The 57671-nt window shown below is 71.4% G+C and carries 51 protein-coding genes (2 of these 51 running past the window's edge); 16 read left to right on the plus strand and 35 right to left on the minus strand.

The window, feature by feature from the left end; all coding sequences use genetic code 11:
- From ACIPWY_RS13255 to ACIPWY_RS13270, 4 genes are all read right to left on the minus strand, one after another.
- Positions 1-634, minus strand: the start of a protein-coding gene (locus ACIPWY_RS13255) for a dolichyl-phosphate beta-glucosyltransferase (protein ID WP_401533161.1). Its footprint begins 1868 nt before the window's first position; only the first 634 of its 2502 coding nucleotides appear in the window; it begins with the start codon at positions 632-634; the stop codon falls past the left edge of the window.
- Entirely contained in the window at positions 631-1317 is a 687-nt protein-coding gene (locus ACIPWY_RS13260; protein ID WP_362901193.1) for a GntR family transcriptional regulator, read from the minus strand. The genes ACIPWY_RS13255 and ACIPWY_RS13260 overlap by 4 nt, the downstream gene beginning before the upstream one ends.
- 110 nt (positions 1318-1427) lie before the next feature.
- Positions 1428-2783 (minus strand): aspartate aminotransferase family protein, encoded by a 1356-nt coding sequence (locus tag ACIPWY_RS13265; protein ID WP_362901195.1) that lies wholly within the window; start codon positions 2781-2783, stop codon positions 1428-1430.
- 63 nt (positions 2784-2846) lie between these two features.
- Positions 2847-3707 carry a VTC domain-containing protein gene (locus ACIPWY_RS13270; protein ID WP_393699491.1) on the minus strand — a complete coding sequence of 287 codons (861 nt, stop codon included), beginning with the start codon at positions 3705-3707 and terminating at the stop codon, positions 2847-2849.
- 252 nt (positions 3708-3959) lie between these two features.
- On the opposite strand from ACIPWY_RS13270, the gene ACIPWY_RS13275 reads away from it, so the two are divergent.
- Both ACIPWY_RS13275 and ACIPWY_RS13280 read left to right on the plus strand, forming a co-directional pair.
- Positions 3960-5858, plus strand: a complete 1899-nt coding sequence (locus ACIPWY_RS13275; protein WP_362901197.1) for a protein kinase domain-containing protein — start codon at positions 3960-3962, stop codon at positions 5856-5858.
- Between the two features lie 193 nt (positions 5859-6051).
- Complete coding sequence (locus ACIPWY_RS13280) at positions 6052-7605, plus strand: substrate-binding domain-containing protein (RefSeq protein ID WP_362901198.1); 1554 nt, start codon at positions 6052-6054, stop codon at positions 7603-7605.
- An 85-nt stretch (positions 7606-7690) separates the two neighbouring features.
- On the opposite strand, the gene ACIPWY_RS13285 is transcribed toward ACIPWY_RS13280, so the two are convergent.
- Positions 7691-8974 carry an adenylosuccinate synthase gene (locus tag ACIPWY_RS13285; RefSeq protein ID WP_329571839.1) on the minus strand — a complete coding sequence of 428 codons (1284 nt, stop codon included), beginning with the start codon at positions 8972-8974 and terminating at the stop codon, positions 7691-7693.
- A gap of 161 nt (positions 8975-9135) precedes the next feature.
- On the opposite strand from ACIPWY_RS13285, the gene ACIPWY_RS13290 reads away from it, so the two are divergent.
- Entirely contained in the window at positions 9136-9960 is an 825-nt protein-coding gene (locus tag ACIPWY_RS13290; RefSeq protein WP_362901200.1) for a diacylglycerol kinase, read from the plus strand.
- Positions 9961-9969: 9 nt separating this feature from the next.
- Here the strand turns inward: ACIPWY_RS13290 and ACIPWY_RS13295 are convergent, their stop codons facing one another.
- Positions 9970-11586, minus strand: a complete 1617-nt coding sequence (locus ACIPWY_RS13295; protein ID WP_393699487.1) for an ABC transporter permease — start codon at positions 11584-11586, stop codon at positions 9970-9972.
- Entirely contained in the window at positions 11583-12527 is a 945-nt protein-coding gene (locus ACIPWY_RS13300) for an ATP-binding cassette domain-containing protein (protein ID WP_393699485.1), read from the minus strand. Before ACIPWY_RS13300 ends, ACIPWY_RS13295 begins: the two co-directional genes overlap by 4 nt.
- A gap of 92 nt (positions 12528-12619) precedes the next feature.
- Between ACIPWY_RS13300 and ACIPWY_RS13305 the strand changes: the two genes are divergently transcribed.
- A complete protein-coding gene (locus ACIPWY_RS13305) occupies positions 12620-13147 on the plus strand; it encodes a GbsR/MarR family transcriptional regulator (protein ID WP_383888317.1) in 528 nt (175 codons plus the stop codon).
- Between the two features lie 66 nt (positions 13148-13213).
- On the opposite strand, the gene ACIPWY_RS13310 is transcribed toward ACIPWY_RS13305, so the two are convergent.
- The 3 genes from ACIPWY_RS13310 to ACIPWY_RS13320 all read right to left on the minus strand — a co-directional run bounded on the left by ACIPWY_RS13310 (position 13214) and on the right by ACIPWY_RS13320 (position 16274).
- Positions 13214-13882, minus strand: a complete 669-nt coding sequence (locus tag ACIPWY_RS13310) for a response regulator transcription factor (protein WP_362901208.1) — start codon at positions 13880-13882, stop codon at positions 13214-13216.
- On the minus strand, positions 13879-15300 hold the full coding sequence (locus ACIPWY_RS13315) for a sensor histidine kinase (protein ID WP_393699482.1): 1422 nt from the start codon (positions 15298-15300) through the stop codon (positions 13879-13881). The genes ACIPWY_RS13310 and ACIPWY_RS13315 overlap by 4 nt, the downstream gene beginning before the upstream one ends.
- A gap of 101 nt (positions 15301-15401) precedes the next feature.
- Positions 15402-16274: an alpha/beta hydrolase gene (locus ACIPWY_RS13320; protein WP_362901210.1), complete on the minus strand. Its 873-nt coding sequence runs from the start codon at positions 16272-16274 to the stop codon at positions 15402-15404.
- 231 nt (positions 16275-16505) lie between these two features.
- On the opposite strand from ACIPWY_RS13320, the gene ACIPWY_RS13325 reads away from it, so the two are divergent.
- Positions 16506-17108, plus strand: coding sequence for a TetR/AcrR family transcriptional regulator (locus tag ACIPWY_RS13325; protein WP_389541498.1), 603 nt, complete (start codon positions 16506-16508; stop codon positions 17106-17108).
- A gap of 7 nt (positions 17109-17115) precedes the next feature.
- On the opposite strand, the gene kynU is transcribed toward ACIPWY_RS13325, so the two are convergent.
- The 14 genes from kynU to ACIPWY_RS13395 all read right to left on the minus strand — a co-directional run bounded on the left by kynU (position 17116) and on the right by ACIPWY_RS13395 (position 31099).
- A complete protein-coding gene (kynU, locus tag ACIPWY_RS13330) occupies positions 17116-18369 on the minus strand; it encodes a kynureninase (RefSeq protein ID WP_362901214.1) in 1254 nt (417 codons plus the stop codon).
- The gene (locus tag ACIPWY_RS13335) at positions 18362-19201 is read right to left on the minus strand and encodes a tryptophan 2,3-dioxygenase family protein (protein WP_362901216.1); all 840 of its coding nucleotides are present in this window, start codon (positions 19199-19201) and stop codon (positions 18362-18364) included. Before ACIPWY_RS13335 ends, kynU begins: the two co-directional genes overlap by 8 nt.
- A 158-nt stretch (positions 19202-19359) precedes the next feature.
- A complete protein-coding gene (locus tag ACIPWY_RS13340; protein ID WP_362901218.1) occupies positions 19360-19773 on the minus strand; it encodes a DUF3151 domain-containing protein in 414 nt (137 codons plus the stop codon).
- Positions 19770-20972, minus strand: coding sequence for a MalY/PatB family protein (locus tag ACIPWY_RS13345; protein ID WP_393699478.1), 1203 nt, complete (start codon positions 20970-20972; stop codon positions 19770-19772). The genes ACIPWY_RS13340 and ACIPWY_RS13345 overlap by 4 nt, the downstream gene beginning before the upstream one ends.
- Before the next feature lie 83 nt (positions 20973-21055).
- The gene (fbaA, locus tag ACIPWY_RS13350) at positions 21056-22087 is read right to left on the minus strand and encodes a class II fructose-bisphosphate aldolase (protein WP_362901222.1); all 1032 of its coding nucleotides are present in this window, start codon (positions 22085-22087) and stop codon (positions 21056-21058) included.
- 192 nt (positions 22088-22279) lie between these two features.
- A complete protein-coding gene (pyrE, locus tag ACIPWY_RS13355) occupies positions 22280-22831 on the minus strand; it encodes an orotate phosphoribosyltransferase (RefSeq protein WP_362901223.1) in 552 nt (183 codons plus the stop codon).
- Between the two features lie 37 nt (positions 22832-22868).
- Positions 22869-23663 (minus strand): aldose 1-epimerase, encoded by a 795-nt coding sequence (locus ACIPWY_RS13360; protein ID WP_362901225.1) that lies wholly within the window; start codon positions 23661-23663, stop codon positions 22869-22871.
- A 20-nt stretch (positions 23664-23683) separates the two neighbouring features.
- Positions 23684-24514 carry an SRPBCC family protein gene (locus ACIPWY_RS13365; RefSeq protein ID WP_393699475.1) on the minus strand — a complete coding sequence of 277 codons (831 nt, stop codon included), beginning with the start codon at positions 24512-24514 and terminating at the stop codon, positions 23684-23686.
- Positions 24515-24618: 104 nt separating this feature from the next.
- Positions 24619-26265 (minus strand): polyamine aminopropyltransferase, encoded by a 1647-nt coding sequence (locus ACIPWY_RS13370; protein ID WP_393699473.1) that lies wholly within the window; start codon positions 26263-26265, stop codon positions 24619-24621.
- A gap of 90 nt (positions 26266-26355) precedes the next feature.
- Positions 26356-26877, minus strand: a complete 522-nt coding sequence (locus ACIPWY_RS13375) for a DUF2617 family protein (RefSeq protein ID WP_362901229.1) — start codon at positions 26875-26877, stop codon at positions 26356-26358.
- 356 nt (positions 26878-27233) lie between these two features.
- Positions 27234-27545, minus strand: a complete 312-nt coding sequence (locus ACIPWY_RS13380) for a hypothetical protein (RefSeq protein ID WP_401533171.1) — start codon at positions 27543-27545, stop codon at positions 27234-27236.
- 277 nt (positions 27546-27822) lie between these two features.
- Entirely contained in the window at positions 27823-29004 is a 1182-nt protein-coding gene (locus ACIPWY_RS13385) for an HTTM domain-containing protein (protein ID WP_393699469.1), read from the minus strand.
- Complete coding sequence (locus tag ACIPWY_RS13390) at positions 28994-29731, minus strand: DUF5819 family protein (protein WP_401533173.1); 738 nt, start codon at positions 29729-29731, stop codon at positions 28994-28996. Before ACIPWY_RS13390 ends, ACIPWY_RS13385 begins: the two co-directional genes overlap by 11 nt.
- Before the next feature lie 114 nt (positions 29732-29845).
- The gene (locus ACIPWY_RS13395; RefSeq protein WP_393699465.1) at positions 29846-31099 is read right to left on the minus strand and encodes an ice-binding family protein; all 1254 of its coding nucleotides are present in this window, start codon (positions 31097-31099) and stop codon (positions 29846-29848) included.
- Positions 31100-31539: 440 nt separating this feature from the next.
- Between ACIPWY_RS13395 and ACIPWY_RS13400 the strand changes: the two genes are divergently transcribed.
- The 6 genes from ACIPWY_RS13400 to fxsT all read left to right on the plus strand — a co-directional run bounded on the left by ACIPWY_RS13400 (position 31540) and on the right by fxsT (position 41371).
- Positions 31540-32727 carry a pyridoxal phosphate-dependent aminotransferase gene (locus ACIPWY_RS13400; protein WP_393699463.1) on the plus strand — a complete coding sequence of 396 codons (1188 nt, stop codon included), beginning with the start codon at positions 31540-31542 and terminating at the stop codon, positions 32725-32727.
- Positions 32728-32927: 200 nt separating this feature from the next.
- The gene (locus tag ACIPWY_RS13405) at positions 32928-33641 is read left to right on the plus strand and encodes a restriction endonuclease (RefSeq protein ID WP_362901239.1); all 714 of its coding nucleotides are present in this window, start codon (positions 32928-32930) and stop codon (positions 33639-33641) included.
- A 20-nt stretch (positions 33642-33661) separates the two neighbouring features.
- Positions 33662-33877, plus strand: coding sequence for a hypothetical protein (locus tag ACIPWY_RS13410; protein WP_362901240.1), 216 nt, complete (start codon positions 33662-33664; stop codon positions 33875-33877).
- A gap of 462 nt (positions 33878-34339) precedes the next feature.
- Positions 34340-35842 (plus strand): effector-associated domain 2-containing protein, encoded by a 1503-nt coding sequence (locus ACIPWY_RS13415; RefSeq protein ID WP_362901242.1) that lies wholly within the window; start codon positions 34340-34342, stop codon positions 35840-35842.
- Positions 35843-35936: 94 nt separating this feature from the next.
- Positions 35937-37052, plus strand: coding sequence for an AAA family ATPase (locus ACIPWY_RS13420; protein WP_393699458.1), 1116 nt, complete (start codon positions 35937-35939; stop codon positions 37050-37052).
- Positions 37049-41371, plus strand: a complete 4323-nt coding sequence (fxsT, locus tag ACIPWY_RS13425) for an FxSxx-COOH system tetratricopeptide repeat protein (protein ID WP_401533177.1) — start codon at positions 37049-37051, stop codon at positions 41369-41371. The genes ACIPWY_RS13420 and fxsT overlap by 4 nt, the downstream gene beginning before the upstream one ends.
- Before the next feature lie 48 nt (positions 41372-41419).
- On the opposite strand, the gene ACIPWY_RS13430 is transcribed toward fxsT, so the two are convergent.
- Both ACIPWY_RS13430 and ACIPWY_RS13435 read right to left on the minus strand, forming a co-directional pair.
- Entirely contained in the window at positions 41420-43321 is a 1902-nt protein-coding gene (locus tag ACIPWY_RS13430) for an aKG-HExxH-type peptide beta-hydroxylase (RefSeq protein ID WP_401533179.1), read from the minus strand.
- Entirely contained in the window at positions 43315-43554 is a 240-nt protein-coding gene (locus ACIPWY_RS13435; RefSeq protein ID WP_362901250.1) for a hypothetical protein, read from the minus strand. The genes ACIPWY_RS13430 and ACIPWY_RS13435 overlap by 7 nt, the downstream gene beginning before the upstream one ends.
- A gap of 591 nt (positions 43555-44145) precedes the next feature.
- Here ACIPWY_RS13435 and ACIPWY_RS13440 point away from each other — a divergent pair.
- Complete coding sequence (locus ACIPWY_RS13440) at positions 44146-45357, plus strand: mannosyltransferase family protein (RefSeq protein ID WP_393699451.1); 1212 nt, start codon at positions 44146-44148, stop codon at positions 45355-45357.
- A 35-nt stretch (positions 45358-45392) separates the two neighbouring features.
- Here the strand turns inward: ACIPWY_RS13440 and ACIPWY_RS13445 are convergent, their stop codons facing one another.
- Positions 45393-45932, minus strand: coding sequence for a YbjN domain-containing protein (locus tag ACIPWY_RS13445; protein WP_362901252.1), 540 nt, complete (start codon positions 45930-45932; stop codon positions 45393-45395).
- 126 nt (positions 45933-46058) lie between these two features.
- The gene (gene clpB / locus ACIPWY_RS13450) at positions 46059-48659 is read right to left on the minus strand and encodes an ATP-dependent chaperone ClpB (RefSeq protein WP_401533182.1); all 2601 of its coding nucleotides are present in this window, start codon (positions 48657-48659) and stop codon (positions 46059-46061) included.
- A 141-nt stretch (positions 48660-48800) separates the two neighbouring features.
- On the opposite strand from clpB, the gene ACIPWY_RS13455 reads away from it, so the two are divergent.
- On the plus strand, positions 48801-49220 hold the full coding sequence (locus ACIPWY_RS13455; RefSeq protein WP_362901256.1) for a TIGR03618 family F420-dependent PPOX class oxidoreductase: 420 nt from the start codon (positions 48801-48803) through the stop codon (positions 49218-49220).
- Positions 49221-49372: 152 nt separating this feature from the next.
- On the opposite strand, the gene ACIPWY_RS13460 is transcribed toward ACIPWY_RS13455, so the two are convergent.
- Both ACIPWY_RS13460 and ACIPWY_RS13465 read right to left on the minus strand, forming a co-directional pair.
- Positions 49373-49717, minus strand: a complete 345-nt coding sequence (locus ACIPWY_RS13460) for a hypothetical protein (RefSeq protein WP_389541359.1) — start codon at positions 49715-49717, stop codon at positions 49373-49375.
- Positions 49714-49905, minus strand: a complete 192-nt coding sequence (locus tag ACIPWY_RS13465) for a hypothetical protein (RefSeq protein WP_362901260.1) — start codon at positions 49903-49905, stop codon at positions 49714-49716. The genes ACIPWY_RS13460 and ACIPWY_RS13465 overlap by 4 nt, the downstream gene beginning before the upstream one ends.
- 168 nt (positions 49906-50073) lie before the next feature.
- Here ACIPWY_RS13465 and ACIPWY_RS13470 point away from each other — a divergent pair, with 168 nt between their 5' ends.
- From ACIPWY_RS13470 to ACIPWY_RS13480, 3 genes are all read left to right on the plus strand, one after another.
- Positions 50074-51033 carry a helix-turn-helix transcriptional regulator gene (locus ACIPWY_RS13470; protein ID WP_362901262.1) on the plus strand — a complete coding sequence of 320 codons (960 nt, stop codon included), beginning with the start codon at positions 50074-50076 and terminating at the stop codon, positions 51031-51033.
- Positions 51034-51056: 23 nt separating this feature from the next.
- Positions 51057-52034, plus strand: coding sequence for a helix-turn-helix transcriptional regulator (locus ACIPWY_RS13475; RefSeq protein WP_362901264.1), 978 nt, complete (start codon positions 51057-51059; stop codon positions 52032-52034).
- A gap of 121 nt (positions 52035-52155) precedes the next feature.
- Positions 52156-53613, plus strand: coding sequence for a hypothetical protein (locus ACIPWY_RS13480; protein WP_393699447.1), 1458 nt, complete (start codon positions 52156-52158; stop codon positions 53611-53613).
- A gap of 100 nt (positions 53614-53713) precedes the next feature.
- On the opposite strand, the gene ACIPWY_RS13485 is transcribed toward ACIPWY_RS13480, so the two are convergent.
- From ACIPWY_RS13485 to dnaK, 5 genes are all read right to left on the minus strand, one after another.
- Positions 53714-54841 (minus strand): substrate-binding domain-containing protein, encoded by a 1128-nt coding sequence (locus ACIPWY_RS13485; RefSeq protein ID WP_362901268.1) that lies wholly within the window; start codon positions 54839-54841, stop codon positions 53714-53716.
- Between the two features lie 378 nt (positions 54842-55219).
- On the minus strand, positions 55220-55684 hold the full coding sequence (locus tag ACIPWY_RS13490) for a heat shock protein transcriptional repressor HspR (protein ID WP_383888231.1): 465 nt from the start codon (positions 55682-55684) through the stop codon (positions 55220-55222).
- A gap of 4 nt (positions 55685-55688) precedes the next feature.
- Complete coding sequence (gene dnaJ, locus ACIPWY_RS13495) at positions 55689-56882, minus strand: molecular chaperone DnaJ (protein ID WP_362901272.1); 1194 nt, start codon at positions 56880-56882, stop codon at positions 55689-55691.
- A gap of 27 nt (positions 56883-56909) precedes the next feature.
- Positions 56910-57614 carry a nucleotide exchange factor GrpE gene (gene grpE / locus ACIPWY_RS13500; RefSeq protein WP_401533189.1) on the minus strand — a complete coding sequence of 235 codons (705 nt, stop codon included), beginning with the start codon at positions 57612-57614 and terminating at the stop codon, positions 56910-56912.
- Positions 57611-57671, minus strand: the final stretch of a protein-coding gene (gene dnaK / locus ACIPWY_RS13505; protein ID WP_362901275.1) for a molecular chaperone DnaK. It continues 1793 nt past the right edge of the window; 61 of the gene's 1854 nt are visible here — the last part of the coding sequence; its start codon lies off the right edge, out of view — the gene reads right to left on this strand; the stop codon is at positions 57611-57613. The genes grpE and dnaK overlap by 4 nt, the downstream gene beginning before the upstream one ends.

A 57671-nucleotide genomic window follows, 5' to 3' on the forward strand; every position in this document is an offset into this window, starting at 1 on the left:
CGTCCAGGCGTGCGGCGGCGAACGCGGCGCGGGCCCGGTCGCCGTCGAAGAGCTTGAAGCCGCACTGGGTGTCCCTGATGCCGGGGACGGTCGTCGCGCGTATCAGGAAGTTGCCGGTGCGGCCGAGGAGTTCGCGCAGCCGGTGCTGGCGGCGGGCGATCGTCGCGCCGGGCCTGGCACGGGAGCCGATCGCCGCCGCGTGCCCCTCGCCGAGCGCCTTGTCGAGGGCTTCCAGCTCCTCGATGGGCGCGGCGAGGTCCGCGTCGGTGACCAGGACGCGGCGGCCCCGGGAGGCGAGGACGCCCTGGCGCAGGGCGTGGCCCTTGCCGCGGTTGCGGGGGCTCCGGACGAGCCGGATGCGGGGGGTCCGGCCGGGGCCCTCCGGGGCTGCGGCCGCCGCGCGCTCCGCGATCTCGCGGGTGCGGTCGGTGGAGCCGTCGTCGACGACGACGATCTCCCAGTCACCCCACCGGTTCCCGCCGCCCCCGCCGTCTCCGTCGTTGTTCAGGTACGCGGTGACCGCGTCCAGCGTGGGGCCGAGCCGGCGCTCCTCGTTGTACGCGGGGACGACGACGGTGAGGTCCACGACGCCCGCGCGCGCGACGACAAGGCGGTCCGCCCGCTCCGTACTCACCGTGCGGCCAGCCGTTCGACGAGGGCGAGGGAGTCCGCGTTGTACGCGGCGACGATGGCCTGCGCGGCGCGGGCGTCCCGGTCCGCGAGCGCGTCGACCAGGCCGCAGTGCCCGGACCAGAGGTGACCCCTGAGGTCGTCCACGCGGCGCAGGTGCGGGACCGCGCACATCCACGACTGGACGCGCAGCCGGTGGAAGAAGTCGGAGAGGTACGGGTTGCCGAACAGGGCGCTGAGCTCGCGCCAGAACCGCAGGTCGTAGCCGATCAGCACGTTCAGGTCGCCGGCCGCGGCCGCGCGGGCCGCCTCCTCGCCGCGGCGGCGGACCCCGGCGAGGGCGGCGGGGGTGGCGTGGTGCACGTCGGGGTCCGCGACGAGGCCGCGGAAGATGCCGTCGGTGACGAGGCTGCGGGCCTCGATCATGCCGCGGTAGTCGGCGAGGGAGTATTCGTGGACGGCGAAGCCGCGGTGCTGGGCGGAGTCCAGGAGGCCCTGCCCGGACAGGTCGACCAGGGCCTCGCGGACCGGGGTCGCGGAGACGCCGTACTGCTCGGCGATCTCCTTGACCGTGAACTCCTGGCCCGGTTCGAGCCGCCCCGCGAGGATCTCGTCGCGCAGGGCGTCGGCGATCTGCTGGCGCAGCGTGCTGCGCTGGACGGCAGCGCCGCCGTCGGTTCCGGGCACGTGGGTGTCCCCTCCCCCGTAGTGCGTCGTCAGCTGGTGAGGCCGACTGGTCAGCTGGTCAGCCTACGCAATCTACGACTAGGGGGGAGTGACACGGAGTACCGCTTCCTCTACGCGGTGTAGCCGTCCGCCACGGTCAGCGCCTCGTCGAGAGCGGCGAGACCCTCCTTGGCCTCGGCCTCCGTGACGTTGCACGGCGGGACCACGTGGGTGCGGTTCATGTTGATGAAGGGCCACAGGCCGTTCTTCTTGGCGGCGGCACCGAAGGCCGCCATCGGCGCGTTCGCCGCACCCGCCGCGTTGTACGGGGTCAGCGGCTCACGGGTGGCCTTGTCCTTCACCAGCTCCAGGGCCCAGAACATGCCGAGGCCGCGGACCTCGCCCACCGACGGATGGCGCTCGGCCAGCTCGCGCAGCGCCGGGCCGATCAGCGTCTCGCCGAGGTGGGCGGCGTTCTCGACGACGCGCTCCTCCTCCATGACGTTGATGGTGGCGACGGCCGCGGCGCAGGCCAGCGGGTGCCCGGAGTAGGTGAGGCCGCCCGGGTAGGGGCGCTTGCCGAACGTGTCGGCGATGGCGCCGGAGATGGCGACGCCGCCGAGCGGGACGTAGCCCGAGTTCACGCCCTTGGCGAAGGTCATCAGGTCGGGCACGACGTCGTAGTGGTCGGCGGCGAACCACTTGCCGGTGCGGCCGAAGCCCGCCATGACCTCGTCGAGGATGAACACGATGCCGTGCCGGTCGCACAGCTCGCGCACGCCCTGGAGGTAGCCGGGCGGCGGCGTCATGATGCCGGCGGTGCCGGGCACGGTCTCCAGGATGATCGCGGCGATGGTGGCCGCGCCCTCGAAGACGATGGTGTCCTCGAGGTGCTGGAGCGCGCGCTCGCACTCCTGCTGCTCGGTCTCCGAGTAGAACGGGGAGCGGTACAGGAACGGCGCCCAGAAGTGGACGACGCCCGCCGAGCCCTGGTCGCTCGGCCAGCGGCGCGGGTCACCGGTCAGGTTGATCGCGGTGGAGGTGGCGCCGTGGTACGAGCGGTAGGCGGAGAGCACCTTGTGGCGGCCCGTGTGCAGCCGGGCCATGCGGGTGGCGTTCTCCACCGCCTCGGCGCCGCCGTTGGTGAAGAAGATCTTGTCCAGGTCGCCGGGGGTCCGCTCGGCTATGAGGCGTGCGGCCTCCGAGCGGGCCTCGACGGCGAACGCCGGCGCGAAGGTCGTCAGGGAGGCGGCCTGCTCCTGGATCGCGGCGACGACCTTCGGGTGCTGGTACCCGATGTTCGTGAAGACGAGGCCGGAGGTGAAGTCGAGGTAGCGGTTGCCGTCGTAGTCCCAGAAGTACGAACCGTCGGCGCCGGCGACGGCGAGCGGGTCGATGAGCTCCTGTGCGGACCAGGAGTGGAACACGTGCGCGCGGTCCGCGGCCTTCACGGCAGCGCCGACCTGGGGATTCGGCTGAGGGGTCATGGGCCCGAGGGTAAATGTCCGCATGGTGGAAGGGCCATCGGCGTCCTGTCTGTGGGACAGCCGCTAACGCGACACACTGTCGCCCTCGCCCGCAGGCACCGTCCCGGGAAACAGCGTCCGCACCGCCTCCCGCCACGGTCCGGCCGCCAGCTCGGGCCGCAGCGCGACGAGCCCGCCGCAGTATTTGCCGAACGCGACGGGCGCCACCCCGAACCGCGCAAGGAGCCGGTCCGCGTCCGTCGGCCGCCCCGCCGCACCCGCCTTCCCCGCTGCGCACGCCTTGGTCTCCACCAGCACGCACCCGCCGTCCGCCCGCACCGCGCGCCCCTCCTGCGCGTCGCGCACGACGAGGCCCGCGTCGCAGGTGAACCGCTGCCCGTCGGCGACGAACGTCGCGCGCCGGTACTCGGTGACGACGCGGGCGGCGAGCTCCTTCGGCGCCCCGATCCCGTACGTGCCGCGCAGGACCCCGGCGACGAAGTCGCGCCGGGTGTCGTCGAGGGCGTGGTCACCCTCGCCCAGGCGGGTCCGGTGCTTGACCGTCCCGCCGTCCGCGCCGCGCACCTTGAGCTCCAACTGCCGCTTCCCGCTGTCCTGGTAGAGCCGCTCCCTGACGCCGAAGCGGGGCGCGCGCTCCTGCGCGTGGTCGTGGAACGTGCGCAGGGCGGGGGTGTCGAAGTGCGTCGAGCGGTATCCGAACCAGCGGCGGCCGCCGACGCACAGGGCTCGGTAGGGGCCGCCCGGCCTGCGGGGGTCGGTGAGCAGGGCGGCGAAGTCCTGGAAGATCTCGACGGGCACGAGATAGCTGTGGCCGTGGTGGCGCAGCAGCGGGGCGGCGGCGTCGCTCTCGTCGAGTCCGACGGGGCGGGCGGCAAGCGTGGCGCGCGCGAGGGCGCGGACGGCGACTGGCGTCCTGTTCAGCACACGGTCTCCTCGGTCGGGGGAGGTCGTAGACGTGAAGTGGTACGTCGTGACGTGGTCGTCGTGGGGCGTCATGAAGTCGTGCGGCGTCGTGAAGTAGTACGTACCGGATCGTGAGATCGTTCCGGTTGGCGGAAACAATTTTCCACAAAAGCCCGACCCTGTTACGGAACCGTAGGCGCCGCCCCGCACCCAGTGTCACAACCGCCCACTATTCTCGGGATGTTGGTCACATATGGGGGAGGGTGGCGCGACATGGAGAAGCTGGGGGCGGGAGATCCGCAGCGCATCGGTGCGTACCGGCTGCTGGCGCGGCTCGGTGCGGGCGGGATGGGCCACGTGTATCTGGCGCGCTCGGACCGCGGACGCACGGTCGCGGTCAAGCTGGTGCGCCAGGAGCTCGCCGAGCAGGAGGAGTTCAGGAACCGGTTCCGGCTGGAGGTGCAGGCCGCGCGGCAGGTCGGCGGGGCGTGGACGGCGCCGGTCCTCGACGCGGACACCGAGGCGGACATCCCCTGGCTGGCCACGGGTTACGTGGCGGGGCCCTCGCTCCAGACGGTCGTCTCGCACGACTACGGCGCGCTGCCCGAGCGCTCCGTCCGGATCCTCGCGGCGGGCCTCACGCACGCGCTGAAGGACATCCACACCGCGGGCCTCATCCACCGCGACCTGAAGCCGTCGAACGTCCTGGTGACGATCGACGGGCCCCGCGTCATCGACTTCGGCATCGCCCGCGCCCTGGAGACCGTGACGGACGGCGGCCTCACGAGGACCGGCGCGCTGGTGGGCTCGCCCGGATTCATGGCCCCCGAGCAGGTGCGCGGCGACCGGATCACCCCGGCGTGCGACGTGTTCTGCCTCGGCTCGGTCCTCGCCTACGCGGCGACGGGCGCGCTGCCGTTCGGCACGGCGAACAGCGGGGTGCACGCCCTGATGTTCCGTATCGCCCAGGAGGAACCCGGCCTCGACGACCTCCCGGAGGGCCTGCAGGAACTCGTACGGGACTGTCTGCGCAAGGACCCCGCGGCACGCCCGACCCTGGACCAGCTTCTGGAGCGGACCGGCGCCGAGGACACCCTCGGCGACGGCGGGCGCACGCGTGACCCGTGGCTGCCGGGGGCCCTGGTGGCCCAACTGGGGCGGCACGCCGTGCAGTTGCTGGACACGGAAGACCCGGATGGAGCGACCGGCGCGACCGGCGCCCCCTCCGGGAAGCCGAAGTCGCCAGGCCTTGCCAAGGAGAAGCCCGCGCCCGCCGGGACCGGCGACGGGGGCGACCGGGGCCGCGGGAGCGACGAGGCGTCCCCTCCGCCGCCCGGCATGCCCGGCGCCGCCCCCGTCAACCACCTCCCGACGATGGTCTCCCCCTCGGGCCCGCCCGCCCCCGCGCTCCCGCCGGCGGCCCCGCCCGCCTCGGCCGCGTACGGGTATCCGCACCCACAGCCCCAGGCGCCCGTCTACGGCTACCCGCAGCAGGGCGGCTGGGGCGGAACGCCGCCCTACGGTCCCGGCGCCACACCCCCGTACGGTCCGGGTGGCGTCGTCCCCATCGGCGCGCCGCAGCCGGAGCCGCGGCGCAGCGGGCGCTCCTCGGCGGCGCTGATCGCCGTGGCGCTCGTCGTGGCGCTCGGCGCGGGCGGCTCGGTGTACGCGCTGATGAGGGACGACGGCAAGCCGGCGGGGCAGAGCGAGGACTCCAAGCAGCCGACGTCGGACGGGTCCACGAGTCAGGGACCGTCGACGAGCGGCCCCGCTTCGCAGGACCCGGGGACGTCGCAGCCGCCCCAGTCCTCCGAACCGCCCGCGGGCGGGGACGTGCCGACGGAGTTCCTCGGCACGTGGAGCGCCGCCATCGACAACGCCACGGGCCACAACACGCGCAGTCTGCGGATCCAGCAGGGCAGCCCCGGCGACACGGTCCTGTCGATGACGGCGGACGGCCCGCTCAAGGGCGGCGGCACGTACCACTGCGTGTTCCAGGGCACGCTGGTGTCGGCCTCCGGCGGGACGCTGCGCATCGGTGCCACCGACGTCGTCTCCGGCCCCTCCGGTTCGTGCAGTCCGGGCAAGCCGAGCACGGTCGAGGTGCTCCCGTCGGGCGAGCTGCGCCGCACCATGAACAACGGCGACGAGCTGACGTACAGCAAGGGGTGACCCGCGAGACATCCACACCCGCCACCCCTGAAGTCGGCCGCAGGACAGGCGAGTTGGCCCTCCGGAGCCCCTCCCCCGCCCCCATTGCTGAACACACGGCGAACAGCGGTCGACACCTCGGCCACCGTCCGCCGTGCCGCCGCACGAGCCCCTACGGTGACTCCACCATCAGGTTCCGGGGGGAGTTCACACCATGGGCTGGCTCAAGGACGCGCAGAACCTCGTCGCCATCGCCACGACGGTGCTGTCCATCGCCGCGTCCCTGGCTCTGTGGTACGTCGAGCGGCGCAAGCAGCACAGCAAGCGGATCGGCCACCGCATCCAGATGGACATCCCGCTCAGCCGCGCCATATCGGAGGACCTGCCGGGCCCGGACGGTCTGATCCCGCGCCGCAACATCACCGAGGACACCACCCTGGTCCTCCTGCGGATCGAGAACGACGGCGCGGCCACCATCACCGACGGCGACTACATCTCGCAGCCCGCGGGCCTGACCGTGACGTTCACCGGGCGCCGCATCACCGACGCGTATCCGGTGCAGCCCGCCCTCACCTCGAACACCGCCCGGCAGATACGGCTCGACTCCCGGCCCGTCTACACGCCCGGCGAGAACAGCCTCCTCCTGCCGCCCGTCGCCCTCAACAGCGGCGACTACTACAAGCTCCTCGTCATGCTCCGCGGCGGCGACGCGGGCACCCAGGTGGACATCGAAGGCCGCCTCAACGACGGCACCGTCCACCCCAACCAGGGCGCCCACCCCGACGACAAGCCGCCCCTGTTCAGCGCGCTGGGCCGCTGGACGGTCGGGATCCTCGGCACCGGCATGGCGATCCTGCTGCTCCTCGCCACACTGCCGGACCCGGTCCCCCAGCCCCGCGGCTGCGCCTCGGGTTCGCTCACCCTCACCGGATCGTCCGCGTTCCGGCCCGCGATGGAGGCACTGCGCGACGCGTACACGCGCGACTGCGACGACGCGACGATCACCGTCGCGACCAGTTCGAGCGGCACCGGCGTCCGCCAGCTCCTGGAGTCCGACCCCTCGGACACGGCGGGCGACCACTCCGGTGTCATCGCCTTCTCCGACGGCCCGACCTCCGAGAGCGACCCCGAGGGCAAGCTGCACAGCGAGAAGGTCGCCGCGACGGCGTTCGCCATGATCCTCAACGACGCCGTGACCGTCGGCGGCAAGCCGCTCACCAACCTGACCGTCTCCCAGGTCCGCCGGCTCTATCTCGGCGACATCACCAACTGGAAGGACGTGGGCGGCCCCGACCTGCCCGTGCGCACCGTCCGCAGGACCGGCAGCTCCGGCACGCGCGGCGCCTTCGAGGCCCGCGTCCTCGGCCGCCCCGACTCCTTCTCGACGTCGTCGAGCGACTGCCGCACCAAGGACCTGCTGCCCACCTCGAAGGTGCTGCGCTGCGAGGAGCACAACACGCCCGACCTCCTCGACCGGGTCGCGGAGACCGACGGCACGATCGGCTACGCGGCCCCGCCCGAGGGCACCCCGCGCAAGGGCTCCCACACCCTGAAGCTGAACGGCCTCGGCCCCTCCGGCGAGAACATCACGAAGGGCTACCCGTTCCACGCCGTCGAGTACGCGTACTCGATCGGCAACCCCGCGGACGGCTCCCTGGCCGACAGCTTCCTCGACTTCCTCACCCAGGGCGCCGCCGACCGCGTCATCGCCCGCGCCGGCCACCTGTCCTGCACCTCCCCCGACGGCTACGCGGCCTGCCGCGACTGAGCCGCCGGGCCCCGCGCACGCGCAGGCGCCCCTGCCCGGCTCCTTCGAGCCGGGCAGGGGCGCCTGTTGTTCCGGGGCGCGCGGCCTACAGGAACGAGTTGACCTCGATGGTCTCGGTGCGGCCGGGGCCGACGCCGATCGCGGAGATCGGGGCGCCCGACATCTCCTCCAGGGCCTTCACGTAGGCCTGCGCGTTCTTCGGCAGGTCGGCGAAGGTCTTGGCCTTGGTGATGTCCTCGGACCAGCCCGGCAGGTACTCGTACACCGGCTTCGCGTGGTGGAAGTCGGTCTGGGAGTACGGGAGTTCCTCGACGCGCTTGCCGTCGATCTCGTAGGCGACGCAGACCGGGATCTGCTCCCAGCCCGTGAGCACGTCCAGCTTGGTGAGGAAGAAGTCCGTCAGGCCGTTCACCCGGGTCGCGTAGCGGGCGATGACCGCGTCGAACCAGCCGCAGCGGCGGTCACGGCCGGTGGTGACACCGCGCTCGCCGCCGATGCGGCGCAGCGCCTCGCCGTCCTCGTCGAAGAGCTCGGTCGGGAACGGGCCCGCGCCGACACGGGTCGTGTACGCCTTGAGGATGCCGATGACGCGGCTGATCTTCGTCGGGCCGACGCCCGCACCCGTGCAGGCGCCGCCTGCGGTCGGGTTCGACGACGTCACGAAGGGATACGTGCCGTGGTCGATGTCGAGCAGCGTGCCCTGGCCGCCCTCGAAGAGGACGACCTTGTCGTCGTCGAGCGCCTTGTTCAGGATCAGGGTGGTGTCGGCGACGTAGCCCTTGATCTGCTCCGCGTAGCCGAGCAGCTCCTCGACGACCTGCTCCGCCTCGATGGCGCGCCGGTTGAAGACCTTGGTGAGGAGCTGGTTCTTGCCCTCGAGCGCCGCTTCGACCTTCTGGGTGAGGATCGACTCGTCGTAGAGGTCCTGGACGCGGATGCCGACGCGGTTGATCTTGTCCGCGTACGTCGGGCCGATGCCGCGGCCGGTGGTGCCGATCTTGCGCTTGCCGAGGAAGCGTTCCGTCACCTTGTCGACGGTCACGTTGTACGGCGTGATGATGTGCGCGTTGCCGCTGAGCAGCAGCTTCGACGTGTCGACGCCGCGCTCGTTCAGTCCACTCAGCTCGGAGAGCAGGACCGACGGGTCGACGACGACACCGTTTCCGATGACCGGCGTGCACTCCGGCGAGAGGATCCCGGAAGGGAGGAGGTGGAGCGCATACTTCTGGTCGCCTACGACGACCGTGTGACCGGCGTTGTTGCCGCCCTGGTAGCGCACCACATAGTCCACGGATCCACCGAGCAGGTCGGTGGCCTTTCCCTTGCCTTCGTCACCCCACTGAGCACCGAGCAGCACAAGTGCGGGCACAGGCGTACACCCCTTCCGGGCGGGGCAAGACCAAGGTCAGGGGCCGTAGCCGCCTGTATGGGTGTGCCTTGGTGTGCCCCGGAATAGACGAAGCCCCTGGCGCAATAGCGCAAGGGGCTCTTGCACCAAGATGCTACCCGAGGAAGCGAGGCAGGACCGAGGTGGCGGCTTTTGACCAGCTACTGGTGGTCGTCGATCCGGTCGCCCGGCGTGCGGACGGCGAGTCGGTACGCATCGCGAAGGACGTGCTCGGCGCCGGCGCGACGGTGAAGGTGTGCCTGCCGGACGGGCCGGAGGAATTCGCGAAAGCGCTGGTCAGGAGGGGTTCCCGGCGGCCGGTGGTGATCGGGGACGACCGGGCGCTGCTGCGCGCTGTGGCGCTTCTGCACCGCGAGCGCGATCTTGCCGGGGCCGTCCTCTCGCTCGTGCCGGTCGGCGCGAGCGTCTCGCTGGCGCACTCCCTCGGCGTGCCGACCGGGGCGGTGGCGGCGGCGCGGGCGGCCCTGGAGGGTGTCGAGCGGCGGCTCGATCTGCTCGTCGACGACTCCGACGGGGTGGTGCTCGGGGATCTGCGGATCCCGCCGGTGGCGCACCCGGCGCCGGTGCTGGGCTCCGACCCCGCGCACCACTGGCTGCGCACCTGCCAGTCGCTCGTCCGCACGCTCGCGGCGCGCCCGCCGCGCGCGACCGCGCCCGCTCCGGGGCCGCAGCGGCTGCGGGTCGAGGCGGACGGGGTGACGCTGGTCGATCTGGACCGGCCGGTCGAGGGCGTGCGCGTGGTCCCGGACACGGCGGGCCGGGCCAGCGTCGAGGTCAGGCCGTCCTCGGTGGGCGCGGAGGCGGGGCCTTTGCGGGTCCTCGCCCGCACGGTGACGGTGTCGGGCCCGGACTTCCGCTACCGCGCGGACCAGGTGGTCGGCGGCCCCGTACGCACCCGCACGTGGACGGTACGGGCGGGTGCGTGGGGGCTGACCTTGCCCAAGTGACGCGGCCGGTCAGTTCGAGAGGTCCCGGCGGCGCAGGCCCGTCAGGCCCGCCGCGACGAAGACCACCGCGATCGCCATCAGGGTCAGGACCGGGGTCCAGGCCATCTCGCCGCCCGGCAGCTTCGGCAGGTGGCCGAACGGGGAGAGGTTCATGACCGGCTGCGGGAGGTCGAACGCCGGGCCGATCCAGCCGATCAGGAGGGCGATGCCCGCGACGGCCCAGGCCGCCACCGCCGCTCTCGGGAACACCCCGAACAACAGCACCGCGAGGCCCCCGATGACCCAGATCGCGGCGAGCTGCGTGAGGCAGGCGCCCAGGACGGGGCCGAAGCTCTTCCCGTAGCCGATCCCGAGGCCGAGTCCGCCGAGCACCATGATCAGCGCGGACCCGCCGAACGCGATGCCCAGATGGCCCGCCGCCCACCGCAGCCGGCCGACCGCCGCCGCGAGGACCGGCTCGGCGCGCTGTGAAATCTCCTCGCCGCTGAGGCGCAGGACCGACGAGACGATGTAGAGCGCGGCGACCATCCCGAGCATGCCGACCATCGTGGCGAGGAACGCGTCCGTGACGCCGGACTGGCCGCCCATCCGCTCGACGATGTCGCGCGTCTTCTGATTGTCGCCGACGAGATCGGTCGCGCCCTGCGTCATCCCGCCGAACGCGATGCCGGTGACGAGGAAGCCTGCGCTCCACCCGAACACGCTGCCGCGCTGGAGCCGCCAGGCGAGCGCGCCCGCCGTGCCGAGCCTGCCCTCGGCACGTCCGGGGCGGGTCGGCAGGAAGCTCATCCCGATGTCGCGCCGCCCGGCGAGCCCGTACGCGACCACGCCCTGCGCGGCGACGCCCGCCACGAACAGGAGCAGCACCCACCAGCGCTCGTCCGCGAACGCCCGCGTGTTCTCCAGCCACCCGAGCGGCGACAGCCAGGTCAGTGCCGACGAGCCCTCCGCCGTCCCCGAGTCCCCGGCCGCGCGCAGGACGAACGCGAGGCCGAGCACCGCCGACGTGAGGCCCTTGGCGAGGCGCGCGCCCTCCGTGAGCTGCGCGACGATCGCCGCCATCGTCGCGAACACCATGCCGGTCCCCGCGATCGCGAGCCCCAACGCCAGTGCTCCGCCGCTTCCTTGGGAGGCGAGGCCGCCCGCGACGAGCAGGGCGGTGGCCGCGTTGGCGACGAGCGCCGCGAGCAGCGCGGCGGTCAGCGGGGCGCGCCGCCCCACCATCGCCGAGGACACCAGCTCCTGCCGCCCGCTCTCCTCCTCGTCACGGGTGTGCCGTACGACGATGAGCAGGCTCATGATGGCGGCGAACAGCCCCCCGTAGACCCCGATGCGCCACGCGGTGAGTCCGCCGATCGAGTCGGCGAAGACCGGCCCGTACAGGGCCCGCATCGAGCTGTTCGTGGCCATCGACTGCGCGAGGTCGGCGCGCTCGGCGGCGGTGCTGTAGACGCTCTTCAGCGAGCCCGGCATCGACAGGACCATCATGAGGATGACGGCGACCCAGACGGGGATCATGACGCGGTCGCGGCGCAGCGCGAGCCTCAAAAGGGTTCCCGTGCCCGCGAGTTGGCGGGCTCCGGCGGCCCGGGGCGCGAAGCGCGTGTCGGCCACGGCGGCGGTCATCGCGACATCACCCCTTCGGCGGCGCGTGCGCCGGTGCCGTCTGCGCCGTCGGCCCCGTCGGCCTGGTAGTGCCGCAGGAACAGCTCCTCCAGCGTGGGCGGGGTGCTGGTGAGCGACCGCACGCCGGATCCCGTGAGCGAGCGGAGCACCGCGTCGAGCTTGTCGCTGTCGACCTGGAGCTTGACGCGCAGGCCCTGGACGTCCAGGTCGTGCACGCCGGGGAGCCCGCCGAGTCCGCTCGGCGCGGAGGCCAGTTCGGCGGTGACGCTGGTGCGCGTCAGGTGCCGCAGCTCACTGAGCGAGCCGGTCTCGACCGTACGGCCCTTGCGGATGATGCTGATCCGGTCGCAGAGCGACTCGACCTCGCTGAGGATGTGCGACGACAGCAGCACGGTCTGGCCGCGCTCGCGGGCGGACTCCTTGACGTAGTCCTGGAAGACCTCCTCCATCAGCGGGTCGAGACCGGAGGTCGGCTCGTCGAGGATGAGGACGTCGACGTCGGACGCGAAGGCGGCGACCAGCGCGACCTTCTGCCGGTTGCCCTTGGAGTAGGTGCGGCCCTTCTTGGTCGGGTCGAGCTCGAACCGCTCGATCAGGTCCGCCCGGCGCGCCCTGTCGAGTCCCCCGCGCAGCCGCCCGTAGAGGTCGATGACCTCGCCGCCGCTGAGGTTGCGCCACAGCGTGACGTCGCCCGGCACGTACGCGACCTTGCGGTGCAGGGCGACGGCATCGGCCCAGGGGTCGCCGCCGAGCAGCTGCACCGCGCCGGAGTCGGCGCGCAGCAGGCCGAGCAGGACGCGGATGGTGGTGGACTTCCCGGCGCCGTTGGGGCCGAGGAAGCCGTGCACCTCGCCGGCCTCGACGTCCAGGTCGAGGCCGTCCAGAGCGTGCGTCTTACCGAACGACTTGTGCAGTCCGGAGACGGTCATTGCCTTCGTCATGATTCAGAACGTACGCTACTTTCACAAACTTGTGAAGTTAAGGAAGCGTATAAACTTGAGGCTGCACATCACCCAGGGGAGATGATCGGTACATGAGCGCGACGAAGGACGGCGACGGCGCCACCGGGGCGAGCCAGGACGGCGGCGAGGCGGCGGTGTCACGCTTCGTGGAGCGGTTCGCCGCGGAGATGACCGAGGCCGGGATGCAGCGGATGGCCGCCCGCGTCTTCGCCTCGCTGCTCGCCTCCGACGAGAGCGCGCTGACCTCCGCCGAGCTCTCCCGGCGACTGCAGATCAGCCCGGCGGCGGTGTCCGGGGCGGTGCGCTATCTGACGCAGGCGGGCATGGTCGGCCGCGAGCGGGAGCCCGGCTCGCGCCGCGACCGCTACCGGCTGCACAACGACCTGTGGTTCGAGACCTTCACCCGCCGCGACCAGCTCCTCGCGCGCTGGGAGAAGGTCCTGCACGACGGGGTGGAATCACTGGGCCCGGACAGCCCCGCGGGCCTGCGCCTCGCGGAGACGGCGGCGTTCATGGCGTTCCTGGACAGCGAGCTGAAGGGCCTGATGAAGAGGTGGCACGCGCACCGGGAGACGCTCGACCTCGGCCCCCGGAGCTGACGGCCCCCTCTGCGCGCCGCCTGCTCACGTCTGTACGCCGCCTGCTCACACCTGCACGCCGACTGCTTACGCGGGCCTGACCAGCCGGGCCTCGTACGCGAAGACCGCCGCCTGGGTGCGGTCCCGCAGGCCCAGCTTCACGAGGACCCGGCTGACGTGGGTCTTGATGGTGGATTCGGCGACCACGAGCCGTCCGGCGATCTCCGCGTTCGACAGGCCCTGGGCGATCAGCACCAGCACCTCCGTCTCGCGCTCCGTCAGCTCGCCGAACGCCTCCGGGTTCGCCACCGCGGGCAGCTTCGGGGTCTCGGACAGTTTGGAGAACTCCGTGATCAGGCGGCGGGTGACCGAGGGGGCGAGGAGCGCCTCGCCTCCGGCCACCACCCTTACCCCGTCGGCCAGTTGGCGGGCCGAGGCGTCCTTGAGGAGGAAGCCGGACGCACCGGCACGCAGCGCCTCGTAGACGTACTCGTCGAGGTCGAAGGTGGTCAGGACGAGGACCTTCGCGGCGCCGTCCATGGCGGCGATCTCGCGGGTGGCCTCGATGCCGTTCAGCTCCGGCATGCGGATGTCCATGAGGACGACGTCCGGGGAGAGTTCACGGACCCGGGCGACGGCCTCGCGGCCGTTGACCGCCTCGCCGACGACCTCGATGCCGGGCATCGCGTTGAGCAGGACCGAGAAGCCCTCGCGGACCATCATCTGGTCGTCGGCGATCAGTACGCGGATGGTCATGCGGGGTCTCCCGGCTGGTCCGTCTCCGTCACGGTCGCCTTCGTCGACTCCGGCTCCGGGGAGGCCACCGGCACGAACGCCGCCACCTCGTAGCCGCCGTCCGCCGTCGGCCCCGCCGTCATCTCGCCGCTCAGCATCGCGATGCGCTCCCGCATGCCCGTGATCCCGTGGCCCGCGCCCATCGAAAGGGGCGGGCGCAGCCCTCGATGAGGGGCGGGCGGCTTGACCAGGCCGGTCGGCGGGCCGTTCACGACGCGCAGGCCGAGCCCCCCGAGGACGTACGACACCTCGACACGCGCCTCGGCGCCGGGCGCGTGCCGCAGCGCGTTGCTCAGTGCCTCCTGCACGATGCGGTACGCCGACAGCTCGACGCCCTGCGGCAGGTCGCGGACCGCGCCGGTGACCGTCTGCCCGACCTGGAGCCCGGCCTCCCGGACGTTCTCCAGGAGCCGGCCGAGGTCGGCGAGCGTGGGCTGCGGGGCGTCCGGCGCCGCTGTGAACTCGGCGGACTCGACCCGTACGACGCCCAGGACCCGGCGCAGCTCGGCGAGCGCCGCCACCGCGTTCTCGCGGATCGTGACGAAGGCCTGCTCCAGCTCCGGGGGCGGATTCTCCACGCGGTAGGGCGCGGCCTCCGCCTGGATCGCGACGACCGACATGTGGTGCGCGACCACGTCGTGCAGCTCGCGGGCGATGTTCGTGCGCTCCTCGAGGAGCGTGCGCTTGTCCCGCTCCACGGCCGTGACCTGGCGCTGCGCGGTCACCTCCACCTTCGCCTCGCGCCTGACGTGCACCGTCGTGGTGACGAGCAGCGCGAGCGCGGAGATGACGAGCATCGGCCCGGTGTCCGAGTCCATGGAGTACCAGAGGACCGACGCGAAGAAGCCGAAGGCGGCCGTCCCCGCCCACATCCAGGCCGCCGCGCGCGGCCGGGTCCTGACCGCGGCCACCGTCATCACGACGATGTGCGCGAAGAACCCGGCGGGCGCCCACGGAGCGCCGAACCCCTCCCCGCCGAGCACCGCGACGAACGGCGTCGACACGAGGGATATCCACCACGCGCCGACCGGCCTGAGCAGGGTCATCGCCACGGCGACCGCGGGGACGAAGCCGGCCACCGCGTGGAGGAGGCCGCCGCCCATCGACTCCCCGACGGTGAGCGAGAGCATCAGCGTGAACAGGGCGGCGCCCACGACCACCGCGTGCGGCGTCCACACCGCGTAGCGGCGCACGCGCTCCGGCAGCCGCCGCAGCAGCGGGCCGTCCGGGGACCACGGCGGCAGCGGGCGGTAGGCGAAAGGATCCTTGAACAGGTCCTGCCGCAGGCCGCTCAGCGCGCCGGCGGCGAGACGGTACTCGGGGCTGCGGCTCCTGGCCCCCGCCGGCATCGTCTGGGTCTGGGTCTGGGTCTCGGTCACGTACAGCACGGTATGCGGCGGCCCGTCCCGGCCGCGTCCCACGCGAGGAGGGTCCTGGGCCCTCCGTCGCAGGTACTACACGCTCCCACCTGAGCCGGCGGTCACCACGCCAGCTGGGCGATCTCCTCCGCCACCACGGCGCACGCGTCGGCGGCCGGGTCGATCAGGGGGAAGTGACCGACGCCCTCCAGGAGCGTGAGCCCCACGACCTCGCCCGCCTTCGCCGCCGCGTCCGCGTACGCCTCCGCGACCGCGAAGGGCACCGTCGTGTCCGTGCGCCCCTGCACCAGGGTCGTCGCGATGCCCGTGGGCAGCAGCGCGGCCGGGTCGGCGTACGGCAGGCGCTCGTCGAACACGGCTTCGCCGCCCAGGAACTGGGCGGGCGCGCCGGAGCAGACGTCGAGGTCGCGGGCCGTACCGAAGTCGGCGATCGGGGCGAGCGCGACGACGCCGCGCAGCGGTGCGGGGACGGCGGTGCGCCAGGGCGCGTCCTCGGGCAGCAGATGCCGCGCCGCGGCCCACAGGGCGAGCTGCCCGCCCGCCGAGTGCCCCGCGACGACGGTGCGCCGCGGGTCGCCCTGCGGCAGCACCTCCCGCACGAGGCCGGGGAGGGCGTCGAGGGCTGCGGCGATGTCGTCGAACGTCTCCGGCCAGCGTCCGGCCACCGGGCCGGTGCCGCCCTGCTGGGGCAGTGAACTGCCGCGCCGGTACTCGACGTTGGCGACCGCGAAGCCGCGCCGCGCCAGGAAGTCGGCGAACGGAGTGAGGTGCTGCCGGTCGTAGGGGGCGCGCCACGCGCCGCCGTGCAGGAGCACCACCAGGGGCGCGGATTCCGCGCCGTCGCGGGGCGCGTAGAAGTCGACGACCTGGTCCGGGTGATCCCCGTACGCGGCGGTGGCGTCTGGCGGGACCACGGGGTGCGAGAAAGCCGATGCCTCTTCGGCCTCGTCGCGGGCGGCGGCGTCGTCCGGCATGCTCCAACCTCTCAGCGTCACGGCGGAATTGGAAGAATGGGAACTTCGGAAGTAGCGGAAGTAGCGCGATGGAAAGTAAGCGGACGCTACCAGGCCGGTGACGTGGGCGGACACACACCGTAACCGCATAAACGGTCCCCCTGTGCCGTTACCCTGGGCCGTATGCCCGAACAAGCAGAGCCCGCGACCGCGCAGACGGAGCCCGGCACCGTGCAGGCGGAGCCCGGCACCGTGCAGGCGGAGCCCGGCACCGTACGCCCCGGCGGGCGCACGGCACGGGTCCGCGCCGCCGTCCTCGACGCCGCCGGTGACGTGCTCGCCGAACAGGGCTTCGCCCATCTCGACCTGGCGGACGTCGCACGGCGCGCGGAGGTCGGCAAGACGACGGTGTACCGGCGCTGGGGCTCGGTCACGGGGCTCGTCGCCGACCTGCTCGCCGACATGGCCGAGCAGTCGCTGCCGCGCACGGACACCGGCACCCTGCGCGGCGACCTGCGGGCCAACGCCCGCCTGGTGCGGCACACGCTGGCCGACCCCCGCCAGGGCGCCCTGTTCCGGGCCGTCATCGCCGCCGCCACCTGCGACGCCAAGACGTCGGCGGCCCTGCGCCGCTTCTACGAGGTACGGGTCGCCGAGTGGGCGCCGTGCGTGGAACAGGCGGTGGAGCGCGGCGAGCTGAGGGACGGCACGGACGCGGCGGCCGTCGTGCGGGCCGTGTCCGCGCCCCTCTACTACCAGCTCCTGACGGCCGGATCCGCGCCGACCGAAGCCGACGCGGACCAGGCCGCCGATGCCGCCGTCGCGGCGGCGGAAGCGGGCGTCTACACCGCCTGAGGCGTCCCTACGCCCCCGCGGCCGCCAGCTGGTCCGCGAGGACCCTCGCGGCCCGCTCCACCTCGGCGAACCCGAGATACAGCGGGGTGAAGCCGAAGCGCAGCACGTCGGGCGCGCGGAAGTCACCGACCACACCCGCCGCGATCAGCCGCTCCATGACCACGCCCGCGATGGGGGCACCGCCCTGCTCGAACGAAGTTGAGAGCTCGGGGGAACACCGCAGCGCCACCTGGCTGCCGCGCTCGGCGTGTGCCGCGGGCGTCACCGACTCGACCCGGCCCGCGGGCACGTACGCCTCGACGCACTCCAGGAAGAAGTCGCTCAGCGCGAGCGACTTGGCGCGCACCGCGTCGACCGACACCCCGTCCCAGACGTCGAGCGCCGCCTCCAGGGCGAGCATGGACAGGATGTCGGGGGTGCCGACCCTGCCCCGCACCGCCCCGTCCGCGGCCTCGTACGAGGGCCGCATCCCGAACGGCTCGGCGTGCGAGTTCCACCCCGGCAGCGGTGAGTCGAAGCGGCTCTGCAGATCACTGCGCACATACAGGTACGCGGGTGAACCGGGGCCACCGTTCAGGTACTTGTACGTGCAGCCGACCGCGAGGTCGACCCCGTGCCGGTCGAGCCCGACCGGCAGCGCGCCCGCACTGTGGCACAGGTCCCAGACGGACACGGCGCCCGCGGCGCGCACCGCGGCGGTCAGCGCGGGCAGGTCGTGCAGACGGCCCGTGCGGTAGTCGACGTGGTTGAGGAGCACCGCGGCCGTACGCTCGCCGAGCGCGCCCGGAACCTCCGCCGGGGTCAGCGGGCGCAGCGTGCAGCCCGTCATCCGGGCGGCGGACTCGGCGATGTACCCGTCCGTCGGGAACGTCGTCGCGTCGACGAGGATCTCGTCGCGCCCCTCACCGGCCAGGCGCACCGCGCCCACCAGCGCCTTGAACACATTGACGCTGGTCGAGTCGCCGACGACGATCTGCCCCTCGGCGGCGCCGACGAGGGGCGCGATCCGGTCGCCGATCCGCTCGGGCGCCGTCCACCAGCCCGACTCGGTCCAGGAACGGATGCGCAGCTCGCCCCACTGCCGGCGCACGACGTCCTCGACGCGCCCCGGCACGTGCGCGGGGAGCGCGCCGAGCGAGTTGCCGTCGAGGTACACGGTGTCGCCGGCGTCGTCCAGGACGAACCGCTCGCGCAGCTTGCCCAGCTCGTCGGCGGCGTCCAGCTCCAGCGCCCTACCGGCAAGCGCAGTGACGTCAGACATGGGACCTCGCTGTCCACAGCTCGGGGAACACGTTCTTCTGCGCGCGCTTCTCCAGCCAGGCCACGCCCGCGGAGCCGCCCGTGCCCGTCTTGGCGCCCATGGCCCTGCGGGTCGCCACCAGATGGTCGTTGCGCCATCGCCACACCAGCTCGGCGACGTCGGTGAGGGCCTCGCCGAGGCGGGCGAGCTCGTCGCCCTCGTCACCGGCGTACAGCGCGGTCCACACGGCCTCGACCTCGGGCGACGGCTCGTACTTCTGCGCCACGTCCCGCTTGAGCACGGTCTCGGGGACGGGGTGCCCGCGGCGGGCGAGGAGCCGCAGCACCTCGTCGTACAGGCTCGGCTCCTCCAGGGCCTTCTCCAGCTCCGCGTACACGCGCGGCGCGCCCCGGTGCGGGACCAGCATGGAGGCGGACTTCTCGCCGAGCAGGAACTCCATGCGCCGGTACATCGCCGACTGGAAGCCGGAGCCCTCGCCGAGGGCGGCCCGGTAGGAGTTGAACTGCGCGGGGGTCAGCTGGGCGAGCGGGCGCCACGACGCGTTCAGCGCGTCCAGCTCGCGCACGGAGCGCTTCAGTGCGGCCACCGCGGTCGGCACGTCGTCGCCGCGCAGGGCCCGCGACGCGGTCTCCCACTCGTGGACGATGACCGTGAACCACAGCTCCATCACCTGGGTCGTGACCAGGAAGACCATCTCTCCGGGGTCGTCGGAGCGGGTGTGCTGGAGGTGGGTGAGGACGTCGGCCTGGACGTAGTCCTCGTAAGGGGTGGTCCCCGCAAAGTCGAGATACGGCGTCTCTGGCTCGTTCGACTCGTGAGCCTCGTGGGACATCGCTGTCTCCTTGAACGTACTCCGGGTAGCGGTCCGCCCCTGCCGAATTCCGGCACGGGGGCCCCGGTCCCCACCGGCATCCTCCGCAATCGTCCCCCGAAACGGCAAGGCCCGCCCGGTCACAGCGTCACGGGCGGGCCTGGAGGAAGCTCGGGGATCTAGCCCAGGGTCTGGGCCGCGGCGGGCGAGGAGTCCTTGAGGAACTGCGCGCAGCGCTCGTACTCCTCCTGCTCGCCGATGGACTGCGCGGCGCGCGCGAGGGCGTGCAGGGCCCGCAGGAAGCCGCGGTTCGGCTCGTGCTCCCACGGCACCGGGCCGTGGCCCTTCCAGCCCGCGCGGCGCAGCGCGTCGAGGCCGCGGTGGTAGCCGGTGCGGGCGTACGCGTAGGACTCGACGACGCTGCCGCGCTCGTACGCCTCGTCGGCGAGGCGCGCCCAGGCGAGGGAGGACTTCGGGTACTTCGCGGCGACATCGGCGGGCTCCGTGCCGGCCGCGAGCAGCTCGCGCGGCTCCGGGTCGTCGGGCAGCTCGGTCGGGGGCGGTCCCCCGAGAAGGTTCTCGTGAAGGCTCATGGGTTCCAGTCTGCGCCATGACCGGCGATGTGTTCCATGCCAGTGATCGCGAGCCTGCCCAGAGCCCGGACCAGCGCGTCCGCGCCCGCCTCTGCCTTGGCGCGCGGACAGCCGACGTTCAGGCGCACGAATCCGGGCGCCCCGTAGGTGGCGCCCGGCATGATCGCCACGCGTTCGCGCTCGACGAGTTCCCGCTGGAGCGCGTCGTCGTCTACACCTAGGGGACGCAGATCGATCCAGGCGAGATAGCCGGCCTGCGGCGGCCGCCACCCGAGCCCGGGGAACGCGGCGTCCAGCCGCTCCGCGAGCATCGTCAGGTTCCCGCGCGTGTACTCGCGTACGCCGTCCAGCCACGGCCCGCCCTCGCGGTACGCGGCGATGTGCGCGGTCAGCGACAGGACGGCCGGCGAGGCGAGGCCCTCCGCGGTGTCCATGCGCCGCACGAACTCGGCGTGGTCGTCCGGATCGCCGATGAAGCCGTAACTCCCGCTCAGTGCCGGGAAGTTGAAGGCCTTGGTGGCGGAGGTGACGAGCGCCCAGCGCAGGCCGTCGCCGTACGGCGTCCACGGGCGGTGGACGTGGCCGGTGTGTGTCAGGTCGGCGTGGATCTCGTCGCTGATGACGGCGACGCCGTGGCGCCGGGCGAGGTCCGCGATCCGGGTCAGCTCGGCGTCCGTCCACACCTTGCCCGTGGGGTTGTGCGGCGAGCACAGGATCAGGACCCGGCTGTCGGGCCGCGCCAGCTCCCGCTCCAGGCCGGCCCGGTCGTCGACACCGGCGGTGCGCATCTCGCGGCCGAGCCCGGTGACCGCCTTGCGGAAGCCGTCGTACGTGGGGGTGTGCAGGACGACGCCGTCGCCGGGCCGCGTCCACATGCGCAGGAGCTGGGAGATCTGGTTGAGGACGGACGGGGCGTACACGAGGCGGCCGACGTCGACCTCGGTGCCGTACCGGGTCGCGAACCAGTCGCGTACGGAGCCGCGGAAGTCGTCGTTGCGCCAGTCCGTGTACCCGAACACGCCGTGCGCGAGCCGGGAGCCGAGTGCCGCGAGGACCTCCGGCGCGCAGGCGAAATCCATGTCGGAGACCGTGAACGGCAGCAGATCGGGCACCGCGAACCGGTCCGCGACCCCGTCCCACTGGACGCACCACGTGCCGCGCCGGTCGACCGGGGTGTCGAAGTCGTAGCGCACAGTCATCTACCTCCGGGTACGCCGGAGCCCGGCACCCCAGGAGGGATGCCGGGCTCCGGTGACCAGCCTCGTACTGCTTGAGCTTCGTACTACTTGAGCTTCGTGCCCGTGGAGCGCAGGTTCGCGCAGGCCTCGGAGACGCGCTTGGCCATGCCCGCCTCGGCGGACTTGCCCCAGGTGCGCGGGTCGTACTGCGACTTGACGCCGACCTCGCCGTCGACCTTCAGGACGCCGTCGTAGTTGCGGAACATGTGGTCCGCGACCGGACGCGTGAACGCGTACTGGGTGTCGGTGTCGAGGTTCATCTTCACGACGCCGTTCTCCAGCGCCGTCGCGATCTCCTGCTCGGTGGAGCCGGAGCCGCCGTGGAAGACGAAGTCGAACGGCTGCGACCCGGCGGGCTTGCCGAACTTGGCGGCGACGCCCTCCTGGAGGTCCTTGAGGAGCTCCGGACGCAGGACGACGTTGCCCGGCTTGTACACACCGTGCACGTTGCCGAAGGACGCGGCGAGCAGGTAGCGGCCCTTCTCGCCCAGGCCCAGGGCCTCGGCGGTGCGGATCGCGTCGTCGACGGTCGTGTACAGCTCGTCGTTGATCTCGTGGCTGACACCGTCCTCCTCGCCGCCGGTCGGGGTGATCTCGACCTCGAGGATGATCTTCGCGGCGGCGGCCTTCGCGAGCAGCTCCTGACCGATGGCCAGGTTGTCGGCGAGGGTCTCCGCGGAGCCGTCCCACATGTGGGACTGGAACAGCGGGTTGCGGCCGGCCTTGACGCGCTCGGCGGAGATGTCGAGCAGCGGGCGCACATAGCCGTCCAGCTTGCCCTTGGGGCAGTGGTCGGTGTGCAGCGCGACGGTGACGTCGTACTTCTCGGCGATGATGTGCGCGTACTCGGCGAGGGCCACGGCGCCCGTCACCATGTCCTTGTTGTACTGGCCGCCCAGGAACTCCGCACCGCCGGTGGAGATCTGGATGATGCCGTCGCTCTCGGCCTCCGCGAAGCCGCGCAGCGCAGCGTTCAGGGTCTGCGAGGAGGTCACGTTGATGGCCGGGTAGGCGAACTTGCCGGCCTTCGCGCGGTCCAGCATCTCGGCGTAGACCTCGGGGGTTGCGATGGGCATGTGTCCGCTCCTTGGGATGTGCGGGTGTGTGCTGTCAGACCCTGACCTGGGGCCTCTCGTCTGGAGCGGCCCCGGATGGCGACGTCATCGTCGCCCCCATCTTTCCAGACTTGCCGGACAGCTCCAGTCCTGGTCGCGTACTGGATCCGGCCCGTTATCGGCCCGGCGTCCGGCCGGCCCGTCCGGCCGGCCTCAGTCGAGGCCCAACTCGTCCTTGCCGTAGGCGAACAGGTACGGCACCCCGGCGCCCTCGGAGATCTTCTCGGCGGCGCCCGTGGCGCGGTCCACGATCGTGGCGACGCCGACGACCTCGGCACCGGCCTCGCGCACGGCCTCGACGGCGGCGAGCGGGGAGCCGCCCGTGGTGGACGTGTCCTCGACGACGAGGACGCGGCGGCCCTTGATGTCCGGGCCCTCGACGCGGCGCTGCATGCCGTGCGCCTTGGCGGCCTTGCGGACCACGAAGGCGTCGAGGCGCTCGCCCCGGGCGGCGGCCGCGTGCAGCATGGCGCCGGCGACCGGGTCGGCGCCCATCGTCAGGCCGCCCACGGCGTCGAAGTCGAGGTCGGCGGTCAGGTCGAGGAGCACCTGGCCCACCAGCGGGGCGGCCTCGCCGTCGAGGGTGATGCGGCGCAGGTCGATGTAGTAGTCCGCCTCCAGACCGGAGGAGAGCGTCACCTTGCCGTGCACCACGGCCTTGTCCTTGATCTGCTGGAGAAGCGCGTCGCGCACGTCGTTCGTCATGGCTACGAGCTTAGACCGGCCGGTCCTGGGCTCCGGCTCAGAGCGTTCGCCACGTCCAGGTGGCCGACGCCTCGAGGGGGTCCACCGGGGTGACGAGGCGCGGCAGCGTGTTCAGGCCGTCTGGCGGGCCGGTCTGCGGCTCCACGCACACGGCCGCCTCCTGCTCGTCGTAGACGACGACCCACTGCTCCCGGCTCGCGATCCTGACCTCGAGCTGCCGCGGCCAGGTGAGGGTCACGTCGACGCCGTCGGGCATCCCGAAGCAGTCGTCCCAGGGGCCGTCGGTGCGGTCGATGCGCTTACCGGTGGGGAGGTGGTCGTCGCCGCGCTCCTCCTGCCAGGCCGGGGAGAAGTCGACGCGCACGCCATCGTCGGAACCGTCGAGGGTCCGGTTGAACCAGGGGTGCCAGCCGGCCTGCGCGGGGAACGAGTTGCCGTACGTCTCGATGCCGAGCGTCAGCGTGAGGGAGTCCTCGGCGAGGCGCACCGTCTGCGTGACGCGGCCGGGCCAGGGCCAGGGCTCGGCCAGGTCGTACGTGAAGACGGCCTCGTCGGCGCTCGCGCGGGCGGTCGTCCACTCGGCGTCGCGGGCGAAGCCGTGGATGGCGTGGGGCGGCGAGTTCAGCGGCATCTGATACGTCCGCCCGCCGTCCCGGAACCGGCCGTCCCTGGTGCGGCCGCACCACGGCACCATCGGGAAGCAGCCGTACCGCTCCCCCTGCCGGAGGAGTTCGGTGCCGCCGATCCGCAGGCTGCTCACGCGGCAGCCGTTGCCCGGCTGCACGGTCACTTCCGCGTCACCCGCGGTCAGCGTCGTTTCCTGGGTAGTCACGAGCCGACCTTACTTTTCGATCAGCGCCGGCGGCGCAGTACCCGGCCGACGACGATCGCGGAAGCGACCACGACGGCCGCGGCGGGCGCGGCCCAGCGCAGCGTGGCGGTGGCCGTCGTGGACTCGGGCGCGGGCACCGGCGCGTACCGGCCGCGCGGTGGCGCGTGGTCGACCTCCTCGGCACTGCGCCCGATCATCGTCCGGCGGGCGTGGGCTGCCTCCGCGGGCGGCACGTCGGCATCGAACCCGACGTCTTCGCCGGCCTCGGCATCCTCGGGTTCCAGCTCCGCGAAGGGGGCGAGCGCGGGCGGCGGGATCTCGGTCTCGAAGACGGAGCTGTGGGCCTCGTCCGCGTCGCCGGTGTCGTCTGCGTCGTCTGCGTCGTCTGCGTCGCCAACAGTGGCATCGGCGGGGCTCTCCGGGTCCGTCCCCGGCTCCGCCACCGTGCCGAGTGCCTCCGCGAACCGGCTCAGGAGGCGGCGGACCGCGGACTGCACGGCGTCGTCGGCGAGTTCGGCGACCCGGCCGTCCCCGCTGCCCGACGCCGCAAAGGTGACGTTCGAGCCCCCGGGCACCGCGGCGACCCGTACCGTCACCGCGAACTTCACGGAACCCGTGCCCCGCGCCTCGACACCGTCGCCCTCGACCGCGAACGCCCCGGTCCGCGTCTCGGTGACGCGCAGGGAGCCGCGGTAGGTGATGGTGTGGCCGCCGATGCGGAGCTTCAGCCTGCCGCCGTCGCCGGAGGCCTCCCGCTGAAGGCCGGGCACCGCCCTCGCCACCAACTCCGGGGCTGCCAGCGCGCCCCTCAACGACTCCGCCGGAACCGGAACGAACACCTCATGCTCCATGCTGACCGAGCCTACCCACGCCCGGCCCCACCCGTCCCGCGTTCGGCACCTAGTCGGTCGCCGTACGGCCTCAGCCGGGTCACCGCTTCGGTCGGCGTACCGCCTCAGTCGGAGTACCGCGGATGCACCAAGGTCGACGGGGCGAGTCCGGTGATCCTGGAGCGCTCCGCCGCCCGTACCCGCTCGCGCGGCACCGCGCCCTGAGCAGGCGGCCGGTGGCCCGCGAGCACGAAACCCCAGTCGCTCGGTGCCCGCGTCCCGTCGAGGGTGCGGTCGGGCCCGTCGGTGATCCCGGTGAGCCGGTCCCACGCCCCGTGCCGCCGCCCGGCCGGGGCCGGCGGTGCGCCCCCGCCCACCCAGTACGGCACCGTCCGCAGGCCCGCCGCGCGCAGCGTCGTGTCGACGGTCCAGAACACGCGGGGCCGCGACGACAGCGACCCGGCGTGCACGGCGAGCCGCCCGTCCGGGGCGAGGACCTGGGCCGCCAGGCCGTAGAACTCCTGCGAGTACAGCTTCGTGCTGGCCGTGATCCCCGGGTCGGGCAGATCGGAGATCACCACGTCGTACGGGGCGTGGGGCCCGCGCAGCCAGTGGAAGGCGTCCTCGGTCGCGGCCCGCACGCGCGGGTCCTCGTAGACGTGCCCGTTGAGCGCGCTGAGCGGCGGATCGTTTCTGGCGAGGTGGACGACGCCCGGATCGATCTCGACGATGTCCACCCGCCGTACCCCGGGGAAGCGCAGGACCTCACGGGCGGCGAGGCCGTCACCGCCGCCGAGGATGAGCACGCGCGCGTGCGGTCCGGTCATCGCGGGCCGCACCAGGGCCTCGTGGTACCGCTGCTCGTCCCGGCCGCTGACGCGCAGGCGCCCGTCGAGATACAGGTCGAGCGGCTCGTGCTTCCCGCCGGTGAGGACGATTTCCTGTACGCCGGTCTGCACGGCGACGCGGACGTCGTGGCCGTACATGGCCTGCCGGGCGGCGCGCTCGAAGTCGTCGACGCGGGCCGCGGCGCAGGCGAGCAGGCCGAGCACGACGACGTTCGCCACGAGCAGCGTCCAGCGGCCCCGGCGCGTCAGGTCCCTGCGGAACAGGCCGAGTACGAGGGCGCCGCCCGCGAGCGCGTTGACCGCGCCGGTCAGCAGCGCGCCCGTCAGCTGCCCGAGCATCGGCAGCAGCAGGAAGGGGAAGGCGAGCCCGCCGACGAGCGCGCCCACGTAGTCGGCGGCGAACAGGTCGGCGACGGCGCCGCCCGGGTCCTGCCGTCTGATCCGCTGGATGAGCACCATCAGCAGGGGTACTTCGGCGCCGATGAGCACCCCGATGGCGAGGGAGAACCCGACGAGCATGTAGCGCGAGCCGCCCGCCCAGGATCCGCCCCAGTCGCCGGTCCAGGCGAACACGGCGTACAGCGCCATCGCGCTGCACCCGCCGACCAGCGCGAGGGCGGCCTCGACCGCGCCGAACCCGGCGGCGGCCCGCAGCCGCAGCCGCTTGGCCGCGAGCGAGCCGATGCCCATCGCGAAGACCATGACGGACAGGACGACGGACGCCTGGGTGACCGAGTCGCCGATCAAGTACGAGGCGAGCGCGACCAGTTCGAGTTCGTACACGAGTCCGCAGGCCGCGCAGAGGAAGACGCCCGCGAGCACGAGCAGCCGCCCCGTCGCCGGTCTCACGGGAAGGGGTGCCTTGCCCTCCTCGCTCCGGGCGCGTGGGACGCGGGACTGGACGGAGGTGCGCGGGTCGATCACGTTGGGAACGCTACGTCACCGCGCAACTCCGTCCAGTCACCCACACGTGTGTAAGTGGGCCGGTTCGCGCATGGATTGCGGGCCACGACGTCACAGCATCGCGGCGGGGATCCGCACCCCCACCCGGGTGCGGGTGACGACGAGTTGACCCTCCTGCGGATAGGCGTGCCAGGTGCGCCAGCGCACCTGACCCTCCTGCCGGTGGGCGAGCAGTGCGGTGAAGGCGTGCGGGCTGCCGGGGAACACCCCGACGAGGCCGTTGGGATGGTCGGACACCAGCGCGATGAGTTCTTGCGCGCGGCCCGCGAACGAGCCCTCGGAGAGGGTCTCGACGTGTGCCGCGAATTCGTACTCCCAGTCGCCCACGCGCTTGGCGACGCCGAGCGGCAGCGGGGTGCTGCTGCCCGGGATACAGGCGACGGTCTCGGAGCAGCTGCCCTGCTCCTCCGTCAGGAGTACCTGGTGCGAGGCTCCGAGGAGCCTCAACTGGAGCTGGGCACCGGCCAGTTCGATGTCGAGCGTGGCGAGCGCGGGCAGCGGCTCACGGCCGAGAGCCCAGGCCAGGTCGTCCGCGCGCGTGTCGGTGTAGGCGGTATTCAGGGTCGTGAGCATGGGTCGGCTCCGCTAACACGCAAAGGAGGTGAGGCCGGCGCTGAAGGGGAGGGCCGGCACGTGCCCACGAGAAACGCACGAGGGCCGCTTTGACGGTTACGAGGGAATCATGAACAGTGGCGCCACCACAGCCTTTTTACCCAACTTCGCCGGGTTTCCATCCCCTTCGGGGACCCCACAGCTCAACTGTTCAACTTCTCCGGGCAACTTGCGTACCGTTCCCGCACAACGGACCATTCCAAGCGCATATGGCGCCCCGTGGCCCGTCTGCCGCCCGCGCATACGTACGGCCCACGCGGACCGGCTGCCCCGTGTCAGCCGCCTCCCTGTGGGCCGTACGTGTCCTGGTGACGCGGTCAGCTTCCGCCGCCGCACCCGCCCCCGCCGCCGCAGGAGGACCCGCCTCCGCAGGAGCTGCCGCCCCCGCACGAGGATCCGCCGCCGCAGGAGTGCCCGTGGTGTCCGCCGGAGCTGCCCGACGAGCAGGAGGCCCCGCCCACCACACCGCCGGCGCCGCCGCCGGCCCACCAGCTGCTGCTGGACCTGCCCGACCGGCCCTTGCTCAGTGACGTCTTCCCGCTCCGCGTCTTGCCCGAGCTGCCCGCGTACGACACAGCCACGACGATGCCCACGACCACAAGTCCGAAGATGATGGCTCCGACGATCACGGCCCTCACCCGCCTCTCATTCCCCCGAGAACGCCCCCGTCGGGCGTGATTCGGGCATTCCCTGGCCTGCATACGGTCAAAGCAGAGTTGAGGAACTCCAGAGGTTTCCCATTACGCGAAAGCCCCTGGCCTGCACCGGAAGCAGAACCAGGGGCGATCGGCGGTCGATCGGGCCGCACTGCAGGCGCACCGGACGAAGTGGGGAGCAGCGGGGAATCACCGTGAAGCAGCCCTTTGCCGTAGGGCCCTTCGGGGACTGTCCGGCATCAATGCTGACTCAGCTGCTTTCTGGGGGGACTTGGGGGGACGTGGGCCCGGCGGCGAGCGTGGCGTCTTCCCGGTCCGCCGGGAGTACGGCTCGATGCTTCGAGCCGGGTCCGCCCTGCGTGGGTACCGTTCCGGATCCCGCAGCTCGTTCGGGCACCGACCGCCGACTGTTCCTCCGCTGCGCGGCGCGCCGCCCGAGGTGAGGCAGCAGGGTGTAGAAGCGGTCGGGGAGGAATACGGCGTCCGCGACGATCATCGCGCCGGAGAAGAGGGGCAGCCCCATGAGCACCGCGATGCCGATGTGCATGCCCAGCAGCATGACGAGAACGGGGTACTTGAGCCTGCCGAAGAGCACGAACGGGAAGGCCACCTGCAGGAGCACGGTCATATAGCCCGCGATCGCGATCAGAAGCGTGTGTTCGTCCACGAAGTGGGAGAGCGCGGGCCAGGGCCGGAAGAGTTCGAGGTTCAGGACGTAGTGGAGAGCGGTGCCGCCGCCCCAGGCAGGGCCCTGGACCTTGTACAGGCCGGCTGATCCATACAGAAGGCAGACCTGCGCTGCGATGACGAGCATGCCGCAGTTGTGCACCACGGTGATCAACGTGGTGCGGGATGCGCGGAGTTGCCGCGCGAGGAGGCTCCCTGCTGGTTCCGGCGCGCTGTCCGCGCGAGGCGCCTTCAGTCGGGCTCTGCGCGCATCCAGGGACCAGCGCCGGCCGCACGCGGTGAAGGCGAGGTAGAGAGCCATCAGCAGGACCAGATTGTCGCCCCCGTCCGTCATGAAGATCGCGCGGGCATGGAACGAGCACACCACGACGGCGAAGAGGACGGACATGGCCCGGGTGCGCCAGCCCAACAGGAACAGCGCGGACGTGACGAGGGCGAGCACGTAGCAGCACTCGAAGTAGGGGCGGCTGTCGGACAGGGTCAGGATGCTCCTCCACCCCGTCTGCTCGAAGAGCTCGCGTGCCAAGGCGGGCGTCCACGGTGAGTCCGGGCCCCAGATCTCGGCACGGTGCGGGAACTCACGCAGCAGAAAGATCAGGTACAGCAGCCCATAGCCGATACGCAGCACCGACGCGGCGTACAGGGACACCGGCCGGCCGGTCAGGAGGTGCCACGCCGTGGTGATCCGGTCGGCGAGCCACCGCTCGGCGCCGGAGGGCGCGGCCTTGTGCGTCTCACTTTGCATGGTGGGTCACCTTCCACCAGGGCAGCAGCCGGTTCTCGACCGGCTTGGGCGGGCGATCGCCGGCCGCGGCGCCGGGTACGGCGATCGGCAGTGCGACGACGCGGAGCTGAATGAAGTCGAAGCTGCCTCCTCTGCGGTCGGCGACCCGGTCCGCGGCGATGTTGCTCAGGTACTTCTGCATCATCAGGGCGCGTTCCGTGCGCGCCTTGTCGTCGCCTCCGTGCGAGTCGACGTAGCCGGCCCAGGCACGGCGCAACATGTTCTGCGCGGTGTGGCTCGGGAACGCTTGATGCTCGACTGCGGAGCTGTCCACGGCGGTCAGGTCGAACCAGGGGCTCACCTGGACCGGTCCGTCGCGTTCGGTGTGTGCGGTTCTCACCAGAATCTGCCGGTTGACGGATTCTGGGTCCGGGGCGAAGAGCCGCCAATTCTGTTCGAAGAAGGGGAACACCCATGCATTGATCTGCGGGCTGTATCGCTTGGACAGGGTGTTCGCCGGCGCTACATGGAGGAACACCAGAACCACGTGGACGACACTCGCCGCCAGGCACAGGACGACGGCAGTGCGCAGCCCGGCCCTCAGCACAAGGGCACTTTTCGAGAAAGTGGGCGTCGCGGCCGTGGCGTCAGGACATCCCCGCGCTACAGGACCTGATTCGGCGTGCTGAACTTCCTTCACATCCGCTGAGTCAATTCCGCTCGACACCGCGCACCCTGTCTTTCTCATTTCAGTTGCTCGCTCCGCGTTCCGCGCCTACTGCCACCGACGGCGCGCGGCGGATTCGATGAGAATCCCGCCACGCGCCGTGATCCGGTGAGCGGGCTGAGCGCAGTGCGCTGCCTAGCCCTCGTAGCTCTTGGATTGGTGGTCGCCCTCGTAGCCCTTGGGCACGTCGTCGTAGCCGTAGTCCTCGTCAGGCTGCTTGCCGTGGTCCGGATTTCCGTAACCACCCTCGTCCGGCTGCCCGTAACCACCGTGGTCCGGCTTCCCGTGACCACCCTGGTCCGGCTTCCCGTGACCACCGTGGTCCGGCTTCCCGTGACCACCCTGGTCCGGCTTCCCATGGCCACCGTGGTCCGGCTTCCCATGACCACCGTGCTTCGGCCCGCCCGGCCCATGGCCGTGTCCGCCGCCGGGGCCGCCGGTGGTGTTCCCGGCCGTGTTGCCCTCGGTGTTCCCGCCGGTGGTGTTTCCGGCCGTGTTGCCGGCGGTGTTCCCGGCCGTGTTGCCGGCGATGTTGCCAGAGGTGCTGCCGCTCGTGACGAGGGGTCCGCCCAGGAGGCCGCCGGTGGTGATGCCACCGCTGACGAGGCCGCCACCGAGGAGGCCACCGCCGGTGGTCGTGCCCGTGGTGGTTCCGGTGGTGGTTCCGGTCGTCGTGCCCGTGGTGGTTCCGGTCGTCGTTCCACCAGTGGTGGAATTCGCGCACCCGCCGAGGAAGATCCTGTTGTTGTTGAGGGTCACAGAACCCACCCGGGCCAGCAGCCGGCCCTCGACGTTCGTTCCCTGGTTCACGGTGATCGAGTTCCCGGCCATGAGCGTGCCCACGAAGCTGGTGGTGACGCCGAGCGACGCATCTTGGCCGATCTGCCAGAACACGTTGCACGGCGAAGCGCCGTTGGTGAGGAGAATGCGGCTGGAGGTCGCGGTCGTCAGGGATTCCGGAATCTGGAAGACCCAGACCGCGTCGGAGCTGCCCTGGCCGTCCAGGATCAAGTCGCCGGTGATGCCGACGCCGGCGGTGGCGTGGTAGACGCCGGGCAGCAGCGCCGGGCCTCCGCCGATTCCCGCCGCAAGCGGGAAGTCCTGCGCCTGACCGGCGGCGTTGTTGTACGCCACGATCAGGTCGGACTTGGCCTGGAGGGCGTTGGCGTCCGCCGCGTGCACGGCACCTCCCACCTGTCCGGGCGGGAATCCGGTGATGGCCGGATTCGGGTGTGTCCCGAGATCATGGGCGAGCACCGAGTTGCCGGTGTTGGTAACTCCCTGACCCGCCAGAACGGAGTAGCTGGCGGTTGTGCCCAGAGGCACGGGCAGGGCGATCGCCGACGCCGCAGTCGGCGTCAGGAAGACCATCGCAGCGGAAACTGTCACGGCGAGGGCCGAGGCCAGCAAGCCGGACAAAGTACGGCGGTGATCTACTTGGGGGATCTTCAGTTTCATCGAGGCCATTCCTGTGGGGGGGGCATGGCATACCGGGCCCTACCGATCACCCGGGAAGCCTTAGTTTTACTGCCGCCGCATATTACGCAGAAGTAGTCCACTGCCCATTCAAATGACAGGGGGAAAGATGTAGATCATTCGACCGGCGCACAGTATTCCGGAAATATTCCTATTCGCATTTTCGGCCCATCAGCACTCCCTCGAATGGAGTGGTCGAAGACCCATGCCGATCAGCGCAATGTCATCGGGGATCTCGGACAACGGCAGGCGACGACACCCCACCCCTTGGTCATGGAGGGGGTGCGTGGGGTACCGGCCCACGTGCCCAATCCCCGAACGCGAGTTGAGGAACTCCAGAGGTTCGGCGCAGGATGGCGGCCATGACCTCCAGCGCGCGCCCTCTGCTCAACCGCCGTCTCGCCGAGTTCGGGACCACGATCTTCGCGGAGATGTCCGCGCTGGCGACGGCGACCGGCTCGATCAACCTCGGTCAGGGCTTCCCCGACACGGACGGCCCCGAGGAGATCCGCGAGGCGGCCGTACGGGCGCTGCGCGACGGCCGCGGGAACCAGTACCCGCCGGGCCCCGGCGTCCCCGAGCTGCGCACCGCGATCGCCGCGCACCAGGAGCGCCGCTACGGCCTGGCCTTCGACCCGGACCGCGAGGTCCTCGTCACGGCCGGCGCCACCGAGGCCATCGCGGCCTCGCTGCTCGCCCTGGTGGAACCCGGCGACGAGGTCGTCGCGCTGGAGCCGTACTACGACTCGTACGCGGCCAGCATCGCGCTGGCGGGCGGCACCCGCGTCCCCGTCACCCTGCGCCCCGACGGCGGCGCCTTCCGCCTCGACCTGGACGAGCTGCGCGCCGCGGTCACCGACCGCACCCGCCTCCTGCTGATCAACACCCCGCACAACCCGACCGGCACCGTCCTCACCCGCGAGGAACTCACCGCGATCGCGGCCCTCGCCGTCGAACGCGACCTCCTGGTGATCACGGACGAGGTGTACGAGCACCTCACCTTCGGCGACGCCACGCACATCCCGCTCGCCACGCTCCCCGGCATGCGCGAGCGCACGGTGACGATCGGGTCCGCCGGCAAGACTTTCTCGTTCACGGGCTGGAAGGTCGGCTGGGTGACCGCGTCCCCCGAGCTGGTCACCGCGGTCCGCTCGGCCAAGCAGTTCCTCACCTACGTCGCGTCCGGCCCCTTCCAGTACGCGATCGCCGAGGCGCTCGCACTGCCCGACTCGTACTACGACGCCTTCCGCGCCGACATGAGCGCCAAGCGCGACCTCCTCGCGGACGGCCTCGCAGCGGCCGGCTTCGAGGTGTTCCGGCCCGCGGGCACGTACTTCGTCACCACCGACATCCGCCCGCTCGGCGAGAGCGACGGCTTCGCGTTCTGCCGAGCACTGCCCGAACGCGCGGGCGTGGTCGCCATCCCGAACGCGGTCTTCTACGACCACCGCGACGCGGGCGCCCCCTTCGTACGCTTCGCGTTCTGCAAGCAGATCCCGGTCCTCGAAGAGGCGGTCGCCCGCCTCAAGAAGCTGGCCTGACCGGGAATCGGCTGAAAGCTGATCGGGTCCACCGCCGAACATGCAGGTGACTGTCCGGCAGGTGGGCCGATCACTGGTTCCCGCTGGCCGAAATCCCATCGCTCCCAGTAACTGACCCCTTACGCCGCGTCAGCGTCGCGTGCTGTCATATGACTTGAGCACGGCACGCCGACGCATCTGGCCAAAGGGGGATCTCCATCATGAGGGCGCGTCGCACCTCCCGCCGTCGTCCCGCCCGGCGTCGTCCTGCCCGACGCCGTCCCGCCCGCCGCTCCAGGAAACAGGACCAGCACATCGCCCTGTTGGTGGCCGCCGTCGCGGCGGTCGGCCTGGCGGTCGCCGTTGTGCGGTGGCTGCTCGTCCACTGGTGGGTACTCGTTCTCGCGGGCGTGATCGCTGCCGTTGTGGCCGGCTGGTGGTTTCAGCAGATGAGGCAGCGGGCGGAGTGGGCACGCGTACGGGCCCGGGCTCTGCGGCTGCGTATCGCCGAGATCGACGCTCTGGATCACCGCGCATTCGAGTTCGCCGTACGGGACTTGATGCGCCGGGACGGTTGCCGGGCCGAGCAGCTCGGTGGCGCCGGTGACGACGCCTGCGATGTACGCGCCGTCGATCCCGCCGGCCGAGTCTGGGCGATCCAGTGCAAGCACCGACGTGACGGAGACCGTGGCTCCGCCGTCGGTGTCGGAGTGCTGCAACAGGTCAACGGCACCGCCCGCCAGATCCACGGCGCGGACATCGCGGTCGTGCTCACCAACGGACGCTTCTCCTCCAAAGCCGTCCCCTGGGGCAAGCAGCACCGCATCCACCTCGTCGACCGCAACACACTCGGCGAGTGGGCCGCAGGCTCGCGCCCCCTGTGGGACCTGCTCGACCGCATCCCGCCGCCGCGTCGCCCGACCGCGCTGTCCTGACCAGAGGGGGAGTTGATCCCGTGATCCTGACACTCAACGTGGCGGTCCTGCTGGCCGTGATCATCTACCTGCGTATCCGTCGCACTGTGCACGCCCGCAGCAGATCCGACCAATGGCTCACCGTGGCCATCGTGCTGGTCTTCGGCGTACTGATCGCACCGACCGCCTTCGGACGGCAACTCATCGACGTCCTGGGCAATCTCGCGCAGGGCATCTCAGAGGCCAGCGGGCCGTGAGATCCCGGACCGCGCGCCAGACAGACAGCGTGCGGCTCAGCAGGCCACGTCCAGACCGTTCCTGGGTGCTCCGGGTCGGCATTCCCGGCAGTGCCCCGACTCCGGTGCCGGACTGCTCCGCATGCAGCATGGGGGCGTCGTCGTCAGCGACTACGCCGCCCTCGACATGCTGTTCGCCGTCCTGGTCGGCCAGATCTCCGCGGCCTGCCGAGCCTGAGGACGCACCGCCCTGAGGCCGGTCGGGTCCCCGCTTCCTGAGCGGGGACCCGTTGCACGCGTGATCCAAATGGGACGGTTGTGACCGTACCCACGCGAGGCTCTTCGGCATACCCTTGCTGGCTCGGGCAGCGACAGTACGACCGCTGCCACGGGACGCGTGAGGGGGACACGTGGAAGTGGCTCGACCAACTGCGGACATTTATCCGGCGGGTGCCACCCGATGGCAGAACCGCTGCGACGGCCATGCCTGAGCGCCCTTCCCCGTACCCGGCCTTTCCCGCGAGCGAGGAGCAGCTCGTGGAGGCGCTGATGCGGGTGTCCGTCATGGAGGACCGGCGCAGCCGCAGCATGTGTGTGGAGCGGGCGTTCCACCGGCTCGGACAGCGCCTGCCCGTGGGCGAGTTCGGCGACAAGAAGCCGCACATCGTCGAAATGGTGCGGGTGTTCGGCGCCGTGCCCCAGGGGTGGCTGCGGCTGGTGGAGGCCGTCCGTTATCTGGCGGACGACGATCTGGCCTCGCTCCAGGCGTCCGCGCTCGTGGAGTCGCCGCTGCCGCCGCCCGGCGACCCGTCGCAGCGGGCCGCGCTCGACCCGCTGCTGAGCGGGCTCGACCGGGACACCGTGCCGGATCTCGCCGAACTGTTCCGCCACGTGGCCGGGGACAGCTTCGGGCCGCTGCCGAGGACGACCCGCACGGCACGCGAGGCGTACGAACTCCTGGAGCAGTGCAACGTTCCTCCGGACGGGATACCGAGGAGCGTGCGCTTCCTGCACGAACTGGCGTACCTGGTCGGCCCGGAGCGCGGCGACCCGCTCAGGGTCTGGCTCAGCCGCCACATCCGCTCCCTCGCCGACGCGGGACCCGAGGGGCAGCGCATGCTCGCCGCCGTCCGCACAACCACCGGGAACTGGCGAAAAGACCCCGGACGGGAAGCCTTCCTGGTGATCCGGCTCCGGCCGTTGACCGAGTCACCCGACCGTGTCGCACTCACCTGCTGGACGAGCACCGGCAACGCCTGGGAACCGCGTCAGCGGGACGACCGGGAACTGCGCCTGACGGAGGTGCCCGACTGGGTCGCCACCCTCGTCGACCGGGAGGAAGAGCGGCTGCGGCACCACGACGGCGGCATCGTCGTGGAGTTCATCCTCTCCCTCGCGATGGCGAACACGCCCGTGGAGGACTGGACCCGGCCGACCCCCTTCGGGTCGCGCCAGCCCGGCCTCGGCCGTTCGGCCCCCTACCGCCCTCCGCTGGGCATGGACTACAAGGTCGTCATTCGCAGTCTGGAGCGGATGGAAGCGCGCCAGGTCCACCGGGTGTGGAACGCGCGCTGGGAGGTACTGAGGGGCGGGGGCGCGGGGCGCGTGCACCGGTGTGAAACCGGCGCCGGATCCCAACAGCAGGCGCTCTACGCCAAGTTGAAGCACAATCAGGCCATTGTGCTGATGACTCTGGGGTCGTCACCGGACGAGGATCACGGGCTCAGCGAGCTGACGCTGGGCCTCCAGGCGGGCCTGCCGGTGCTGCTCTGGGCTCACCAGGGACCACTCGGCGACAGTGAGCACGAGGAACTTCACAGGGTCGCCGAAACGGGTGCCTGGGACGACTTGTTGGAGACGGTCACGCGCTTGCGCTTCTCTCCCGGAACACGCGACGATGGGCACGAGGGTTCCATCGACTCTCGTATCGCTGTGCTGTGGGACGATCCGAGCCGCCTTCCCGAAGTGCCCCAATCAGCGAGTTGAAGAGGTGCGGCCCAACCAGGTGTTCGGGCCAGGGCGGTTGGGAAGTACGGACGTGCACCGACCGGGCACGAACCAGGGTGAGGGGGAACGGTCGATGGCCGACAGGGATCCGCACGTTCCGGCACAGGCCGACGGCGCCGCGGCCGATCCCGGCGCATGGCGCATCTACCGAGGCACGGCGAGGCCCCGCGGCAAGGAGCCCGTGTCCCGCCAGTTACCCCCGCCCCCGCCCTGGCGCCGCTTCACCGGCGCCCCCCTGATCACCGGTTCGCCGCCCGACGACGAGGACGAGTTCACCCGCCGCCTCGGGCCACCGGACGGACCCGTCGTGCGGACCGCGTCGGAGCAGGAACTCGACCTGGTCAACGCCGCGCTCTTCCTGCGCAGGCCGCTGATCGTCGCGGGCCCTCCCGGCATCGGGAAGTCGAGCCTCGCCCACTGCATCAGCCGTGAACTCTCCCTCGGCCGCGTCCTGCGCTGGTCGATCACCAGCCGCAGCACCCTCAAAGACGGCCTCTACACCTACGACGCCATCGGCAGAGTGCAGGAAGCGGCCACCCGCGGCGCCCTGCGCGGCTCCGGACCCGGCGCCGCCGGCGATCCCGCACCCGACCCGGACGGCCTGACGAACCTCGGGGACTACGTCCAACTCGGCCCGCTGGGAACGGCGTTACTGCCTCGCGAGACCCCGCGCGTCCTGCTCATCGACGAGTTCGACAAGTCCGACACGGACCTCGCGGGCGATCTGCTGAGCGTCTTCGAAGAGGGCGAGTTCCGCATCAACGAGCTGGCCCGCGTGCGCTCCAGGCTCCCCGACGCCGAGGTCCACACGGACGACCCGGACGGCACGGCGGTCATCCACCACGGATCGGTGCGCTGCGCCGCGTTCCCTGTCGTCGTGATCACAAGCAACGGCGAGCGCACCCTGCCGCCCGCCCTGCTGCGCCGCTGCCTCTACCTCGACCTCCCCGCGCCCGACGCGGGCCAGCTCGCCGCCATGCTGGCGGCGCAGCTCTCGCAGGACGACGAGGGGCGCACGGAGATGATCCGTGACTTCCTCAACCACGCGCGGACCGGCGGCTCGCTCGCCGCGGACCAGCTCCTCAACTCGGAGTTCCTGCGCACCACGCCCGCGGGCCCCGACCAGGGGTCCATGAGCTCGCTGTTGCACGCGCTGTGGCGACGGCTCGACGAGGTCGGCACTGGATGAAGCGGTCGCCCTCCCACGGCGGCGTGGCGGGTGACGGTATCGGGCCGGGTGCCGCATCGCTGGCCGAGGCGTCCCCGCAGCCGCACTGGTACGAGGCGGGTGAGGTCCTGTGGCTCGCCGCGCAGCGCTGGCTGCGGCTGAAGGACGCCCAGCGCGGCAGGCCACGGCCCGGCCGGCCGGTCGAGCTGCCCGAAGCGCCGGAAGTGCCGAAGACGCCGGAAACGCCGGAGCCCGCTGAGGTCGATCGCCCACGCCCCGAGGACGTGGACGCCCCCGTGCCTGACCTCACGCAGGAACCCGTTGAGCATCCCGTGCCCGTGAACGGGCCGCCGGCACAGGTCGCGGATCCCGGCGCACATGTGGACTCGCTTCTCATGAGCCTCGGCAACGGCTCCGCCCTCGACCGCTCGCGGGAGATCGAGAAGGCGCTGGAGCCGCTGAAGCGGCGCATCGCCTCCCGGAGCCAGGTCTTCCTGAACGAGGAGGCCACCGCCGAACTGCACGCCGAGACCGGCGTGTGGCTGCCCCAGCTGGAGGCCGGCCGGGAACGCTGGCTGACCGTGACGCTCCTGGTGGACTCGGGCGACTCGATGCGGCTGTGGTCGCACACGGCGCAGCGCCTCGCCGAGACCCTGCACTGCTCGGGCGCCTTCCGCGACGTACGGACCGTGCGCTGGCAGGAGGACGGCGGTGAGCCCGTCAGCGACACCGAGGGCCGGCATCTGGTCCTCGTCCTCACCGATCTGCACGCCGACCACTGGGGCGACGGCAGCGCCCGGCGCCGGCTCGCCCGGTGGGCCCGCACGATGCCCGTCGCGCTCGTGCACGTGCTGCCGGAGCACGTCTGGGCGAGGGCGGGCACGCAGACCAGCAGCCTGCTGCTGACCAGTCCGCGGCCCGCGGCCCCCAACAGCACCTGGAAGGCCGAGCCCGTGGGCCTGGTCATGCCCACCGCCGAAGCCGACGGACCCGACGGAACCGACGCGCCGGATGCCTGCGACGGGGTGCGGCTGCCGGTGGTGACGCTGACCCCCGAGGGGCTCGGCGGCCTCGCCCGCTTCCTCGCCCACGACACCACCGGTGGCTACACGGTGCGCGTCCTGGACCGGACACCCGGCGACGAGACCGCCGTCGCGCGCAGGCCCGCCGCCGCGCTGCCCGCCGACATCCAGGTCAAGACCGTGCGGGCCCAGCTCTCCCCCACCGCCTACCACCTGGCCCGCCTCTCCGCGGCCGTCCCGCTCAACCTCGACGTGCTGCGCCTGCTCCAGGAAGGGCTGATCCCCGGGGCGCGGAACTGGCACGTGGCGGAGCTGCTCCTCAGCGGGCTGCTGCAGCGCACAGAGGCGGAACCGGGCGAGAGCGCCGGGCCGGGCGTCGAGCTCGAATTCGGCGAGGGCGTGCGGCGGGAGCTGCTCTCCGACGGGACGCGCGGCGAGACGGCCCGCGCGCTGATGCTGGCCTTGGACCATTTGGCGGTCGCCGTACCGGCGTACGGGGAAGGCGTCGCCCTTCTGCGCGAGCCGGATCGCGCGCGGAGTGTCTCCATGGAAGGTTTGCGGCCATGGATTTCGTCTATTCTGCCCGCTTTCGCGGCCATGGCAGGACCGCACGCCACCGCTGCCAGGGAGCTTGAGGCACGCCTCGACGAACCTCCACCTCCGGTGGCCACACCCTCCGGCGAACCCAGTCGGTTTGCCGGTGGGGCCGGGCCCACCGCCGCCCCGCCGGACACCGGCAACGAAGTACCGGACACCGGCAACGAAGAAAGGGTCGAAGAAGTGAGCGGCTTGCAGTCCACCCAGGCCGGGTCAAGGGGTGACGCGCTGCAGAAGCCGCCACCCGTCTGGGGCAACGTCCCTCCCCGAAACCGTGCCTTCACCGGCCGCGTCCAGCTCCTGGAGGACCTGCACCGCAGGCTCCAGGAGGGGACAACGGCGGTGCTGCCCGAGGCACTCCAGGGCATGGGCGGTGTCGGGAAGTCCCAGCTCGCCGTCGAGTACGTGTACCGGCATCTGCACGAGTACCAGGTCGTGTGGTGGATTCCCGCCGAACAGACGCAGCAGATCCGGCAGGCCCTCGTCAACCTGGCGAGCAGGCTCGGCCTGAGCGTCGGCAGCGGCGAGGCGAACACGGCGGTGCCGGCCGTCATCGAGGCCCTGCGCATCGGCGAACCGTTCAAGAACTGGCTCCTCATCTTCGACAACGCGGAAGACCCGGAGTCCGTAAGGGAGTTCTTCCCGACCAACGGCCCCGGCCGCATCCTCGTCACCTCACGGAACGCGCAGTGGTCGTCCTCGGCGCGTCCCCTGGAGGTCGACGTGTTCACCCGCGAGGAAAGCCGGTCGCTCCTCCAGATGAGAGCGCCGAACCTGGACGACGCGACCGCGGACCGGCTCGCCGAGACCCTGGGCGACCTTCCGCTGGGCATCGAGCAGGCCGCCGTATGGCTGGCCGAGACGGGCATGCCCGCGGACGAATACCTGCGCATGTTCGAGCAGCAGGCCAACGAGCTGATGCTCAGCGACCCCCCGGTGGACTACCCGCTGTCCGTCGCCGCCGCCTGGAACGTCTCCCTCGACCGGCTGCGCAAGAACCATCCCGCGGCCCTCCAACTCCTCCAGGTGTGCGCCTTCTTCGCGCCCGAGCCGATCTCCCGGCGCCTGCTCACCGGCGTCCGCGACGCCCCCGTACCCCCCGAGCTCAACGCGGCACTCAGTGACCCGATCCGGCTCGGCCGCGCCATCCGCGAGATCAACCGGTACGCCCTGGCGCGCATCAACCACAACACCAACACCATCCAGCTGCACCGACTGGTCCAGCGCGTCCTCATCACCCAGATGTCGGAGCCGCTGAAGTCGCAGATGCGCGGCGGCGCCCACCGGCTGCTCGCCAAGTACGACCCCGACGAGCCCGCGGCGTCCCACCAGTGGAAGCAGTACGGCGACCTGCTGCCGCACGTCCTCAACAGCAGGGCCGTCGAGTCGAAGGACCCCTGGGTACGCCAACTCGTCCTGAACGAGATCCAGTACATGTTCTCCTGGGGCGACCACCAGGGCTCCCTCGACCTGGCCAGGGAGGCGTACACCACCTGGCGCGAGGCCGACGGGGACACCGCGGAGCACGTGCTCAACGCGGCCAAGCTCTACACGAACGCGCTGCGCATCCTGGGCCGCTACTCGGAGGCGTACGAGCTCGACCAGCGCACCCTGGCCGGCATGACCGAGGTGCTCGGCCCCGAGCACGAGTCGACGATCGACATCACCAGCATGGTCGCCTGGGACCTGCGGCTGCGCGGCGACTTCCAGGCAGCGCTCGAACTCGACAAGCACGCCTACGAAACCTGCGAGCGCCTCTTCGGGCCCAACGACCCGGCCACCCTCATCACCGCCCACCGGCACGCGCTGAACCTGCGGTTCATCGGGCACTTCAGGGCGGCTCTCGCGCTCGACCGCATGACGCACAGCCGCAAGGTCGCGGAGCTCGGTGAGAACGCGGCGTCGACCTTGGGGACCATGGCGTCGGTGACGTTCGACCTCCAGGAGGGCGGCGAGTACCTGGCGGCCCGCGACCAGGCACGGGACGTCGAGGAGCGCTTCCGCAACACCCTCGGCGACACCCATCCGAACACGATCTCCGCGATCCGGGTCCTGTCGGTGGCCGAGCGGCGCGCCGGACAGCACGACCTGGCTCTCGAACTCTCCAGCCGGGCCCTGCTCATGTTCCGCACCCGCTACGGCAGCCTGTACCCACAGACGGTCAACGCGCTGGCCTCGCACGCCATCGACGTACGGCACAGCGGCGACCTCGCACGGGCACTCGAACTCGGGCAGGAGGGGTACGAGGGGTACGAGGCGCTGCTCGGTCCGCGGCATCCTCACTCCGTCGCGGGACGTGTCAACCACGCGATCTGTCTGCGCCTGGCCGGGCGGACCGAGGAGGCCCGGGCGGCCAACGTGGACGCGCGGGAGCAGCTGACGGAGCTGATCGGCGAGGACCACCCCAACACGCTCTCCTGCACCGCGAACCTCGTCGCGGACCTGTTCGAGCTCGGCGAGATGCAGGCGTCGGTGGAGCTCGCCACGAGGTCGCTCGACCTGTGCCGCACCAAGCTCGGCGAGGACCACCCCATCACCCTCGCCACGGCGCTCAACCTGTCGCTCGGGCTGCGGCAGCTGCAGCGCGACGACGAGGCGGACGAGCTGTACGCCGACACGGCCGAGCGCTACCGGCGCACACTCGGCGAGAACCACCCGGCGACCACAGCGGCCGCGGACGGCAGGCCCGCGAACTGCGACATCGACCCGCTGCTGATGTGACGTCGTCGGTATCCACGTGACCCCGCCCGGGACCTGTCCGGGGCGGGGTCAGTGCTGTGGCACGCCCGTCGCGGGCCGCTGGATGAGCCCGGGGATACGCGCGGTCCAGCGGGCCAGTTCCAGCGGGTCGGTCGCCTGTGTGCCGCGGGCGCGCTCGTCCAGGGCGAGCGCCCGCACCAGCTCGGGGCGGTGCAGCAGGGCCGTGGCGGGGGCGCCCTCGCCGGACTCCTCAAGGGCGAGACCGAGGCCGACCCAGGCCGGGCGGGTCCCGGGGGCGGCAGCCAGGACGGCGCGGTAGCGGTCCACGGCCCGCGCCGCGTTCGCCGGCCCGCCGCGCAGGAGGCACATGTCCGCTTCGAGCAGGTCCGGGGACCGCTCGACCCCGGAGAGCCGCGAGCGCGTGTCCGGGGTGAACGTTCCTGCATCGGCGATATGCAGCCGCCGTAGCTCACAACGGAGTTCGGGCAGGCGCGGCGGCGGATCCGTGCGCAGCCGGGACAGCGGGGCGGTCACCTCTTCGACCGGGCCGCCGCCGAGCCGGTGGTCGGCGAGCAGGCGGGTGGCGGCCGGGTCGGGCGCGAGGTTGTGGCTGCACCACGTGGCCCGCAGATCGGCCAGCTCCGTCCGCGCCACGGCGAGGGCCTCGGCCGGTACGTCGTCACCGGCCCACGGAGCGGTCTGGCGCGCCATCCCGTCGACGAAGGCCCGGCCCCACGGGGTGAGTCCGGGCCGGTCGTCCAGCGTGCGCAGGGCGATGGCCACCGCGTCGCGCCACACGGCGAACTCAAAGTGCGCGAGAGCGGCCCGGGGGCCGGTCAAGGCGTGCCGTTCGGTGCGCCAGAAGCCGGCGACGCCGGTGAACGCGTACGTGCCGTGCAGCAGGCCCCACGCGGGGCGCGGGTCCGTGCGCCAGGGTGCGTAGAGCAGCGTGTCCGCCCGGGGTCCGCCCGCGGCCCGGTCGACGAGCTGGATCTGGTGGCTCAGGGCGTTGAGCACGGAGTGCCGTGACTCGTGGACCAGCGTGACCGCGAAGTCGACGGCGTCGCACGGCAGGGAGACCAGCGCGCTCCCGAACGCCTCGGCGTACGAGGCGCTGGAGGCGCGGAAGCGGGGCATGCCCGGCAGGGGCACGAGCGAGTTCAGGACGAGCGGCACCGCGGCGGCCGCGTCCGGGTGCCGGGCTCCGAGCAGGTGTGCCGCGTCGTGCAGATGCCGCTGCCAGGTGTCCGACTCGGTGTCGGTGAGCGGGGCCGGGGGCGGCCAGGTGGACCGGAAGTCGCGGTAGGGGTCCGAGTCGTCCAGCAGGACGCCGGGGCCCGGCTCGCGCGGGGTCCAGCTCAGCAGGCGCGCGGGGTGCCAGCCCGGGGCGGGCAGGTCCGGGGCGGCGGGCAGTTCGAGCACGTGCGGGCCGAGCGTGACGCGGGTCGTGCCACGCCCGTCCGTCTCCACGGTGGCGACGTCGTGGTCGCCGCGGGCGTCGTCCAGGACGGCGTGCCCCACCGTCGGCAGGATCACCGTGCCCGCGCGGGCGGGTACGTGGACGCGCGCGATAAGTCCCGCCCGCAGCGCGGCCGCTGCGGCGAGCGCGTGCGCGTAGCCCGCCTCACGCCACAGCGGGGGTTCGCCGGGCGCGGGCTCGGCACCCTTGCGCAGCCGCCCGAGCAGGCGGACCGCCCAGACCCCGACCGGCGGATGCCCGAGTACGCGGGCCACGGCCTGCGGATCCTGGGCCTCCGCACGAGCCAGCAGGTCGAAGGCGTGCGCCAGCGGGGGCAGCGGCCCTTCGCCCAGTTCCGCCCCGCGTTCCGCTTGCGCAGCGGCCACGGCCCGCAGCATGAGCATCCGGCGGCTGCGCTCCGCCGCCGCGATACGGGTCCGGGTGGGTGCGGTGATGCGCCCGGTGGCGATGGCCTCCAGATCGGCGACCGGCACGTGGTGCCGCGTCAGCACGGCAGGGCAGGCCGGTCGGGCGCCTCAGGTCCGTCGCACGGGGATGCCGGGTCGAACGGCGCGGGTGGCCCGTGTTCGTGGCGCGGCTCCTGGGGGGCCGTGCCACCGTGCTGTCGCGCGCTGAAGTACGGGCTGTCCTGCCCACTGCCCACGACCTGCCCGACGGCGTCCTCCGTCAGATGGTCGAGCAGAGCGTTCTGCGCCTCCGTCACCAGTGGGTCCCTCAGTGCCATGGCCTCCTGAAGGCCCCAACGGCTGAGATCGACAAGACCGGTCTCGATGTCAGTCGTAGAAGTCCTCACGTCAAACTTCCCCCTGTCGGCTCCCGCTCGCGGCCCCGCGGCGCAGACCCACCTCCTTCCCATAGTGGCCCGTGGTCAGCCGCGCCGAAAGGGGCTCCGGTGGCCATCAAGGCTTGAATTGTTCGATTCATGGCCGGGGGAGACGGCATCCGGTGCCGCGGCGCGCCATTGGCCAGATGCTCAACTGGCGTGCCGTGTGGGGAAATTGATGCGCTCCGGAGGTACGGGTCAAGGTACGGGTCAAGGGACGGGTCCCCGTCCCGGCCTCGCACCCGGCTTCCGCGCTGCCCGGACAGGTTCCTGGACTGGTTCCTGGACTGGTTCCTGGACTGGTTCCTGGACTGGTTCCTGGACTGGTTCCTGGACTGGTTCCTGGACTGGTTTCTGGACTGGTTCCTGACGGTCCGGCACGGACCCTCCCCACGCCCGTTGTCACGCAGCCGCGCCGTCCGTCCCTCATCCGCACCCGTGCGGACCCTCCCGGCTCGCGCGCCCCGCGAGGTGCCCGCAGGGTGCGGAGATGTGACCCAGCAGCAACTCGCCCCGGCCTCCGCCACCGTCCCCGTCGCGGAGCCCGGCACCGGACCACGTTCCCGCCCGGCCCGGCTCAGGGCCGCCGCCCCCCTCCTCACCGCACTCGGCCTGTTCGCGGCGGCCCGGCTCACCGGAGTCGTCGTGATGGCCGTGACCGCCTCGATGACCGGCAAGAACACAGGCGTCCTGCTCGGCAGGTCCTGGGACTCGCTCTGGTACCTCAGGATCGCCGCGGACGGCTACGGCCGCTCCGTGCCCTACAGACCCGGCATCATCTTCAACGACCTCGCGTTCTTCCCGCTCTACCCCGGGCTGGTCCGCGCACTGCACACCGTGCTCCCCCTCAGCGGCGGCGCCACCGGGATGCTCATCGCCTGGACCGCGTCCCTGGCCGCCGCGGCCGGGATCTACGCGATCGGGGTGCGCCTGCACTCCCGGCCCGTCGCCGTCCTCCTCGTCCTGCTGTGGGGGCTGCTGCCGCACTCCGTGATCCTGACGATGGCGTACTCCGAGCCGCTGCTCACCGCGTTCGCCGCCTGGTCCCTGTACGCGGTCCTGACGGGGCGGTGGATCTGGGCGGGCACGCTCGCCGCGCTGGCCGGCGTCTCCCGTCCCAACGGGTTCGCGGTCGCCGCGGCGGTCCTCGTGACGGCCGCGTACGAGGTGATCAGCAAGCGCGGCAGAAATGTTTCCCACAGCCTGTGGACAGGCGCCGCGCTCGCCCCGCTCGGCTGGACCGGATACGTCCTGTGGGTCGGCTTCCAGAGGGGCGATCCGCTCGGCGGCTACTTCGCCGTGCAGCGGGACTGGGGCTCGCGCTTCGACTACGGCGTCGGCGCGCTGCGCGTCGTACGGCATCTGCTGTTCAAGGGCGACCCCTTCGTCTACCCCATGACCTTCGTGCTCGTCGCCATCGCCGTACTGCTGTTCGCGCTGCTCATCGCCGAGCGGGCGGCCCCGCTGCCGCTCATCGTCTACAGCGGCGTACTCCTGCTCGTCGCGCTCGGCGGCTCCGGCTTCTTCCCTTCCAAGCCGCGCTTCCTGCTGCCCGCGTTCCCGCTGCTGCTGCCGCTGGCTCTCGCGCTGGCGCGAACGGCGAGAGCCCGGCCGCTGAGCGCCCTCCTGGTGGTGGGCGCGCTGGCCGGGCTCTCACTTGCGTACGGGACGTATCTGGTCGCGTTCGCGCACAGGCCCCTGTAGGCAGTTACGGAAACTGCCTGAGTTACGGAAACTGCCTACGCGTCGTCGGACGGCTTCTCGTCGTCGGCGGCCGAGTCCACGGCCTGCTCCAGGCCGAGCTGCTCGACCAGCCAGCGGTCGAACTCGATGGCGGCGCGCACCCAGCTGACCGTCGACGACACGAAGTGCTCCAGGCTGACGCCCGTGCCGATGAGCATCTGCGCCTCACCGATGAGGCGGACCGTGCCGTCGTCGTGGGTGTGGCTGTAGACCTTGGGCCACAGCGTGCGGCGGTTCCAGTCGTCGATGGTCTCGAGGAGCGCCGGCTTGGTCTCGAGGTCGTGCGGGCGGTCGTAGAACGTCCGCACCGAGAAGACCTGCTGGTCGTCCTCGCCGCGGAACATGAAGTACGTGCGGAACTCCTCCCAAGGAGCCGCGAGGTCACCCTCTTCGTCGAGGACGTACTTGAGCTCCATCTGCTCCAGGAGCTGCTTGACGAGGTCCTGATCGGGGACGACGGGGCCCGCCGGTCCTGAGCCCTGCGGCTGCTCGGGCTGTCCCCCGAAGTTCGGAATCGAGGACGGGTCGATGCTCACGTGCTTGGTCCCTTCGTACGGATTCCGCCATCCTCCCCCATGGCGGGCGGGAAGTGACAACCCCCGACCCGTCGGATCGGCCGAGTTCCGGCCCCGGACGGCTCCGGGGCCGGCGTTCGCCCTGCGCTACAGCGTCTTTCCGGTGGCCCGGCCCACGATCAGGCCGTCGCCGAAAGCGTCCACGCGGACCGTGTCGCCGTCGGTGACCTCGCCGGAGAGGATCTCCTTCGCGAGGCGGTCGCCGATCGCCGTCTGCACGAGGCGGCGCAGCGGCCGCGCGCCGTACGCGGGGTCGTTGCCCTCGTCGGCGAGCCAGGCCAGCGCCGCGTCGGACACGTCGAGCGTGAGCCGCCGCTCGGCGAGCCGCTTGGCGAGCCGGCCGATCTGGAGCTTCGCGATCCGCTCCAGCTCCTCCTTGTTCAGCGCGGAGAAGACGACGAGGTCGTCGAGCCGGTTGAGGAACTCGGGCTTGAAGGACGCCCGTACGACCTCCAGGACCTGCTGCTTCTTCTGCTCCTCGCTCGTCGTCGGCTCGACCAGGAACTGACTGCCGAGGTTCGAGGTGAGCACGAGGATCGTGTTGCGGAAGTCGACCGTACGGCCCTGGCCGTCCGTGAGGCGCCCGTCGTCGAGCACCTGGAGCAGGACGTCGAAGACCTCCGGGTGCGCCTTCTCGACCTCGTCGAGCAGGACGACGCTGTACGGGCGCCTGCGCACCGCCTCCGTGAGCTGGCCGCCCTCCTCGTACCCGACGTAGCCGGGAGGGGCGCCCACGAGACGCGCCACGGAGTGCTTCTCGCCGTACTCGCTCATGTCGATGCGGATCATGGCCCGTTCGTCGTCGAACAGGAAGTCGGCGAGCGCCTTGGCCAGCTCGGTCTTGCCGACGCCGGTCGGGCCGAGGAACAGGAAGGAACCGGTCGGCCGGTCGGGGTCGGCGATCCCGGCGCGCGTGCGGCGCACGGCGTCGGACACCGCGCGCACGGCCTCGCCCTGCCCGATCAGGCGCTTGCCGAGCTCGTCCTCCATCCGCAGCAGCTTCTGCGTCTCGCCCTCCAGCAGCCGCCCGGCCGGAATGCCGGTCCAGGCCGCCACCACATCCGCGATGTCGTCCGGGCCGACCTCCTCCTTGACCATCGTGTCGGCCTTGGACGCCTCCTCCTCCGCCTCCGAGGCGGCCTCCAAGTCCCTTTCCAGGGTGGGGATCTCGCCGTAGAGGAGCTTGGAGGCGGTGTCGAAGTCGCCGTCGCGCTGGGCGCGCTCGGCCTGGCCGCGCAGATCGTCGAGCTTCTCCTTCAGCTCACCGACGCGGTTGAGGGACTGCTTCTCCTTCTCCCAGCGGGCGGTGAGGCCGCGCAGCTCCTCCTCCTTGTCGGCCAGGTCGCGCCGCAGCTTCTCCAGGCGCTGCTTGCTGGCCGGATCCGTCTCCTTGGAGAGCGCCAGCTCCTCCATCTTCAGCCGGTCGACGGCGCGCTGGAGCTCGTCGATCTCGACGGGCGACGAGTCGATCTCCATGCGCAGCCGGGACGCGGCCTCGTCCACGAGGTCGATAGCCTTGTCCGGCAGGAAGCGGGAGGTGATGTAGCGGTCGGAGAGCGACGCGGCGGCGACGAGCGCGCTGTCGGCGATCTGGACCTTGTGGTGGGCCTCGTACCGGCCCTTGAGGCCGCGCAGGATCGCGATCGAGTCCTCGACCGTCGGCTCGGCGACCAGCACCTGCTGGAAGCGGCGCTCCAGGGCCGGGTCCTTCTCGATCCGCTCGCGGTACTCGTCGAGCGTGGTCGCGCCGACCATGCGCAGCTCGCCGCGCGCGAGCATCGGCTTCAGCATGTTGCCCGCGTCCATGGACGAGTCACCGCCCGCGCCGGCCCCGACGACCGTGTGCAGCTCGTCGATGAACGTGATGACCTGCCCGTCGCTCTCCTTGATCTCGGAGAGGACGGTCTTGAGACGCTCCTCGAACTCGCCGCGGTACTTCGCGCCGGCGACCATCGCGCCCAGGTCGAGCGAGACGAGCCGCTTGTCCTTGAGCGACTCCGGCACGTCCCCCTTCACGATGCGCTGGGCGAGCCCCTCGACGACGGCGGTCTTGCCGACGCCGGGCTCACCGATCAGGACGGGGTTGTTCTTCGTGCGGCGGGACAGCACCTGCACCACGCGCCGGATCTCCTGATCGCGCCCGATGACGGGGTCGAGCTTGCCCTCGCGCGCGGCGGCGGTGAAATCGGTGCCGAACTTCTCCAGGGCCTTGTACTGGCCCTCGGGGTCGGGTGTGGTCACCCGGCGCCCTCCCCTGCTCTTCTCGAAGGCGGCGAGCAGCTTCTTGGCGCTCGCCCCCTGTTCCGTCAGTACGTCGGCGACAGCGCCGCCCTTCGCGGCGATGCCGATGAGCAGATGCTCGGTGGAGAGGTACTCGTCCCCGAGCTCCTTGGCGCGCCGGGACGCGTCGGCGATGACCGCCAGCAGGTCCCTGCTGGGTGCGGGCGGCGCGACGGTCGAGCCGGTCACGCTGGGCAGCGCGCCGAGGGCCCGCTCGGCTCCGGACCGCACGGCGGCCTGATCGGCCTCGACGGCCGTCAGCAGGTCCGTGATGTTCTCGTTGTCCTGGCCCTCCAGAAGCGCCAGGACAAGATGCGCCGGAGTCAGATCCGCGTGCCCTGCGGCCACGGCCCGACTGGTGGCCGCGTTGATCGCGTCCCGGCTCCGGTTCGTCAGCTCGGCGTCCACGTGCCCACTCTCCTCCTTGCGTCTGCCTCTCCAGCACACTGACCCTGAAAGCATACACAAAGTTGAGTCGATCCCACTCAAGGATGACGGCCGGGTACCCCCGGGCGGGATATGTCCTGGAACGGGGATATCTTCCGGAGCATGGCCAAGCGCAACGACCCCCTGGACCCCGATCCGGCCTTCCTCAGCTTCTGGCGGGAACGGCACCTGTGCACGCTGACGACCCTGCGCCCCGACGGCACCCCGCACGTGGTGCCGGTCGGCGTCACGTACGACCCCGAGGCGGGGCTGGCGCGGGTGATCGCGAACAAGTCGAGCGCGAAGGTGTCACACGTGCTCGCGGCGTCGGCGACGGCGGCGGGCGGGGCCCTGGTGGCGGTCTGCCAGGTCGACGGCCGGCGCTGGGCGACGCTGGAGGGCGTCGCGGTGGTCCGCACGGAGCCGGACCACATCGAGGAGGCGGTACGCCGGTACGCGGAGCGCTACGAGCGCGTGCCCGCGCCCAATCCGGACCGGGTGGCCATCGAGATCACGCTGACGCGGGCTACGGGGAACGGGTGACGGTCACGGATGACGGGGCACCGTCGAGCGCCCGCCGGGACGCCCGGTAGACCCCGGACATGAAACTGCAACGGCGCCACCGTGTTCAGGTCCACGGTGGCGCCGCTGCGGGGGGAAGCACCTGAGCGATCTACAACGACGGGGGAATCGCGTCAGGCACTGCGGGGGGTGGCTGATGTGGTGCGCGGAACTTCGGGTCCCGCCTCCTGGTCCAGCTGATGGTCACGCTGGTCCAGGTTGACGAAGACCATTCCGTATCTGATGGCACACCGCACGGGCTGCGGGGCACCGCGAGGACGCCGAAGACACCGGTAGGCCCGGATCTCCTCGTCGTCGAACTCGTCCCGCACGACGACGATCGGCTCTCCGAACAGGGTGACCATCAACGAATCGCCGCGATGGGGAATCGCCGTGGCGAGGTCGATGAAATGCCACCCGGAGCGGTAGGCGGTCGCCATCTCGCGGCGGAATGTTCTGTCGTCGGGGGGAGTGCTCATGCCGGGGCGCCCATCGCCTTGTTGCCCCAGTGCAGGTCCGGCGGGGCTATCGCCTGGACACTGACGCTGGACGTACTGTCCACGGCAGGCGCGCCGCCCCAGTGCAGGTCCAGGGCACTCACTGCGCTCAGCAGCATCCCGGCGGAGAAGGCAACGGCAAGAGCCGAGCGAATCAGTGTCTTGCGCATAGTGGGCCTCTTCCTCACTTCCATGGCTAACTCCCCCGGCAAGAATGACGATGGCTCATTCAGCCACGCAAACACCACAGGGTCGATGCATCATGTTCCTGCACGTTCAGGACCCTGGGGGGTGGAGCAATGACAATCAACAGCCCATATCGGGCACATCCTCACGCCATGACTGAACTGTGTGACGATGGCAGACGGCTCTACAGCAGCGCATTGCGCTCAGGGCGCATCGCCCGTGACGAGGTCGAGGCTGCTCCCTGCCTGATGGAGTTCGGGCTTCTCCACCCAGACCCGGACGACGCCGACTGGCTCAGGCCGGTTCCACCGACGGCAGCACTCACCCGGCGTCTCCAGCCCCTCGAGCGCGAAATCCAGGAGCGCCGGACCCTCGCAGTCGAACTGACCGAAGTTTTTGAGCCATTCATGGCCATCAGCGCGCAGAGTCGGCCGACCACCCACTCGGTCACAGTCCTGGAGGGTTTCGCGCGGATCAACGGTGCGATAGAACTCGCCACCTCGGAGTGCCAGTCGGAGATCCTCACGGTGCAGCCCGGCGGCGGCCGCAGCGAACACGCCCTGACCGAGGCGCTCAAGCTCGGCCGTGGCGTCCTGGAGCGCGGCATCACCATGCGCACCCTCTACCAGCACACCGCACGGCACAGCCAGGGAACCCTCGCCTACGCGGAGGTCATGGCGGAGGGCAACGTGGAGATACGTACGCTCGAAGAACTCATCGAGCGACTGATGATCTTCGACAGAACCGTCGCCTTCATCCCCGCCCACGACGACCGCCAGGGAAACCAGCAGGTCGCCCTGGAGCTGCGGCACCCGAGCCTCGTCGACTACCTCGCCAAGGTCTTCGAGCAACTCTGGATGCGCGCGGTCCCCATCCTCGAGGACGCGGCTCCCTACGCTCCCCCGATCGACGGCATCACCGGCGTCCAGCGCTCCATCGCGCGGCTCCTCATCGAAGGCTACGTCGACGAGGCCATAGCCAGACGTCTCGGGATGAACGTGCGAACCTGCCGCGCCCACATAGCAAAGATCGCCGCCGCGCTAGGCAGCGGAAGCCGCGCACAACTCGGCTTTCTGATAGCGCAGTCGGGAATCCTCGACCAGGATCGCTGAACGTCTACCGAGGAGTGCACCACGTGACTGCCGAGGCCCACACGCACGGAGCCGAGGAATTGTGCGCCGCCGGAACGGCGCTGTACTCCCGGGCCCTGCGCGAGGGCCGCGTCAAGGACGAGGAGGCGGTCCCAGCCCCGTGCCTCCTGGACTTCGGGCTGCTGCGCCCGGACCCGGAAGACTCCCGGTGGCTGTGCCCCGTGCCGCCCTCCGTGGCCCTGCCGGGACTGCTGGGGGGCATCGAGGACGAGATAGCGCACCAGCGGCACCGGGAGGCGAAGCTGGCCAAGGCCTTCGCGCCGCTCATAGCGCTCCACGCCGAGCGGGCGTCCCTCCACAACTCGCCGATGATCCATGTGCTGTTGGGATCCCAGCGGATCAACGATGCCATCGGCGAGGCCGGCGCGGTCGCCACCCAGGAAATCCTGACCATCCAGCCCGGGGCCGGACGCCCTCCCGCCGTGCTTGCCGCGGCCCGGCCGATCGAGCAGGGGTTCCTGGCCCGGGGCTGCCGGATGCGCACCCTCTACCAGCACACCTCACGCCATTCCCCCGCCGTCCTTGCCCACTACGAACAGCTGCGCGGCAACGTGGCGGTCCGCACCCTCGACGAGGTCACCGAGCGGCTCGTCCTGCTCGACCGGACCGTCGCGTTCATCCCGGCCAACACGGACCGCACCGTGGCCCTGGAGATCCGCCATCCCGCCCTCATCTCCTACCTCGTGACGACCTTCGAACGCCTGTGGCGGCTGGCCACGCCCATGTTCCCCGTAGCCGCCCAGCAGCTCCCGCCCAAGGACGGCGTCACCTCCCGCCAGCTCACCATCGCCGCGCTCCTCGTCGAGGGCCACACGGACGCCGTGATCGCCGAACGCCTCGCCATGAACATCCGCACGGTCCGCGTACACATCGCCAAGCTCGCCGCCACCCTCGGCAGCGACAGCCGGGCCCAACTCGGCTATCTCATAGGGAAGTCCGGGATGCTGGACCAGGACAGCTGACCTGTGCCCGGGGCGCCGGCCGCCCCGGCACGGGCGAAGTGGATCTCCGTACAACCAAGCCCCGCCCCCGCCGGTCCAACTCCCGTCCGCCCGCACCTCGCCCCAGGGAGAAGACCGACACATGCACGCAGTTCAGGCCCACCAGGCCTCCGGTCGCAGACGCGCCCACGCGCGCCGGCACATACCGCTCGCCCTGGTCACCGGCGCCGTCCTCGCCCTCGGATCCGTAGCGCCCGCGAGCGCCGGCGAACCGGAGACGGACGCGCTCTGGATCGCTGCGCCGTACGACCTCGTGCTGCCCGCCGCCGCGGCCGACGGCAGCGCGACGGCGAACACGATCGACGTCAGGATCGGGCACGACAACACGCACAACTCCGTGACCGGCGGCCGGCTCACCGTCGACGCGTCCGAGCTGGCCGGCGTCGCGGACGTGACCTGGCCCGCCACCTGCACCCCGGCCGCCGACCAGGCCACCGCCACCTGCGACTTCGGCTCCCTGGACAGCGGCGGCGCGTACGTCAGCGTCGCCGAGATCGGTCTGCGGGCCGCCGCGGGCGCGCCCGCCGACGCCACCGGCACCCTGCACTTCACCGCCGACGCGGACAGCTCGTTCGGCCCGCTCACCGGCTACCCCGCGGACACCGCGATCAGCCTCGGCGACGGCCCCGACCTCGGCCTCAGCCAGCTCCCGTACCGCACCGGCGTGCTGCCCGGCACCGACCTCGCGCAGCCGATCCGGCTGACCAACCACGGCAACCGCACCGCCGACCGCACCCTCCTCACCCTCTTCGCCTCGCACGGCCTGGATCTCTCGCAGCGCTTCGGCAACTGCACCTACCTGGACGACGACGAGACGGCCAACCAGTCCGGCACCACCGCCGTCTGCGTGCTCGACCAGCCCGTCGAGCCGGGTCAGGAGTACGACCTGTCGGCGGCCGGCGCGATCCGTGCGACGGGCGCGGCACTGTACGAGCGCTTCGACTACTCGGTCGACCCGTACTCGGACGAGGCGTACCAACAGGCCGTGGCCGGGCGCCCGTTCGTCCAGGGAACCGGGGCCGACCTCGTCCCCGCCGCCGTTCCCGCGGCCCGCACCCTGAGCGCCGCGGCCGAGCCCGACCTGAACACCGGCGACAACTACCGCTCCACTCAGATCACCGCCGACAACAAGGCCGACCTCATCGCCGTCGCGGACGACATCACGTCCGTCGCGCCCGGTGACACGGTCCACGCCCGCGTCGGTGTGAAGAACCGCGGCCCGGCGTGGGTGGCCTCGCTCGGCGCGGGCGAACCCGTCGCCACGATCGACGTCCGCCTCCCGGAGGGTACGACCGTCACCGGCAAGCCCGCCGGCTGCGACGGGACGGGCGTCAACACCTACACGTGCCGGACCCCGATCCTGCTCTGGGAGAAGGCCGACTCGACGTTCGACTTCACCCTGCGCGTCGACCGTGTCGTGGACGGCGGCGCGAAGGGTTCGGTCGCCACGCGGAACGACAACCCGGACCTGCGCATCTCGGCGTTCGACCCGCAACTGGCCAACAACACGGCCGAGTTCACGATCTCCGGCACCGGCTGAGCCGGAGCCCACGCCCTCACCCCGGCCGTCGGTGTCCACCGACGGCCGGGCCTTTCCGAGCGCCTTCCGGGCGCTTTCCGGGCGCTTTCCGGGACAGGACCTACCTCAGCCCGATCCGCGCGCAGTCCGCCGCGTACTTCGCCGCGCAGATGTCCCCGACCTTGTAGATCCCGTCCTTGACCACCGTCGACTTGATGCTGGTCCGCGTCAGCGGGACGACCTGGACCAGGAGTGACGGCACGGCGGGGGTGGTCGGGCTGTCGACCCGGTCCTTCGCGAGCGCGTTGAACTCGATGTCACGCTGCTGCGCGATGAGCACGGCCATCTGCGCGGCGGTGGACGCCTCTTCGGGGTACGGCTTGTAGACCGTCATGTACTGCTCACCCGTCACGATGCGCTGCACGGCGGCGAGTTCGGCGTCCTGGCCGGTGACCGGCGGGAGGTCGGTGACGCCCGCGGCCTTGAGGGCGGTGATGACCCCGCCCGCCATGCCGTCGTTCGCGGAGTAGACACCGGCGATGTTCTGCGCGCCGATGGACTGGATGGCGGCCGCCATGTTCGCCCGCGCGTTCTCCGGCTTCCAGTCCTTGGTGTCGTACGACTTCGAGATCGTCACCTGGTCCTTGAGCTCGGCCAGGGCGCCGTCCTTGTAGAGCGCGGCGTTCGGGTCGGTGACCGAGCCGTTCATCATGACGATCCGGCTGTTCTTGGACGCCTTGGTGCCGAGCGCCTTGAGGAGCGCCATGCCCTGCACATGGCCGACCTGGTCGCTGTCGAACGACACATAGCCGTCGACGGGGCCCTCGGCCAGGCGGTCGTAGGCGATGACGGGGATGCCCGCGTCCTTGGCCCTCTTGACCGATCCCTTGATGGACTTGGAGTTGACCGCGTCCAGGATCAGTACGTCGACCCGCTCGGCGATCATCTGGTCGACCTGTCTCTCCTGGCGTTTCGCGTCCTGTTGCGCGTTGGCGTACAGGACCCGGCCCTTGCCGCTGGTCAGGTCCTCGACTTCCTTCTTGATGTGCGGATAGTCGAACTTCTCGTAGCGCGCGGTCTCCTTCTCCGGCAGGAGGACGCCGATCTTCAGGTCCTGGTTCTGCCGGGCGGACGCCTTGTCCGCGGAGTCGTTCTCCGGCTCGATCCAGCTGCTCGAGCACCCGGTGAGGGCCACAGCCATGGCGGACGCCAGGCCGACGAGGACGGCGCGCTTCGTACGCGGATTCACTTTCCCTACCTCCCTGAAGTGACCGCGTCTTTGCGGCCGAGGTGGCTGGAAGCCAACTCCGGCGCAATCGCAGCGTCAAGAGGTGAATCCGTAACGACTCGTGATCGGGGCCGTGCGTTCCGGAGATGAACCCGCGCGTACCTCGGGTAACCCCAGTAGCCGCATGAGGCTTGGCCTCCGCTTCACTCCCGCACGGGCCCGCCCGGTGAGCAAACTCACTGTTCGAACACATGACCTCCGCGCGGTCTTCACCAGCCCGACGCGGCCTGTGCGCGCACGTGAGGGCCCCGTGCGCACGTGAAAGGGGCCGGGAGGTTCTCACCTCCCGGCCCCTTTCACACCGACTTCAGGCCCGCTCGCCCGGGTTGCCCGCCCGGGTTATTCGGACGACCGCTTGGGTCGCCACACCACCAGCGCGCTCGCCTGCTGGACCTCCTGGTACGGGACCAGGTCCCGGCGGTAGGAGGCGTGGACGGCCGCCTCGCGCTGCTGCATCGCCGCCGCGGCGCCCTCGACCGCCGTCGAGAGTTCCGCGACCCGCTGCTGGAGCGCCGCGACCTGGTTCTCCAGTTCGATGATGCGCTTGATGCCGGCGAGGTTGATGCCCTCGTCCTGCGACAACTGCTGCACCTGGCGGAGCAGTTCGATGTCGCGGGCCGAGTAGCGCCGGCCGCGGCCCGCCGTGCGGTCCGGGGAGACCAGGCCGAGACGGTCGTACTGGCGCAGGGTCTGCGGATGCAGCCCGCTGAGCTGGGCGGCCACCGAGATGACATAGACCGGGGTCTCGTCCGTCAGCTCGTAGGCCCTGCCAACAAAGGAACTCTGTCGTCGACGGCCGTCCATACGCTCATGCTCCCTTCGCGGCCTGGAACAGTTCTGCCCGCGGATCGGTCTCCGCAGTCGCCTTCCGGTACGCCTCCAGGGCGTCCTTCGCGGTGTCGGTCAGATCCGTGGGGACCGAGACTTCCACCGTGACGAGCAGATCGCCACGGGTGCCGTCCTTGCGGACGGCGCCCTTGCCACGGGCCCGCATCGTCCGCCCGTTCGGCGTGCCCGGGGGCAGCTTGAGCGTGACCGGGGGCCCGCCGAGCGTGGGGACCTTGACCTCGCCGCCGAGCGCGGCCTCCGGGTAGCTGACCGGGACCGTGACCGTGAGGTTGTCGCCCTTGCGGCCGAAGACCGGGTGGGCGTCCACGTGCACGACCACGTACAGGTCGCCCGCGGGGCCGCCCCGCTCGCCCGGTGCGCCCTTGCCGCGCAGGCGGATGCGCTGGTTGTCCGAGACGCCTGCCGGGATGCGGACCTGCATCGTCCGGGAGGACTTCGCACGGCCCGAGCCCTTGCAGACCTCGCAGGGCGTCTCCGCGATCAGGCCGCGGCCCTTGCAGTCCACGCACGGGTCGGTGAGCGAGAAACCGCCACCGCCGCCGCGCGAGACCTGGCCCGTGCCGACGCAGGTCGGGCACACGCGCGGTGTGCCGTTCTTGTCGCCGGTGCCGGAACAGGCCTTGCAGGGCGCCTGCGACGACATGCGCAGCGGCACCGTCGCCCCGTCGACCGCCTCGGTGAAGCTGAGGGTGACCTCGGACTCGATGTCCTGGCCGCGGCGCGGCTGCGTGCGCGTGCCGGTGCCCGCGCCGCCCCGGTTGAACAGGCCGCCGAAGACGTCCCCGAGTCCGCCGCCGAACCCGCCGGCTCCTCCCGCCGTTCCACCGCCCTGGGCGCCGCCTCCGAAGAGGTCGCCCAGGTCGAAGTTGAAGTTGCCGCCGCCCGGCCCGCCCGGCCCCGGACGGAATCCGCCGTTGCCGAACAGGGCGCGCGCCTCGTCGTACTCCTTGCGCTTCTTGGGATCGCCGAGGATGTCGTTCGCCTCGGAGATCTCCTTGAAGCGCTCCTCCGCCTTGAGGTTGCCCTTGTTGGCGTCGGGGTGGTTCTCACGGGCGAGCTTGCGGTACGCCTTCTTGATCTCGGCGTCGGTGGCGTCCTTGGGGACGCCGAGGACCTTGTAGTAGTCCTTCTCGATGAAGTCCTTCGTGCTCATCCTCGACGTCCCTCCTCTCGACTGACGTCAGCCCTCGTCCGGGCCACCGCTCTCCTTGTCGTCGCCTGCGGCCGACTCCCCGCCCTTGGCGGACTCGCCCTTGGCCGGCTGTGCCCCCGGCTGCGGCTCGGCCACGGCCACCCGCGCGGGGCGGATGGTGCGCTCGCCGATCCGGTAGCCCGGCTGCAGGATCGACACACAGGTCGTCTCGGTGACGTCCGGTGCGTACGAGTGCATCAGGGCCTCGTGGATCGTCGGGTCGAAGGGCTCGCCCTCCTTGCCGAACTGCTGGAGCCCCATCTTGGCGGCGACCGTCTCGAGCGACTCGGCGACCGACTTGAAGCCGCCGACCAGCTCACCGTGCTCACGGGCACGGCCGATGTCGTCGAGTACGGGGAGCATCTCGGTCAGGAGGCCCGCGACCGCGATCTCCTTGACCGTGACCCGGTCCCGCTCCACCCGGCGACGGTAGTTCTGGTACTCGGCCTGGAGCCGCTGGAGGTCCGCGGTGCGCTCGCCGAGCGCCATGCGTACCTGGTCCAGCTGGGCCGTCAGGCCTACGTTCTGAACCGCCGAAGCGGCTCCTGCTGCAGCTGCTGCGTCCCCGGCCGGGGCCGCCCCCTCGCCCTTGTCGGGCGAGGGAGCGGCCTTCGGCTCGGCGTCGTCGGGGGTGGCGCCGGAGGGGACGTCAGGCTCGTCGCTCTCGCTGAAGCCCGGGGTCTCCTCCGTCACGCGGCACCGTCCTTACGGTCCTCGTCGACGATCTCGGCGTCGACGACGTCATCGTCA

The organism is Streptomyces sp. NPDC090032 (assembly GCF_044748025.1).
Lineage (GTDB): Bacteria > Actinomycetota > Actinomycetes > Streptomycetales > Streptomycetaceae > Streptomyces.

Excerpts from the sequence above, each read along its gene's own strand:
- ACIPWY_RS13265 (WP_362901195.1), bottom strand. The coding sequence starts at position 2,783 with ATGACCCCTCAGCCGAATCCCCAGGTCGGCGCTGCCGTGAAGGCCGCG.
- ACIPWY_RS13275 (WP_362901197.1), top strand. The coding sequence starts at position 3,960 with ATGGAGAAGCTGGGGGCGGGAGATCCGCAGCGCATCGGTGCGTACCGG.
- ACIPWY_RS13280 (WP_362901198.1), top strand. The coding sequence starts at position 6,052 with ATGGGCTGGCTCAAGGACGCGCAGAACCTCGTCGCCATCGCCACGACG.
- ACIPWY_RS13295 (WP_393699487.1), bottom strand. The coding sequence starts at position 11,586 with ATGACCGCCGCCGTGGCCGACACGCGCTTCGCGCCCCGGGCCGCCGGA.
- ACIPWY_RS13300 (WP_393699485.1), bottom strand. The coding sequence starts at position 12,527 with ATGACGAAGGCAATGACCGTCTCCGGACTGCACAAGTCGTTCGGTAAG.
- ACIPWY_RS13305 (WP_383888317.1), top strand. The coding sequence starts at position 12,620 with ATGAGCGCGACGAAGGACGGCGACGGCGCCACCGGGGCGAGCCAGGAC.
- ACIPWY_RS13310 (WP_362901208.1), bottom strand. The coding sequence starts at position 13,882 with ATGACCATCCGCGTACTGATCGCCGACGACCAGATGATGGTCCGCGAG.
- ACIPWY_RS13320 (WP_362901210.1), bottom strand. The coding sequence starts at position 16,274 with ATGCCGGACGACGCCGCCGCCCGCGACGAGGCCGAAGAGGCATCGGCT.
- kynU (WP_362901214.1), bottom strand. The coding sequence starts at position 18,369 with ATGTCTGACGTCACTGCGCTTGCCGGTAGGGCGCTGGAGCTGGACGCC.
- ACIPWY_RS13335 (WP_362901216.1), bottom strand. The coding sequence starts at position 19,201 with ATGTCCCACGAGGCTCACGAGTCGAACGAGCCAGAGACGCCGTATCTC.
- ACIPWY_RS13340 (WP_362901218.1), bottom strand. The coding sequence starts at position 19,773 with ATGAGCCTTCACGAGAACCTTCTCGGGGGACCGCCCCCGACCGAGCTG.
- ACIPWY_RS13345 (WP_393699478.1), bottom strand. The coding sequence starts at position 20,972 with ATGACTGTGCGCTACGACTTCGACACCCCGGTCGACCGGCGCGGCACG.
- fbaA (WP_362901222.1), bottom strand. The coding sequence starts at position 22,087 with ATGCCCATCGCAACCCCCGAGGTCTACGCCGAGATGCTGGACCGCGCG.
- pyrE (WP_362901223.1), bottom strand. The coding sequence starts at position 22,831 with ATGACGAACGACGTGCGCGACGCGCTTCTCCAGCAGATCAAGGACAAG.
- ACIPWY_RS13365 (WP_393699475.1), bottom strand. The coding sequence starts at position 24,514 with ATGGAGCATGAGGTGTTCGTTCCGGTTCCGGCGGAGTCGTTGAGGGGC.
- ACIPWY_RS13375 (WP_362901229.1), bottom strand. The coding sequence starts at position 26,877 with ATGCTCACGACCCTGAATACCGCCTACACCGACACGCGCGCGGACGAC.
- ACIPWY_RS13385 (WP_393699469.1), bottom strand. The coding sequence starts at position 29,004 with ATGCAAAGTGAGACGCACAAGGCCGCGCCCTCCGGCGCCGAGCGGTGG.
- ACIPWY_RS13390 (WP_401533173.1), bottom strand. The coding sequence starts at position 29,731 with ATGAGAAAGACAGGGTGCGCGGTGTCGAGCGGAATTGACTCAGCGGAT.
- ACIPWY_RS13400 (WP_393699463.1), top strand. The coding sequence starts at position 31,540 with ATGGCGGCCATGACCTCCAGCGCGCGCCCTCTGCTCAACCGCCGTCTC.
- ACIPWY_RS13405 (WP_362901239.1), top strand. The coding sequence starts at position 32,928 with ATGAGGGCGCGTCGCACCTCCCGCCGTCGTCCCGCCCGGCGTCGTCCT.
- ACIPWY_RS13415 (WP_362901242.1), top strand. The coding sequence starts at position 34,340 with ATGCCTGAGCGCCCTTCCCCGTACCCGGCCTTTCCCGCGAGCGAGGAG.
- ACIPWY_RS13420 (WP_393699458.1), top strand. The coding sequence starts at position 35,937 with ATGGCCGACAGGGATCCGCACGTTCCGGCACAGGCCGACGGCGCCGCG.
- fxsT (WP_401533177.1), top strand. The coding sequence starts at position 37,049 with ATGAAGCGGTCGCCCTCCCACGGCGGCGTGGCGGGTGACGGTATCGGG.
- ACIPWY_RS13435 (WP_362901250.1), bottom strand. The coding sequence starts at position 43,554 with ATGGCACTGAGGGACCCACTGGTGACGGAGGCGCAGAACGCTCTGCTC.
- ACIPWY_RS13455 (WP_362901256.1), top strand. The coding sequence starts at position 48,801 with ATGGCCAAGCGCAACGACCCCCTGGACCCCGATCCGGCCTTCCTCAGC.
- ACIPWY_RS13460 (WP_389541359.1), bottom strand. The coding sequence starts at position 49,717 with ATGAGCACTCCCCCCGACGACAGAACATTCCGCCGCGAGATGGCGACC.
- ACIPWY_RS13465 (WP_362901260.1), bottom strand. The coding sequence starts at position 49,905 with ATGCGCAAGACACTGATTCGCTCGGCTCTTGCCGTTGCCTTCTCCGCC.
- ACIPWY_RS13470 (WP_362901262.1), top strand. The coding sequence starts at position 50,074 with ATGACTGAACTGTGTGACGATGGCAGACGGCTCTACAGCAGCGCATTG.
- ACIPWY_RS13480 (WP_393699447.1), top strand. The coding sequence starts at position 52,156 with ATGCACGCAGTTCAGGCCCACCAGGCCTCCGGTCGCAGACGCGCCCAC.
- ACIPWY_RS13490 (WP_383888231.1), bottom strand. The coding sequence starts at position 55,684 with ATGGACGGCCGTCGACGACAGAGTTCCTTTGTTGGCAGGGCCTACGAG.
- dnaJ (WP_362901272.1), bottom strand. The coding sequence starts at position 56,882 with ATGAGCACGAAGGACTTCATCGAGAAGGACTACTACAAGGTCCTCGGC.